General features: G+C 61.3%; 51 protein-coding genes and 1 pseudogene (2 of these 52 running past the window's edge). 26 read left to right on the top strand and 26 right to left on the bottom strand.

All coding sequences use genetic code 11. The annotated features are described in order from the left end of the window. The 3 genes from FN060_RS02135 to htpX form a co-directional block, all read right to left on the bottom strand. Positions 1–1,594, bottom strand: partial view of a heparinase II/III family protein gene (locus tag FN060_RS02135; RefSeq protein WP_142586763.1) — the 5' portion only. The gene continues 89 nt to the left of window position 1, outside the view; 1,594 of the gene's 1,683 nt are visible here — the first part of the coding sequence; its start codon is at positions 1,592–1,594; its stop codon lies off the left edge, out of view. Positions 1,595–1,694: 100 nt separating this feature from the next. Next, the gene (locus FN060_RS02140; RefSeq protein WP_142586673.1) at positions 1,695–3,083 is read right to left on the bottom strand and encodes an RsmB/NOP family class I SAM-dependent RNA methyltransferase; all 1,389 of its coding nucleotides are present in this window, start codon (positions 3,081–3,083) and stop codon (positions 1,695–1,697) included. After that, a complete protein-coding gene (gene htpX, locus FN060_RS02145; RefSeq protein WP_142586674.1) occupies positions 3,080–4,039 on the bottom strand; it encodes a zinc metalloprotease HtpX in 960 nt (319 codons plus the stop codon). Before htpX ends, FN060_RS02140 begins: the two co-directional genes overlap by 4 nt. Before the next feature lie 97 nt (positions 4,040–4,136). Between htpX and FN060_RS02150 the strand changes: the two genes are divergently transcribed. From FN060_RS02150 to FN060_RS02160, 3 genes are read left to right on the top strand one after another with little or no spacing between them, the layout of a single operon-like run. Next, positions 4,137–4,355: a DUF1674 domain-containing protein gene (locus tag FN060_RS02150; RefSeq protein WP_077548780.1), complete on the top strand. Its 219-nt coding sequence runs from the start codon at positions 4,137–4,139 to the stop codon at positions 4,353–4,355. A gap of 50 nt (positions 4,356–4,405) precedes the next feature. Continuing rightward, a complete protein-coding gene (locus tag FN060_RS02155; RefSeq protein WP_142586675.1) occupies positions 4,406–4,849 on the top strand; it encodes a thermonuclease family protein in 444 nt (147 codons plus the stop codon). Between the two features lie 40 nt (positions 4,850–4,889). Beyond that, entirely contained in the window at positions 4,890–5,231 is a 342-nt protein-coding gene (locus tag FN060_RS02160) for a nuclear transport factor 2 family protein (RefSeq protein ID WP_183949707.1), read from the top strand. Positions 5,232–5,276: 45 nt separating this feature from the next. On the opposite strand, the gene acs is transcribed toward FN060_RS02160, so the two are convergent. Further along, a complete protein-coding gene (acs, locus tag FN060_RS02165) occupies positions 5,277–7,229 on the bottom strand; it encodes an acetate--CoA ligase (protein ID WP_142586677.1) in 1,953 nt (650 codons plus the stop codon). A 219-nt stretch (positions 7,230–7,448) separates the two neighbouring features. On the opposite strand from acs, the gene FN060_RS02170 reads away from it, so the two are divergent. Then, positions 7,449–8,156 carry a DUF1013 domain-containing protein gene (locus FN060_RS02170; protein ID WP_142586678.1) on the top strand — a complete coding sequence of 236 codons (708 nt, stop codon included), beginning with the start codon at positions 7,449–7,451 and terminating at the stop codon, positions 8,154–8,156. A 77-nt stretch (positions 8,157–8,233) separates the two neighbouring features. Here the strand turns inward: FN060_RS02170 and minE are convergent, their stop codons facing one another. The 5 genes from minE to FN060_RS02195 all read right to left on the bottom strand — a co-directional run bounded on the left by minE (position 8,234) and on the right by FN060_RS02195 (position 12,897). Further along, complete coding sequence (gene minE, locus FN060_RS02175; RefSeq protein WP_142586679.1) at positions 8,234–8,494, bottom strand: cell division topological specificity factor MinE; 261 nt, start codon at positions 8,492–8,494, stop codon at positions 8,234–8,236. Continuing rightward, positions 8,491–9,306, bottom strand: coding sequence for a septum site-determining protein MinD (gene minD / locus FN060_RS02180; protein ID WP_077548775.1), 816 nt, complete (start codon positions 9,304–9,306; stop codon positions 8,491–8,493). The genes minE and minD overlap by 4 nt, the downstream gene beginning before the upstream one ends. Before the next feature lie 29 nt (positions 9,307–9,335). Then, positions 9,336–10,067: a septum site-determining protein MinC gene (gene minC / locus FN060_RS02185; protein WP_142586680.1), complete on the bottom strand. Its 732-nt coding sequence runs from the start codon at positions 10,065–10,067 to the stop codon at positions 9,336–9,338. 146 nt (positions 10,068–10,213) lie between these two features. Then, positions 10,214–12,145, bottom strand: a complete 1,932-nt coding sequence (locus FN060_RS02190) for a propionyl-CoA synthetase (protein WP_142586681.1) — start codon at positions 12,143–12,145, stop codon at positions 10,214–10,216. A 92-nt stretch (positions 12,146–12,237) separates the two neighbouring features. Beyond that, the gene (locus FN060_RS02195; protein WP_142586682.1) at positions 12,238–12,897 is read right to left on the bottom strand and encodes a YggS family pyridoxal phosphate-dependent enzyme; all 660 of its coding nucleotides are present in this window, start codon (positions 12,895–12,897) and stop codon (positions 12,238–12,240) included. Positions 12,898–13,086: 189 nt separating this feature from the next. On the opposite strand from FN060_RS02195, the gene leuS reads away from it, so the two are divergent. From leuS to holA, 3 genes are read left to right on the top strand one after another with little or no spacing between them, the layout of a single operon-like run. Next, positions 13,087–15,717 carry a leucine--tRNA ligase gene (gene leuS, locus FN060_RS02200; RefSeq protein WP_142586683.1) on the top strand — a complete coding sequence of 877 codons (2,631 nt, stop codon included), beginning with the start codon at positions 13,087–13,089 and terminating at the stop codon, positions 15,715–15,717. Next, complete coding sequence (locus FN060_RS02205) at positions 15,707–16,258, top strand: hypothetical protein (RefSeq protein ID WP_244665665.1); 552 nt, start codon at positions 15,707–15,709, stop codon at positions 16,256–16,258. Before leuS ends, FN060_RS02205 begins: the two co-directional genes overlap by 11 nt. Next, positions 16,246–17,286, top strand: coding sequence for a DNA polymerase III subunit delta (gene holA / locus FN060_RS02210; protein ID WP_142586684.1), 1,041 nt, complete (start codon positions 16,246–16,248; stop codon positions 17,284–17,286). The genes FN060_RS02205 and holA overlap by 13 nt, the downstream gene beginning before the upstream one ends. Here holA and FN060_RS02215 read toward each other — a convergent pair whose 3' ends face one another. From FN060_RS02215 to hemE, 8 genes are all read right to left on the bottom strand, one after another. Continuing rightward, positions 17,287–18,162, bottom strand: coding sequence for a ParB/RepB/Spo0J family partition protein (locus tag FN060_RS02215; RefSeq protein WP_142586685.1), 876 nt, complete (start codon positions 18,160–18,162; stop codon positions 17,287–17,289). It lies immediately after the preceding gene. A gap of 14 nt (positions 18,163–18,176) precedes the next feature. Next, entirely contained in the window at positions 18,177–18,962 is a 786-nt protein-coding gene (locus tag FN060_RS02220; RefSeq protein WP_142586686.1) for a ParA family protein, read from the bottom strand. Positions 18,963–18,983: 21 nt separating this feature from the next. Beyond that, on the bottom strand, positions 18,984–19,598 hold the full coding sequence (gene rsmG, locus FN060_RS02225) for a 16S rRNA (guanine(527)-N(7))-methyltransferase RsmG (protein ID WP_142586687.1): 615 nt from the start codon (positions 19,596–19,598) through the stop codon (positions 18,984–18,986). Then, positions 19,598–21,466, bottom strand: a complete 1,869-nt coding sequence (gene mnmG / locus FN060_RS02230; protein WP_142586688.1) for a tRNA uridine-5-carboxymethylaminomethyl(34) synthesis enzyme MnmG — start codon at positions 21,464–21,466, stop codon at positions 19,598–19,600. Before mnmG ends, rsmG begins: the two co-directional genes overlap by 1 nt. Before the next feature lie 35 nt (positions 21,467–21,501). Continuing rightward, complete coding sequence (mnmE, locus tag FN060_RS02235) at positions 21,502–22,803, bottom strand: tRNA uridine-5-carboxymethylaminomethyl(34) synthesis GTPase MnmE (protein WP_142586689.1); 1,302 nt, start codon at positions 22,801–22,803, stop codon at positions 21,502–21,504. A gap of 75 nt (positions 22,804–22,878) precedes the next feature. Next, positions 22,879–24,144 carry a transcription termination factor Rho gene (gene rho / locus FN060_RS02240; protein WP_139346276.1) on the bottom strand — a complete coding sequence of 422 codons (1,266 nt, stop codon included), beginning with the start codon at positions 24,142–24,144 and terminating at the stop codon, positions 22,879–22,881. 177 nt (positions 24,145–24,321) lie between these two features. After that, positions 24,322–24,864 carry a protoporphyrinogen oxidase HemJ gene (gene hemJ / locus FN060_RS02245; RefSeq protein WP_142586765.1) on the bottom strand — a complete coding sequence of 181 codons (543 nt, stop codon included), beginning with the start codon at positions 24,862–24,864 and terminating at the stop codon, positions 24,322–24,324. Next, complete coding sequence (gene hemE / locus FN060_RS02250; RefSeq protein ID WP_142586690.1) at positions 24,864–25,898, bottom strand: uroporphyrinogen decarboxylase; 1,035 nt, start codon at positions 25,896–25,898, stop codon at positions 24,864–24,866. Before hemE ends, hemJ begins: the two co-directional genes overlap by 1 nt. 399 nt (positions 25,899–26,297) lie before the next feature. Between hemE and FN060_RS02255 the strand changes: the two genes are divergently transcribed. From FN060_RS02255 to dnaQ, 5 genes are read left to right on the top strand one after another with little or no spacing between them, the layout of a single operon-like run. Then, positions 26,298–27,119 (top strand): pyruvate, water dikinase regulatory protein, encoded by an 822-nt coding sequence (locus FN060_RS02255; RefSeq protein ID WP_142586691.1) that lies wholly within the window; start codon positions 26,298–26,300, stop codon positions 27,117–27,119. Between the two features lie 31 nt (positions 27,120–27,150). Beyond that, entirely contained in the window at positions 27,151–27,747 is a 597-nt protein-coding gene (locus tag FN060_RS02260) for a Maf-like protein (RefSeq protein WP_142586692.1), read from the top strand. Then, positions 27,740–28,597: a shikimate dehydrogenase gene (locus FN060_RS02265; protein WP_142586693.1), complete on the top strand. Its 858-nt coding sequence runs from the start codon at positions 27,740–27,742 to the stop codon at positions 28,595–28,597. The genes FN060_RS02260 and FN060_RS02265 overlap by 8 nt, the downstream gene beginning before the upstream one ends. Further along, entirely contained in the window at positions 28,594–29,202 is a 609-nt protein-coding gene (gene coaE, locus FN060_RS02270) for a dephospho-CoA kinase (RefSeq protein ID WP_142586694.1), read from the top strand. Before FN060_RS02265 ends, coaE begins: the two co-directional genes overlap by 4 nt. Next, positions 29,195–29,923, top strand: coding sequence for a DNA polymerase III subunit epsilon (gene dnaQ, locus FN060_RS02275; protein ID WP_142586695.1), 729 nt, complete (start codon positions 29,195–29,197; stop codon positions 29,921–29,923). The genes coaE and dnaQ overlap by 8 nt, the downstream gene beginning before the upstream one ends. A 19-nt stretch (positions 29,924–29,942) precedes the next feature. Here the strand turns inward: dnaQ and secB are convergent, their stop codons facing one another. Further along, entirely contained in the window at positions 29,943–30,422 is a 480-nt protein-coding gene (gene secB, locus FN060_RS02280; protein WP_142586696.1) for a protein-export chaperone SecB, read from the bottom strand. Positions 30,423–30,510: 88 nt separating this feature from the next. Then, on the bottom strand, positions 30,511–31,020 hold the full coding sequence (locus FN060_RS02285; RefSeq protein WP_142586697.1) for an FxsA family protein: 510 nt from the start codon (positions 31,018–31,020) through the stop codon (positions 30,511–30,513). A 110-nt stretch (positions 31,021–31,130) separates the two neighbouring features. Here FN060_RS02285 and FN060_RS02290 point away from each other — a divergent pair, with 110 nt between their 5' ends. The 5 genes and pseudogenes from FN060_RS02290 (at position 31,131) to gyrB (ending at position 36,451) form a co-directional block, all read left to right on the top strand. Further along, on the top strand, positions 31,131–31,826 hold the full coding sequence (locus tag FN060_RS02290) for a Tim44/TimA family putative adaptor protein (protein WP_142586766.1): 696 nt from the start codon (positions 31,131–31,133) through the stop codon (positions 31,824–31,826). Continuing rightward, complete coding sequence (mltA, locus tag FN060_RS02295; protein WP_142586698.1) at positions 31,823–32,944, top strand: murein transglycosylase A; 1,122 nt, start codon at positions 31,823–31,825, stop codon at positions 32,942–32,944. The genes FN060_RS02290 and mltA overlap by 4 nt, the downstream gene beginning before the upstream one ends. Then, positions 32,941–33,513 carry a Smr/MutS family protein gene (locus FN060_RS02300; RefSeq protein WP_142586699.1) on the top strand — a complete coding sequence of 191 codons (573 nt, stop codon included), beginning with the start codon at positions 32,941–32,943 and terminating at the stop codon, positions 33,511–33,513. The genes mltA and FN060_RS02300 overlap by 4 nt, the downstream gene beginning before the upstream one ends. Continuing rightward, entirely contained in the window at positions 33,510–33,875 is a 366-nt protein-coding gene (locus FN060_RS02305; protein WP_142586700.1) for a helix-turn-helix domain-containing protein, read from the top strand. Before FN060_RS02300 ends, FN060_RS02305 begins: the two co-directional genes overlap by 4 nt. 141 nt (positions 33,876–34,016) lie before the next feature. Beyond that, positions 34,017–36,451, top strand: a pseudogene (gene gyrB / locus FN060_RS02310) (DNA topoisomerase (ATP-hydrolyzing) subunit B). Between the two features lie 48 nt (positions 36,452–36,499). On the opposite strand, the gene FN060_RS02315 reads toward gyrB, so the two are convergent. Then, positions 36,500–37,099: a nitroreductase family protein gene (locus FN060_RS02315; RefSeq protein ID WP_142586701.1), complete on the bottom strand. Its 600-nt coding sequence runs from the start codon at positions 37,097–37,099 to the stop codon at positions 36,500–36,502. A 141-nt stretch (positions 37,100–37,240) separates the two neighbouring features. Between FN060_RS02315 and FN060_RS02320 the strand changes: the two genes are divergently transcribed. The 9 genes from FN060_RS02320 to FN060_RS02360 all read left to right on the top strand — a co-directional run bounded on the left by FN060_RS02320 (position 37,241) and on the right by FN060_RS02360 (position 46,106). Continuing rightward, entirely contained in the window at positions 37,241–38,083 is an 843-nt protein-coding gene (locus FN060_RS02320) for a fumarylacetoacetate hydrolase family protein (RefSeq protein ID WP_142586702.1), read from the top strand. Between the two features lie 199 nt (positions 38,084–38,282). Beyond that, the gene (locus tag FN060_RS02325; RefSeq protein ID WP_077548751.1) at positions 38,283–39,566 is read left to right on the top strand and encodes a polyhydroxyalkanoate depolymerase; all 1,284 of its coding nucleotides are present in this window, start codon (positions 38,283–38,285) and stop codon (positions 39,564–39,566) included. Positions 39,567–39,696: 130 nt separating this feature from the next. After that, positions 39,697–40,119 (top strand): DUF2852 domain-containing protein, encoded by a 423-nt coding sequence (locus tag FN060_RS02330; RefSeq protein ID WP_077548997.1) that lies wholly within the window; start codon positions 39,697–39,699, stop codon positions 40,117–40,119. Between the two features lie 84 nt (positions 40,120–40,203). Next, a complete protein-coding gene (locus FN060_RS02335; protein ID WP_077548750.1) occupies positions 40,204–40,968 on the top strand; it encodes a M48 family metallopeptidase in 765 nt (254 codons plus the stop codon). A gap of 82 nt (positions 40,969–41,050) precedes the next feature. Further along, a complete protein-coding gene (locus FN060_RS02340) occupies positions 41,051–41,707 on the top strand; it encodes a phosphoribosylanthranilate isomerase (protein WP_142586703.1) in 657 nt (218 codons plus the stop codon). 11 nt (positions 41,708–41,718) lie between these two features. Further along, positions 41,719–42,939 (top strand): tryptophan synthase subunit beta, encoded by a 1,221-nt coding sequence (gene trpB, locus FN060_RS02345; protein ID WP_052640847.1) that lies wholly within the window; start codon positions 41,719–41,721, stop codon positions 42,937–42,939. Position 42,940: 1 nt separating this feature from the next. Continuing rightward, on the top strand, positions 42,941–43,780 hold the full coding sequence (trpA, locus tag FN060_RS02350; RefSeq protein WP_142586704.1) for a tryptophan synthase subunit alpha: 840 nt from the start codon (positions 42,941–42,943) through the stop codon (positions 43,778–43,780). A 38-nt stretch (positions 43,781–43,818) separates the two neighbouring features. After that, positions 43,819–44,727, top strand: a complete 909-nt coding sequence (gene accD, locus FN060_RS02355) for an acetyl-CoA carboxylase, carboxyltransferase subunit beta (RefSeq protein WP_142586705.1) — start codon at positions 43,819–43,821, stop codon at positions 44,725–44,727. Positions 44,728–44,753: 26 nt separating this feature from the next. Beyond that, positions 44,754–46,106, top strand: coding sequence for a bifunctional folylpolyglutamate synthase/dihydrofolate synthase (locus FN060_RS02360; RefSeq protein ID WP_244665666.1), 1,353 nt, complete (start codon positions 44,754–44,756; stop codon positions 46,104–46,106). 54 nt (positions 46,107–46,160) lie between these two features. Here FN060_RS02360 and trxA read toward each other — a convergent pair whose 3' ends face one another. From trxA to FN060_RS02390, 6 genes are all read right to left on the bottom strand, one after another. Next, positions 46,161–46,481 (bottom strand): thioredoxin, encoded by a 321-nt coding sequence (trxA, locus tag FN060_RS02365; RefSeq protein WP_052640853.1) that lies wholly within the window; start codon positions 46,479–46,481, stop codon positions 46,161–46,163. A 71-nt stretch (positions 46,482–46,552) separates the two neighbouring features. After that, positions 46,553–50,095, bottom strand: coding sequence for a double-strand break repair helicase AddA (addA, locus tag FN060_RS02370; RefSeq protein ID WP_142586706.1), 3,543 nt, complete (start codon positions 50,093–50,095; stop codon positions 46,553–46,555). After that, a complete protein-coding gene (gene addB / locus FN060_RS02375; RefSeq protein ID WP_142586707.1) occupies positions 50,088–53,273 on the bottom strand; it encodes a double-strand break repair protein AddB in 3,186 nt (1,061 codons plus the stop codon). Before addB ends, addA begins: the two co-directional genes overlap by 8 nt. A gap of 2 nt (positions 53,274–53,275) precedes the next feature. Further along, positions 53,276–54,004, bottom strand: coding sequence for a nucleotidyltransferase family protein (locus FN060_RS02380; protein WP_142586708.1), 729 nt, complete (start codon positions 54,002–54,004; stop codon positions 53,276–53,278). Between the two features lie 22 nt (positions 54,005–54,026). Beyond that, on the bottom strand, positions 54,027–55,535 hold the full coding sequence (tsaE, locus tag FN060_RS02385; protein WP_142586709.1) for a tRNA (adenosine(37)-N6)-threonylcarbamoyltransferase complex ATPase subunit type 1 TsaE: 1,509 nt from the start codon (positions 55,533–55,535) through the stop codon (positions 54,027–54,029). Further along, positions 55,532–57,671: the 3' portion of a PAS domain-containing sensor histidine kinase gene (locus tag FN060_RS02390; RefSeq protein ID WP_142586710.1), read on the bottom strand. 446 nt of this gene lie beyond the right edge of the window; 2,140 of the gene's 2,586 nt are visible here — the last part of the coding sequence; its start codon lies off the right edge, out of view; it ends in the stop codon at positions 55,532–55,534. Before FN060_RS02390 ends, tsaE begins: the two co-directional genes overlap by 4 nt.

Consider the following 57,671-nt stretch of genomic DNA (forward strand, 5'->3'; position numbering starts at 1 on the left):
AGACATCGGCGAAGAAGATGTCGTCCTCGATCTCCACCGCATGACCCGGCGCGTTGAACTCCCAGGCCTCGCCATCCGGCGCTACGAGCAGCACCCTTTCTCGGTCTTCCCTGGACATAGTGATGGCCGGATGAATGTGGAACCGGGCGGCGGCCGATACGGGTGCACGAGGCGGCTTTACCTCTTCCGGCACAAGCAATCTTTCATGGCCCTTGATCTTGTTGCCCTTGCCGCTCAATCCGATCGATCGTTCGTGGCAGTAGCCGAACGGCTTCAGATATCCGTCATGGACGGCACGGACCCAATCGCCGCCGTGCTGGTCATCCCACCGTTCGACATCCACCTCGTTCACCCCCGCGAGAATCGACGAACGGCAGAGGGGTGACCGCAGAAGGCGGCTCGAGGAGGTCTCGTTGATCGTGATCGTCGAGTGGGCCGCCGTCGAACGGGCGAGCCCTCGGAAATTCCCGGAGGCAAATTTGGGTGCGCCGCAGTTGACGATGAAGCGATGGCGCCCGGACGACATCTCGAATGCCAGGCATCCAGCGTGGCTTCGCCGCGAAAGCTCGGCCGAACGTGGCTTGCCGGTATCGACAATGACCGTAGCCCCCTCGGCCGATAGCCGGTGGTATTGCATGTGAGGGAGCGACTTGAACGGCTGGCCGGCTGTTTCGTCGTAACGCAGGACGGACATCAACTCGCTTGCCGGGGTGGAGGTAGCACCGTTGAAGAGCGCCAGGTCTCCGTCCTGGTGGCGGAAGAATCGCAGCGCCGGGTACATGCGGTCGATGGTCGGGATCAGCTTGGCCGGCACGTCGTGCCCAAGATTGATATAGGTCTGGCGTAGCGGCAGAAGGTCAAGCAGCAGGTCGAGCAGGATGCGCGGATTGCGAGAGACATGCCCTCCGTCCGGCAGGATCTGACGCTCGAGTTCACGGTCAAGACGGCTGCCTTCGCGACGAATGAACGCGTTGCGGGTCGGCATCGCGACGGAGGCCATGGCAAGGGCGATCCGGATGCGGAGACGCGTTTCGTCCATCGGCAGGCCGCGAACGATCCGGCGCAGGTATCGCACCTGGTAGGTGAGGCCTCTCATGAACCGGCGGTAGAAGCCGGCCTCGGCGCCCTGCAGGACGATGGTGGAGTGTGAGAGCCAAGCGATCACCCGCTCCGCTGCGACATGCGGTCGCCAAGCCAGGCCTCGCGCCCTGCGCCCGTGATTGTTCATCCAGCTTGAGGTGATCGCCCGGGCGCGGGCACAGGCCTCTGCGCTACGGTCCGCCCGGATGTGACGGAGCCAGGCAAAGGAGTGCAGCCGTTCGGCTAGCGCCTCCGTCGGCGCTTCCACCTCAAACGGCGAGTAGCCTTCGGTATCGAAGGACGTACCGGCAAGGGGGAAGCGGCCCTGTGCGATCTCCTCTGCCACGAAGGGGTCGATGGCACGAAGATCGGTCGGTGCAACGATCAGCCGGTCGGGCACGCCGGACGCGGACGAGGTCAATGCAAGCCGCAAACCGGCTGTGCGCCGGTAGAACCGGCGGCCGATTTCCCGCAAGCCGAAGGCCACAAGCCGTCGACGATCCGCGAGTTGCATGATCAATCTGGAACACTCCGCAGGAGCAATCGGCCGCCAGTGCAGACGGATTGCCCTTTAGTCAATTCGAATACAATCTGCTGGGACGGTAAAGAAAATCTTACCGGCGGCGCAGCACGCTCGCGAAGAAGCCATCGAGCCCGCCCGTCATGCCGTCGCTCGCGGGCAGCATGGCAGGCGTTGTCCGGAATTCACCCAGTGGAGAAATGGCATCTTCCAGCCCCGGCCAATCGGACGGCGAGACTGGAACCCGCTCCAGTCCGGGATCCTGCGAAAGAAGCTCGGCGACGACCTGCTCTCCCTCGAGCGGATCGAGCGAGCAGTTTGAGAACACAATCAGGCCGCGGGGCTTCACCAGCGAGACGGCATGGCGCAGCATCTTCGCCTGGAGTGCTGCGAGCTTGGCGATATCGGCCGGTCCCTTGGTCCACAACACATCGGGGTGGCGTCGTGTCGTTCCAGTCGAGGAGCAGGGTGCGTCGAGGAGAACACCGTCAAGCGGCTCCGCCGGCTTGAACGCAAACAAGTCCTCTTGTACCAGATCCGCCTGCAGTTTCAGCCTGGCCAGGTTCTCCTTCAGGCGCGCAATGCGGTTGGAGGACTGCTCGACCGCCACCACGTGTGCGCCGGCCGCCACAAGTTGCGCGGTCTTGCCTCCGGGCGCGGCGCAGAGATCGGCGATATGCCGGCCCCTGACGTCGCCGAACAGACGCGCCGGAATGCTGGCGGCTGCGTCCTGCACCCACCATTCGCCCTCCTCGTATCCCGCGAGGGAGGAGACTGCACCCTCGAAGGAAGGAAGACGAACACTGCCGGTCGGGAGCAGTCTGCCGTTCAGCCGTTCAGCCCAATTAGCCGCCCCGGATTTGACGGTCAGGTCGATCGCAGGTGGCGTGAGCTGAGCCTCCGAAATGGAGCGTGCCGCATCAGCGCCGTAGGTCGCGGTCAACCGTTCCAGAAACCAGCCAGGAACTGGCGAAACGGAGCGGGTGGCATCGAGAACCTCCTGCTTTTCGCGCACCAGCCGCCGGAGGACGGCGTTGACCAGTTTTGCGAAGCGGCGATTGCGGGGGTCACGATTGGCCTGCTCGACGGCAACATCCACCGCCGCATGTTCGGGCACATCGAGGTGCAGGATCTGTGCGGCAGCGACGATCAGAACATGATGGAGGGCACGCGCCCCTTCCGGCAACGGAGTATCCAGCATGGCAGCCAGTGCCGCCTCGAGGCGGGGCAGGTGGCGGAGAGCGGTCACGAGAATGGCCCGGACAAGCGCCCGGTCGGGCTCGCTCAGCTGCTTGTAGGCCGGGTTTCCGTGAGCAGGGTCGAGGATGCCGTCCAGGGAGATCTTTCTGTCGATCACCGCCGCAAGCAGCTTGGCTGCCGTCGTGCGCGCCTCAAGGCCTGCCTTGGGTGCGCCTCCCGGATGTTTCGTTTTGTCGGTCGCGGATTGCTGCGGCCGCTTGCCGTTCTTTCTTCCTTGGCTCAACTCCAGGGCCCCTTGCGCGGTTCGGATGAACCGCGACCCCACCCGGTTTCGGGGACGGAGCGCGCGGTGCGCGTCGGTCTAGCAGCACCGGGCACGGTCGTCGACCCGCTACCGAACTCGCCAGCCATCTGCTGAAGCGCCGAAATACGGTTTGCTGTATTGGGGTGGGTGGAGAATAGATTATCCATCCGCTCGCCCGACAGCGGATTGATGATGAACATATGCGCGGTGGCAGGGTTGCGCTCGGCGTCATCATTGTGAACCACCTGCGCTGCGCCGGCGATCTTGCCAAGCGCCGAGGCGAGCCACAGCGGATTGCCGCAGATTTCCGCGCCGCGTCGGTCGGCGGAATATTCCCGTGTCCGGCTGATCGCCATCTGCACGAGCATCGCCGCAAGGGGCGCAACGATCATGGCAACCAGCACGCCGATGAATCCCAGCGGGTTGTTGTTGTCGCGATTGCCGCCGAAGAAGAACGCGAAGTTACCCAGCATGGAGATAGCGCCGGCAAGCGTCGCGGTGATCGTCATCGTGAGCGTGTCGCGATTCTGGATATGGGCGAGCTCATGCGCCATCACTCCCGCCACTTCCTCCGGCGTCAGGCGTTGCAGCAGACCCGTGGAAGCGGCAACCGCTGCATTCTGCGGATTGCGGCCCGTGGCGAAGGCATTCGGCTGCGGACTATCGTAGACATAGACCTTGGGCATGGGCAGCCCGGCATTGGCGGAAAGCTGCCGGATCATCTGGAAGAGCTCCGGAGCGTTACGTTCGTCTACCGGCTGGGCCCGATAGGCCGAGAGCACCATCTTGTCCGAATTCCAGTAGGAGAACAGGTTCATGCCCGCTGCGAGCAGAAAGGCTATCATCATCCCGCCTCGGCCTCCGATCAGAAATCCGACCCCCATGAACAGGGCCGTCATGAAGGCAAGAAGCATGGCGGTGCGAATCATGTTCATGGTCGGTCTCCAAACGGCTTTATTGCCGGGGTTGAACGCCCTATGATGTGGTCTATCACCCTTTTCTTTTCAATATTCCGCACAGGCGGAGCGAATGATGCAGCACTCGGATAACGACAACAGCAACACAACGCCGGAAGATATGGCAGCCAGGAAACCGCTTTCCCCGGCCGCGAAGCGCGCGCTGGAGGAGGCTGAGCAACGCCGGCAGGGCGCAAAGGAGAAGGATATGCCCACCGAGATCGGCGGCCGTGGCGGCGCCGATCCCGCCCGGTTCGGTGACTGGGAGATCAACGGCCGCGCAATCGACTTCTAGAGGCAGATAATCCTATTGACTACAGCATCGAGAAGGAATTTATTCCTTTTATGCGCTACCTGCTTCTCTTCATCGTCCTGATCTTGTTCCCGTCGTCTGCTAATTCGGCCGGTAGCGAGATAGCAGGTCCTGTGGAGGCTGAGGTTCTCCGCGTCATTGACGGGGATACGCTGCTTGTCGAGGCAAGGCCTTGGCCGCAGCAGAAGGTTGAGGTCTATGTCCGCATCCGCGGCATCGATACGCCGGAGCTTCGTTCCTCCTGCCCGAGCGAACGACAAGCGGGAGAGGCGGCCAGACGGGCTCTGGAGTCGTTGACGGAGCATGCAGCCTTGCTTCAGCTGAGCCGGATCTCCGGTGACAAGTACTTCGGTCGTGTCGTGGCTGATGTGACAGTGCCCGGAGGAGGCAACGTAGCGGATCACCTTCTCCTCGCGGGACTCGCCGACGGCTACGATGGCGCCAGGAAAGCGGTCAGACCCTGCGCAGTGCCGTAGCACCTGCCAGGCCTTGGAAGGCAGAAGCGGAGAAGAGCGAATGATCGACGATCTTTGGACGACCGAAGAGAGCCTGTGGCTGGACGGCCTCGAAACCTACCGGCAACGGCTTCATCCCGACTGCGTCATGGTGTTTCCATCGCCGACCGGCATTCTTTCCGCCGAGCGGGTACTTGCAAGCCTGGATGGCGTACCGCGCTGGAAGAGCGTGGAGATGAAGCAGCGGACAGCTAAGCAAATGCGGCCTGGGATGGCGCTTCTGACCTATGAGGCCCGTGGAGAACGTGAGCAAGGCCCGCCCTACCACGCATATTGTAGCTCGGTGTATTGTCTTGAAGACGATAGCTGGCGCATCGTATTTCACCAGCAGACACCGGTTTAGGAGAAAGGCCCGCCACCGCTTATGCAGCGGGCCTCCCTTATGGCTTCAGGGCGCCTTGTTCTGGCGGTTCTCGATCAGGTCGTCGACCACGCCCGGATCGGCCAGCGTCGAGATATCGCCAAGCGCACCGAAATCGTCTTCGGCGATCTTGCGCAGGATGCGGCGCATGATCTTGCCCGAGCGCGTTTTCGGCAAGCCCGGCGCGAACTGGATCTTGTCCGGCGTGGCGATAGGGCCGATTTCGCTTCGGACATGCTTGATGAGTTCCTGGCGGAGCGCATCGTCCCCCTCATGGCCCGACATCAGCGTCACGTAGCAGTAGATGCCCTGGCCCTTGACGTTGTGGGGGTATCCGACGACCGCCGCCTCCGACACATAGTCATGCGAGACAAGTGCGGACTCGACTTCCGCCGTACCCAGCCGGTGGCCCGACACGTTGAGCACGTCGTCGACGCGGCCCGTGATCCAGTAGTAGCCATCCTCGTCGCGACGGCAGCCGTCACCGGTGAAGTACTTGCCCTTGTAGGTCGAGAAATAGGTCTGGATGAAGCGCTCGTGGTCGCCATAGACCGTCCGCATCTGGCCCGGCCAGGAGTCGGCGATGCAGAGATTGCCATCCGCCGGTCCCTCAAGGACGTTTCCTTCATTGTCGACGAGTTGGGGCTTGATCCCGAAGAAGGGCACCGTGGCGGAACCCGGCTTCAGCGCCGTGGCGCCAGGCAGAGGGGTGATCATGTGGCCACCGGTTTCGGTCTGCCACCATGTATCGATCACCGGGCATCGGCTATCGCCAACCACGCGGTAGTACCACTCCCAGGCTTCCGGGTTGATCGGCTCGCCCACCGTTCCGAGCAACCGGAGGCTCGAACGGGAGGAACGCTTCACATATTCGTCGCCGGCGCCCATCAGCGAGCGGATCGCCGTCGGAGCCGTATAAAAGATGTTCACGTTGTGCTTGTCGATCACTTCCCAGAAGCGTCCCTGGTCGGGGAAGTTGGGCACACCCTCGAACATCAGCGAGGTCGCGCAGTTCGCCAATGGACCGTAGACGATGTAGGAGTGGCCGGTGACCCACCCGACATCGGCCGTGCACCAGTAGACGTCGCCGTCGTGGTAGTCGAAGACATATTCATGCGTCATTGCCGCATAGACGAGGTAGCCGCCTGTCGTATGCAGAACGCCCTTCGGCTTGCCCGTCGAGCCGGAGGTGTAGAGGATGAAGAGCGGATCCTCCGCCTTCATCTTTACGGGTTCGCAATGGCCCTTCACGCTGGCGATTTCCTGATGGTACCAGAGATCGCGGCCAGGTGCCCATTCGATCTTGCCGCCGGTGCGGCGCACGACCAGGACATTCTTCACGGTCGCATACTGGCGCGCGGCGATGTGGATGGCCTTGTCGGTATTTTCCTTCAGCGGCACCGGCTTTCCGCCGCGCACGCCCTCGTCACAGGTGATCACGAAGCAGGACTGACAGTCGACGATACGGCCCGCCAGGGCCTCCGGCGAGAAGCCGCCGAACACGACGGAATGGACGGCACCGATACGAGCGCAGGCCAGCATGGCATAGGCCGCTTCCGGGATCATCGGCATGTAGATCGTGACGCGATCGCCCTTCTTGACGCCGTGCTTCTTCAGGACATTCGCCAACCGGCAGACCTGGTCGTAGAGCTGGTTGTAGGTGATCTTCTTGTCGATATAGGGGTTGTCGCCTTCCCAGATCAGCGCCGTACGTTCGCCATGGGTCTTCAGGTGGCGATCGATGCAGTTGTAGGAGACGTTCGTCAGCCCGTCCTCGAACCACTTGATCGAAACCCTGCCCTTGAAGGAGGTATTCTTGACCTTCGTGTAGGGCTTGAACCAGTCGATGCGCTTACCGTGCTTGCCCCAGAACTTGTCTGGATCCTCGACGCTCTCCTCGTACCACTTCTCGTATTTGTCCTTGTCGATCAGCGCCATGCTCTTGGTTGCGCGTGACACAGGATATACCTTCTCGGACATGGTCTCCTCCCCATTACGTCGCGAAAGCCGGATCAGCTAATCCGGATCATGTTCCCTTCATACCAGTTGAAACAGGCCCATCAATTAGACAAACGGTTCATGCTGCGCGATATTTGCAATTTGACCGCTTTCCGGTTATAGACGCATCGAATTTCCGGAAATTGTGGTTGATACCCACGGCCCGCGACCCCGGCGCGGACGGACAGAGGAACTATATCCATGGCTCAACAATTGCTCATGCCGAAGGCGACGGCTGTCTGGCTGGTCGACAATACGGCGCTTTCCTTCGACCAGATCGCGCAGTTCTGCAAACTGCACCCGCTCGAGGTCAAGGCTATCGCCGACGGCGAGGCGGCACAGGGCATCAAGGGTCTTGACCCGATCGCGACCGGGCAGCTCTCGCGCGATGAGATCAAGCGCGGCGAAGGCGACGTGAATTACAAGCTGAAGCTGCAGGAGCCGAAGGTCCGGGTTCCCGAATCGAAACGCCGCGGCCCACGCTATACGCCGGTTTCGAAGCGCCAGGATCGTCCGAACGCCATCCTCTGGCTCGTGCGCAACCACCCGGAACTGAAGGACGCACAGATCTCGCGTCTCGTCGGCACGACGAAGTCGACGATTGAGCAGATCCGGGACCGCACCCATTGGAACTCGGCCAACCTGACCCCGATGGATCCGGTTACTCTCGGTCTCTGCAGCCAGATCGACCTGGACCTCGAAGTCGAGAGGGCCTCGAAGGGTCGCCCGCTTCCGACCGCCGAGGAACTGGGAGCAACCCTCCAGTCGGCGACCGAGACCGAGAACCTCGGCTTCGACTATCGCGAGGAGCGCGAGGAGGAAAAGGAGATCGACGCCGACGCCGTCTTCGCCAAGCTGAGCTCGCTCAAGTCCGCGCCGCGCGACGAAGAGGAAGACGATCAGTACTGATCCTTCGGCAATTCAAAGTTCAGATGATGCTAAAAGCCCGCCGGATCAGCGGGCTTTTTCTTTGCATCGTCGATAGATCAGGCCGCCTTCAACGAAGCATCCAGAGGAATTTCGACATCGATCTCGAGCATCGAGAATGTCTCCTCCCGGTCAACCTTGATCTTCACCCGGTCGGAGTCGAGATCGACGTGCTTGGCAATCACTGCAAGTATCTCCTCGCGGAGCACGGCTACAAGGTCGGAACTCGTGGACGCACGCTCATGGGCGAGAAGTACCTGCAACCTCTCCCGCGCCGTCGGCGCAGAACGCTGCTTGCGGAACAGATCGAAGATGCTCATGCCGCCTTCCTTCCAAAGATCTTGCCGAAGAGGCCACGCTTCTCACCCGGAACGGTGATTGGAAGCGCCTCCCCGCAAAGCCGACGGGCGGCATCGAAATAGGCCTGAGCCGGGGCGCTTCGAGCGTCGGCCAGGGTCACCGGGGCCCCGATATTCGAGGCGCGAAGGACGTCCATGCTCTCCGGAATGATGCCGATCAGCGGAATAGAAAGAATTTCCAGGACATCATCAACCTTGAGCATGTCGCCGCGCTCGGCGCGGAGAGGATCATAGCGAGTCAGGAGAAGGTGTTTCTCCATCCGCTCTCCCCGCTCGGCCTTCAACGTCTTGGCGTCCAGAAGCCCTATGATGCGGTCGGAATCGCGAACAGACGAGACTTCCGGATTGGTAACCACCACGGCTATGTCGGCATGGCGCATGGCAAGGGTCGCACCGCGCTCGATGCCAGCAGGGCTGTCGCAGATCACCCAGTCGAAGACGCGCTTCAGTTCGGTGATGACAGTTTCGACACCCTCCGGCGTTAATGCGTCCTTGTCGCGAGTCTGCGATGCAGGCAGCAGGAACAAGGTCTCCAGCCGCTTGTCGCGGATGAGTGCCTGCGGAAGCTTGGCATCACCCTGTATCACGTTGACGATATCGTAGACGACGCGACGTTCCGCACCCATCACCAGGTCGAGATTGCGAAGTCCGACGTCGAAATCGACGACGACCACTTTCTCGCCCTTCTGGGCCAAGGCTGCGCCGAGCGCCGCGGACGATGTCGTCTTGCCGACCCCGCCCTTGCCTGATGTCACTACAATGACTTTCCCCATGGTCTTCTCCTGTGTTCCGGCCTTTCGGCTCAGGCAAGTTTCTCTGCCATTATTGTATCGTTTTCGAGCCAGAGCTGGACGGGCTGGCCCTTCAGGCTGGCTGCCATGTTCTCGGCAACCTGGTAGATGCCGTCGATCGCGAGCAGTTCTGCGTCGAGCTTGCGGCAGAAGATGCGCGCCGAGGAATTGCCGACCGATCCCGCCATGACCCGGCCGCGAAGGGTGCCGTAGATGTGCACGGAACCGCCCGCGATCACTTCCGCGCCCGAGGCGACGGATCCGATCACCGTGACATCACCTTCCGGGAAGATGACGGACTGTCCGGACCGGATCGGCTCGCGGACGATGATCGACTGCAGCGGCGGCCGGACCTCTCGAATGACCTCGGGGGATAGCTTTCCCGCCGGCACTTCGACCGCGGGCTCCTTCGCCATGCTGTCCTTAGAGACGGGGCGGCCACCCTTGAGGGCAGGCGGCATGCCGGGGCCGAGCAGAGAGGGACGTGCGCCCTCGATCCCCATGATGCTGACATTGCGGTCGGCGAAGGCCGTAAGCAGTTCCTTCAGCTGCCCGCGATCAATGTCGAGATCCGTGACGTCCAGGACCACCGGACGCCCGAGGAAAAACCCGGCGGAACGCGAGGCGAGGTCGTCGAGCCTCGTCAGCCACTCGTCGAGGGGCAGGTCAGGCGACAGGACGACCGCAAGAAAGGAGCGGCCCTTGATTCGGATCGAGCGAGCGTCTGTTAGCACTTTGGTCATCTACGTAAAGAAATGGTTAGATCGGTGTAGCGTCGGCATGGTTAACAATACGTTAACTGGCTGGTGCGGAGCTTAAGATGCGCACATGCTGAAATGCGAAAGGCCCCGCGTTCGCAGGGGCCTTTCTGAAAATGGCTAGATTGCGGTCAGGCTGCCGTCTCGGCAGCGCCCTTGGCATATCCCTTGGACTTGAGGATCTCGATGATCTCATCGAGGATCACCGGGTCATCGATGGTGGCAGGCATCTTCCACGGCATCCCATCGGCGATCTTCTGCATCGTTCCACGCAGGATCTTGCCCGACCGCGTCTTTGGCAGTCGTTTCACGACCATCACGGTACGGAAAGCGGCGACGGGCCCGATCTCGTTACGGACGAGGTCGATAACTTCCTTCTCGATCAGCTTCTCGTCGCGGGTGACGTTGTTCTTGAGGACGAGGAAGCCGCAGGGGATCTGCCCCTTGAGGGAATCCGCGACGCCGACCACGGCACACTCCGCGACATCCGGATGCATGGCGCAGACCTCCTCCATCGCACCCGTGGAAAGCCGATGGCCGGCGCAGTTGATGATGTCGTCCGTCCTCGCCATCACGAAGAGGTAGCCATCGTCATCGAGCATGCCGGCATCCGCCGTCTTGTAGTAGCCCGGGAATTCCTCAAGGCACCCTTGACGGAAGCGCTCGTCCGCATTCCAGAAGCTGACGAGGCAACCGGGCGGCAAGGGCAGCTTCACGACGATATTGCCGAGCGTGTTTGCCGGAACCGGATGACCCGCATCATCCAGCACTTCGATCAGATATCCTGGCATGGGCTGCGTCGGCGAACCTGGCTTGAACGGCAACAGCCCCAGGCCCACCGGGTTGCCAACCATGGGCCATCCCGTTTCTGTCTGCCACCAGTGGTCGATCACGGGAACCTTCAGCACCTGCTCGGCCCATTTCAGCGTCTCCGGATCGGCGCGCTCGCCTGCGAGGAAGAGGGCACGCAAGCCGGATAGGTCGTATGTTTCGACAAGCTTTCCCTCCGGATCGTCCCGGCGGATGGCCCGGAACGCCGTGGGGGCCGTGAAAAGGACCTTCACGTCATATTCGGACACGATCCGCCAATAGGTTCCGGCATCGGGAGTTCCGACCGGCTTGCCTTCGAATAGGACGGTTGTGTTTCCGGCAAGAAGCGGGCCATAGACGATGTAGGAGTGCCCGACGACCCAGCCGATGTCGGAGGCGGCCCAGAACACTTCGCCCGGCTCCACCCCGTAGAGATTCTTCATCGTCCAGTTGAGCGCCACCATGTGCCCGCCATTGTCACGGATCACTCCCTTGGGCTGACCCGTGGTTCCAGACGTGTAGAGCACATACAGGGGATCGGTGGCCGTTACCGGCTCGCAATCGACCACCGTGCCGTTGACCTTCTCGATCTCGACCGCCTGGCGGAAATCGACGTCTCCATGCTCATAGCGTAGCGCCGCATGCAGTTCGTCCCGCTGCAAGATGAGGCAGAAATCCGGCTTGACCTTCGCGATGTCGAGCGCGTGGTCGAGCAGGGGTTTGTATGCAACCACCCGGCCAGGCTCCAGTCCGCAACTGGCGCTGATCACGACCTTGGCACCGCAGTCGTCGATCCTGGCGGCAAGCTCATGCGCGGCAAATCCTCCGAATACCACGGAATGGACCGCCCCGAGCCGCGCGCAGGCAAGCATCGAGAAAACAGCTTCGGGGACCATGGGCATGTAGATGACGACGCGGTCGCCTTTGCCCACGCCGTGATTGCGCAACACGGCGGCGATTGCCTGCACCTCGACGAGCATCTCGTCGAAGCTGTACTTCCTCTTGTCGCCGTTCATCGCGCTGTCGTAGATCAGCGCCGTCTGGTCGCCGCATCCCTCGCTCACGTGCCGATCTATGCAGTTGTAGCAAGTGTTCGTCTCACCGCCGACGAACCAGCGTCCATAAACGCCCTGGGCATTGTCGAAGACCTTTTCAATTGGCTTGAACCAGTGAAGCGTCTCCGCCTGACGGCGCCAGAACTCCTCCGGAGCCGCCTGCCATTCCCGATAGATGTCGAAGTATGTGCTCTGCATCTGCTCCTCCCGTGGTCCCAGCGCAGCATTTGGAACCAGTTTAGGATGATGCAGACGGCCACGGAAAGCCAGACTAAAGCTCTAAGGGGGGCTTAACGATTGCCAAAAATGGCCGAGCCCACCCGAACGCTGCTAGCACCGAACTCGATCGCCGTTTCGAAGTCTCCCGACATTCCCATCGAAAGCTTCTGCAAGCCGCACTGATCGGCAAGCTTGGCCAGAAGTGCAAAGTGCGGCCCGGGGTTTTCGTCCGCGGGAGGTATGCACATCAGACCTTCGATCGAAAGCTTAAGCTCGCCCCGGCAGAAGTGAACGAATGCCAGAGTCTCCCTTGGCGCGAGACCAGCCTTCTGCGGCTCCAGCCCGGTATTGACCTGCAAATAGAGACGGGGTTGGCGGTCCTGCCTCTGCATTTCATCGGCAAGCACCCGCGCGATCTTTTCTCGGTCGACGGACTCGATCACATCGAAGAGTGCCACGGCATCGGCGGCCTTGTTGGATTGCAGTGGACCGATCAGGTGGAGTTCAATGTCCTTGAACTCCTCCTTCAGTGCCGGCCATTTCCCTTGGGCTTCCTGAACGCGATTCTCCCCGAACACCCGCTGACCGGCCGCGATGACTGGACGGATCGCCTCCGCATCGAAGGTTTTCGACACGGCCACCAGCGTCACAGACTGCGGCTGCCGTTTTGCCCTTCGCTCTGCGTCCGCGATCCGTGTCAGCACATCCTGCAGCCGTTCCTCTGACGTCATCTCGTTTCCCTCGCGCTCGCTATCAAAGGTCGCACACCGCTTAGCTGGCTCCTATCCGCCTGCCAAGCCGCGCTTGTGCTCGGCGCCAAACTTTACCCGGCGAGATGCCCGGAAAACTTGACGCTTGCAGGGTTTCATGATGAAGGTCTGACCAATCCCAGTCTGCATTTACCCCGGAATATCATAGAAATGGCGAGTGAACGTTACAATCCGCGCGACGCCGAGCCGCGCTGGCAGAAGATCTGGAGCGAAGCCAAGGTCTTCGAGACCGACAACGCTGACCCGCGCGAGAAATATTACGTCCTCGAGATGTTCCCCTATCCCTCCGGCCGCATTCACATGGGCCACGTCCGCAACTATGCCATGGGCGATGTTGTGGCGCGCTACAAGCGGGCGAGGGGCTATAACGTCCTCCACCCGATGGGCTGGGATGCCTTCGGCATGCCGGCCGAGAACGCCGCGCGCGACAACAAGGTACACCCCAAGGAGTGGACCTATCAGAACATCGCATCAATGAAGGCCCAGCTGAAGGCAATGGGCCTCTCGCTCGACTGGTCGCGGGAATTCGCCACGTGCGACGTCGACTACTACCACCGGCAGCAGCATCTTTTCCTCGACATGATGGAAAAGGGGCTCGTCTACCGTAAGCTCTCCAAGGTCAACTGGGACCCCGTCGACCACACCGTGCTTGCCAACGAACAGGTTATAGACGGACGCGGCTGGCGATCCGGCGCTCTGGTGGAGCAGCGTGAGCTGGTGCAGTGGTTCTTCAAGATCACCGACTTCAGCCAGGATCTGCTGGACGCCCTCGATACGCTCGATCAGTGGCCCGAAAAGGTCCGTCTGATGCAAAAGAACTGGATCGGCCGGTCGGAGGGGATGACGATCCGTTGGGAGCTTGTGGCCGAAACCGTACCGGCAGGCCAGTCTGAGGTGACGGTTTATACGACCCGTCCCGATACCCTCTTCGGCGCCTCCTTCCTGGCGATCGCGGCAGATCATCCGCTGGCAAGGGAAGCAGCAGCCGCGAATCCGGCTATCGAAGCCTTTGCCGACGAGTGCCGCAGGCACGGTACTTCGCTGGCAGCGCTTGAAACCGCCGAAAAGAAGGGTATGGACACTGGTATCCGGGTCAGGCATCCGCTCGATCCAAGCTGGGAGCTACCGGTCTACATCGCCAACTTCGTATTGATGGACTATGGTACCGGCGCGATCTTCGGCTGCCCATCGGGCGACCAGCGCGACCTGGATTTTGCGCGCAAGTACGATCTCCCCGTAGTGCCGGTCGTTATGCCGGCAGGCGACGACGCAGGGAATTTCACGATCGGTGACACTGCCTACGATGGCGATGGCGTGATGATCAACTCGCGCTTCCTCGACGGCCTCTCAACCGAAGAAGCGTTCGAGACGGTCGCCAGACGGTTGTCGGAGACGATGCTTGGCAACAAGCCCCAAGGCGAGCGCAAGGTGAACTTCCGCCTGCGGGACTGGGGCATCTCGCGCCAGCGTTACTGGGGCTGCCCGATCCCCGTGATCCATTGCGAGGTATGTGGTGTCGTCCCGGTCCCAAAGAAGGACCTGCCGGTCCGGCTTCCCGACGACGTGACCTTCGACCAACCCGGCAATCCGCTGGACCGACATGCGACATGGCGTCACGTCGCCTGCCCGCAATGTGGCGGTGACGCCCGTCGTGAGACCGACACGATGGACACCTTCGTCGATTCCAGCTGGTACTTCACCCGCTTCACGGCACCTTGGCAGGATGAGCCGACGGATCCGAAGGCGGCTAACCATTGGCTGCCGGTGGACCAGTATATCGGTGGCATCGAGCACGCCATCCTCCATCTTCTCTACTCGCGGTTCTTTACCCGCGCGATGAAGGAAACAGGCCATGTCGAAGTGAAGGAGCCATTCAAGGGTCTCTTCACTCAGGGCATGGTCGTCCATGAGACTTACCGCCGCGGCAGCGGGCCATCGGGGGAATGGGTTGCGCCCGCCGATATCCGTATCGAGGAAACTGACGGGAGGCGCCGTGCAACATTGCTCGCAACCGGCGAGGAAATCGCGATTGGCTCGATCGAGAAGATGTCGAAGTCGAAGAAGAACGTGGTCGATCCGGACGACATCATCGCGTCCTACGGAGCCGACACCGCCCGCTTTTTCGTACTCTCCGATTCACCGCCGGACCGCGACGTCATCTGGTCGGAAGCCGGCGTGGAGGGCGCACACCGCTTTACTCAGCGTCTTTGGCGTCTGATCTCGGAAGCGGCCGACAATCTCAAAGGAGTGGCGCCGGCACCGGCACGCGAAGGCGAGGCACTGGCCGTTTCCCAAATTGCCCACAGGACGCTGAAGGCGGTCCAGGATGATTATGACAAGCTCTCCTTCAACAAGGCCGTCGCGCGTATCTACGAACTAGTGAACGCGCTCGCAGCACCCCTGGCGCGGGTCGCTGCTGGCGAAGGCGATGCCGTGTTCCGTGGCGCCGTTCGGGAGGCCGCAGAAATTCTCGTTCAGATCGTCGCGCCAATGACCCCACACTTGGCCGAGGAGTGCTGGGCAGCGCTCGGCAACGGCCGAATGTTGGCGCAGGCCGCATGGCCACGCTATGATGATGCACTGGTGGTCGAGAACGAGATCATGCTTCCGGTGCAAATCAACGGCAAGAAGCGGGCAGAATTGACAATCGCTCGTGACGCAGAACAAGATGCCGTCCAGGCAGCGGTTCTGCAGCTGGATGCGGTGCGCTCCGCCCTGGATGGCCGGCAGCCGAAGAAGATCATCCTCGTTCCACAAAGGATCGTGAACATTGTCGTCTGACACCCTCCGCACCCTTCGCCTGATCGGCGCCGTCGTTTCGGGCATCATCTTTGTGGCCGGGTTGGCGGCGTGTCAGGTGCGTCCGCTCTATGGTGAAGCGTCCGGCAGCGGCGCCGCGCTTGCAGGTGTCGGCTTCTCCGATGCTGGAACGCGGGTAGGGCAGGTTGTTCGAAACCATCTCGTCTTCCTCACATCTGGAGGCAGTGGGGAAGCAGCGAACCCCTCGTATCAGGTAGAGCTGAGTGTTTCGTCGAGCTACAGTGATATCCTTGACGATGAAGACGCGGGTCAGCTTCAGCCAGGGCGTGTCATCGTGGTAGGATCGTACACCTTGTCCCGCGTTTCTGATGGAGAGATCCTCAAGAGAGGCAGCAGGACGGCCACTGCGCTGCTGGATGTCTCGCGCCAGGAGTTTGCGGAGCTCCGCTCAGTTCGGGATGCGGAAAACCGGGCAGCACGAGAGGTGGCCGAGTTCATCCGCGCCGATCTCGCCATTGCCTTGGCAAACCAGCCGCCACCGCAGGTGACATGGCAGAAATAAAGTCACATGAATTCGATCGTTTCGCCGAAAAGGCACATGAACTCTATCGCGTGTTCGTCATTTACGGCCCCGATCGCGGCCTTGTATCCGAACGTGCTGCGCTGCTTGCACGCAAGACTGGCATTGCTCAGGAGGATCCCTTTGCGACGCTAAAGCTTGACGTTTCGGACCTGCAAAGCGATCCGGGCCGCCTGCTTGACGAAGTGAACTCCCTTGGTCTCTTCGGCGACAAAAAGCTCGTCTGGCTTCGAAATGCCGCCAACGAGAAGGCGGTGGTCGATGCTCTCGCTGTCCTTGCCGAGGGGAGTCCCCCCGCCAATACCCTGATTATCGAGGCGGGCGACCTCAAGAAGGGCAGCGGCTTGCGGAAGATTGCAGAGCCTGCAAAGACGATCGCGATAACCCCCTGCTACCCCGACGACATCAAGGCGCTGAACGCTCTCATCGATACTTTGCTCGCGGAGGATGGCCTGTCGATCTCGCCTGCAGCACGGCATCAGCTGCTCGATTTGCTGGGCGGCGACCGCGTAGCGTCGCGCAACGAGGTCCGGAAACTTGCGCTCTACTGCCGGGGAAGGGGCATGGTCGAGGAGGAAGACGTGACCGCGATTATCGGTGACGCGAGTAGCGTATCACCGGATGAGGCGGTCGACGCGGTCCTTACAGGTGATCTAGCGGCGCTCCGCCATGCGCTGCAGAAGATCGAAACCTCGCGGACACCGGTATTTCTCGTCCTTCAATCCTGTCTGAAGCAGTTCCAGATGATGGAACTCATGCGAACTGAAATGGACGACAAGAAAGTCCAGGCATCTCAGGTCATGATGACGCTCGGGCGGCACATTCACTTCAAGCGCAAGCCGCTGATCGAAAGGGCTCTCGAACGCTGGCGCACGGAAGCGCTGTCTCGAGAGGGACATCGCCTCCAGTCTGCGATCCTGCAATCTCGCCAAAGGCAAAGCTTGGAGCAGAGCATCGCGTTTCAAACGCTGATGGCGATTGCGCTGCAATCTGCTCGTCAGCAGAGATAATCAGCGCCGCTCCAGGAGTCGGCAGATCTCTTCCAGTTGATCGAGCGTCCGGTAATTGATGCGGATCTGGCCAGGGCCGCCCTTGTGGTTGATCCTGACCTCCAGACCAAGCGAGTCCGACAACGTCCGCTCCAGTGCGAGTGTATCGGAATCCTTTTTCTCTACCTTGGATTGATTATGCTCAGACTGTGCCTTGATGTCGTTCTGGGCCAGCCGCTCCGCATCCCGAACCGACATTCCCTTGGCGACGATCGTACGAGCTAGGGAAAGCGGATTGGATGTCGTGATAAGCGCCCTGGCATGGCCAGCAGACAATTCGCCGGAGGCAAGCATGTCACGGACAGGCTCCGGGAGCTTCAGGAGCCTGAGGCTGTTGGCCACATGGCTGCGACTTTTGCCGATGATCCCGCCGAGGTCATTCTGGGTATAGCCGTATTCTGCGATGAGTTGATCGTAACCCAACGCCTCTTCCAGAGGATTGAGGTCGGCACGCTGTACGTTCTCGACGATCGCGATCTCTAAAGCCGTCCGGTCATCGACGTCCCTAACAATGACGGGAATCTCGTGAAGCCCGGCGAGCTGTGCAGCGCGCCAACGCCGCTCTCCAGCGATGATCTCGCACCGGTCGCCGACCGGCCGGACGACCACGGGCTGAACGATTCCATGCTGGCTGATCGAACTGGCGAGATCCTGGAGCTCCGCCTCATCGAACTGCCGCCGCGGATTTCGCGGATTTCGGCTGACATACTCTATCGGGACCATCCGGTCGGGACTGATCTCCTTTGGTGCGGCGTCAACGGGCAGGGGCTGATCCATCTGCCCGATCAATGCGGCAAGTCCCCGACCAAGGCGGCGCTTCGAAAGATCATCACTCATACTTCGTCCTTCCGTTAGGCCGCTTTTCGCCGACGTTCACGCTGGATCACTTCCGACGCCAGCTGCAGATAGGCCTGGCTGCCGGCGCATTTCAGATCATAAAGGATCGCAGGTTTTCCGTAGCTGGGAGCTTCGGAAACACGGACATTGCGCGGGATCAGCGTATGGTAGACCTTGTCCCCGAGATAGGTGCGGACATCGTTCACCACCTGCTGCGCCAGATTGTTCCGTGAGTCGAACATGGTGAGCACGATACCCTGGATGTCGAGGGTGGGATTAACCGTTTGGCGAACCTGATTCACCGTCTCGAGTAGCTGGCTCAAACCCTCCAGTGCAAAGAACTCGCACTGCAGCGGAACGAGAACGGATTGCGCTGCGGCCATGGCATTCATAGTCAGCAGGTTGAACGACGGCGGGCAATCGACGATGATATATGTATAAGGCATCGCGGCCGAGAGCGATCGCTTGAGCCTGAACACCCGATCAGCTTCTTGCGATATCTCCATCTCAAGCCCGAGGAGATCCATGGTCGAGGGGACGATAGAAAGGTTGGGCACAGCCGTCGGCAGGACCGTCTGTTCGACGGAATGAGTACCCATCAGAACGTCGTAGGATGACAATTCCCGATCTCTTCGATCGATTCCAAGGCCGGTACTGGCATTTCCCTGTGGGTCCAGGTCGATGATCAGCACGGTTTCGCCAATGGCTGCAAGCGCCGTGGCGAGATTGATGGCAGTCGTGGTCTTGCCCACCCCACCCTTTTGGTTGGCTATTGTGATGATACGATTGCCGTTAGTCATGCCGCACCTGACGAGGCTAGATCAAACCTTTGGCCGGAGTCCGCTGATCTCGAGGATCACCGAGTCGTTCTCGACGGCACTGGGATGTATTATCAGATCAAAGTCCCAGTCGCTACGCGCTTTCTCTACCTCGCGCTGGTAATCCCGGCCTTTATGGAAAAGGGCACGGCAAGATTTGTCGATCATCCAGGAGGAGGAGTATCGAAGCAGCAGGTTGAGCTCCGCCAGTGCGCGGGCGGATATCATGTCGCAGTGGAGAATCTCTTTCTGAGCCTCTTCGATGCGGACAGGATGCACAGAGCCCCGTGCCGCGCACTCCATGAGCGCCACCCGTAGGAACGCGGCCTTCTTCTGATTGCTTTCGACGAGATGCACGAAGCCCTCATTTCGCTCAGCAAGCATAATGGCCGTCACGATGCCAGGGAATCCACCGCCCGAGCCGAGATCAATCCATACGGCTGGCTGCGGATTGATCTGAAATATCTGGGCACTGTCCGCGATGTGACGGCTCCAGAGCTCTTCCAGGGTCGATGGTGCAACGAGATTGATGCGCCTCGCCCACTTTTGGAAAAGCTCCGCGAAATGCTCTAGCCGCTGATGCGTTTCACGTGAAACAGGCTTGCCGTTCAGCAACATTATGATACGCGGCCCTCTTTCCCCTGCCTACGAAGATTGGCAAGCAGAAGGGCGGACGCGGCTGGAGTCATACCTTCAATTCGGGAAGCTTGCGCCAGATTGGCTGGTCTCTTGCTGGATAACTTCGTCTTCAACTCATTCGAGAGACCAGAAAGTACGTGGTAGTCAAAGTCTGGTGGTATGGACACCCCCTCATCACGCCGGAGAGCCAGGATATCGCTCTCCTGCCGCTCCAGATAGACCGCATAACCGGCTTCAATCTTGAGAGCAGCCGCGATGCGTTCCGACATCGCGTGCAGTTCCGGCCAGATCGCGCGGATCTTGCCTGGATCGATATCAGGATAGGCAAGAAGGTCCATGGCCGTGCGGCGTTGTCCATCCCGGTTAAGGCTTATACCGAATCGTTCCGCTTCGTTTGGAGTCAGCGAAACACCTCTCAGCTGACTCCGCCAATCCGCAAGGTCGTTCTGGTACCTCTCAAATCGTTCCTTTCGTACCGTCGAAACCAGGCCTAGCGCAATACCCAGCGGTGTAAGCCGCTCATCAGCATTATCGGCTCGGAGCGAAAGCCGGTATTCGGCGCGCGAGGTGAACATCCGATAGGGTTCAGTGACTCCTCGGCTGGTCAGATCGTCGATCATAACGCCAATATAGGAGCTGGACCGACTGAAGGTATGCGTATCGTGGCCACCCGCAAGACGAGCGGCATTGAGCCCCGCCACAAGCCCCTGCGCCGCAGCTTCCTCATATCCTGTGGTTCCATTGATCTGCCCGGCAAGGAAAAGCCCGGGCATCTTCCGGAGTTGCAGAGATGGAGAGAGCTCTCGAGGATCGACGTGGTCGTACTCGATGGCGTAGCCGGGCTGCAGGATCCGAGTGTGTTCGAGTCCCGGTATGCTATGGATAAAAGCTTCCTGTACATCGGCGGGCAGGGAGGTGGAAACGCCGTTGGGATAGACCGTATTATCGTCAAGGCCCTCTGGCTCCAGGAAGATCTGATGACCGTCCCGTTCGCCGAAGCGGACGATCTTGTCTTCAATTGAGGGGCAGTAACGCGGGCCAACGCCTTCGATCTGGCCGGAATACATAGCTGATCGGTGAATGTTCTCTTCAATGATCCGATGAGTGACGCTGGTCGTTCGGGTGATACCGCAGGCAATTTGCGGCGTCGTTATGGCCTCCGTGAGGAAAGAGAACGGCACCGGATCTTCATCTGCCTCCTGGCGCCCGATACCGTCCCAGTCGATTGTGGTTCCATCAAGCCGGGCGGGCGTGCCGGTCTTAAGCCGGCCAAGGCGTAAACCGAGTCGTTCAAGGGTTGCCGATAGGCCGACTGACGGTCCTTCGCCCATTCGCCCCGCCGGAAAGCGTTCAGATCCGATATGAATGAGGCCGCGCAGGAAGGTGCCGGTCGTCAGAACGGCCGCCGCGCATGCGTACCGTTGACCATCCGAGAGGATAATGCCTGCAACTTTCCCTTCCGTGACGTCCAAGTCAAAAACATCGCCCTCGACCACATCAAGATTGACATGGTTGAAAATCTCGCGCTTCATTCCTTCACGATATAGCTTCCGATCAGCCTGCGTACGCGGCCCACGAACAGCCGGGCCCTTGCGCCGATTCAGCATGCGAAACTGGATACCGGCTGTGTCCGCGACGCGGCCCATTAGGCCATCCAGCGCATCCACTTCCCGAACCAGATGGCCTTTGCCGAGGCCGCCAATCGCAGGATTGCAGGACATCACGCCGATCGTGTCTCGGCGATGTGTCACAAGCGCCGTCCGCGCTCCCGTCCGTGCTGCGGCGCTGGCCGCCTCACACCCCGCGTGGCCTCCGCCGATTACGATTACGTCATAGCGCTTGTTCATGGTCCACCTGCGGTGAGTGTTTCACGTGAATCACGTCACTTGCCGATACAAAACTGTGAAAATATGACATCGAGCAGCTGCTCAACGTCCACCTGGCCCGTAATTCGACCCAAGGCGGTCCTTGCTCGTCGCAGATGCTCTGCGCGCAGCTCCAACTCAGTTTCCTCTAGCGCTGATCGGAGATGAAGGGAAGTATCTTGCAGCAACGCCACTTGTCGACCACGCATCGGCGCAGCTGAGCCGTCCCAAGCCGATTGAATCCGGCTAACGATCGACTTGCGAAGTGAGCCTACTCCTTCACCCGTTACGGTCGACAGGCATATATCATAAATAGGTGCCCGCGGGTGAATGTCGAGCTTTGTCCCGACACGGAGCGCATTCGGCGCCAGAGGAGCCTGCGAAGGTTCCCAACCGATTTCCTCCAGGTACAGAACTAGATCTGCCGTGTTAATCAACTGCCGCGCTCGGCGGACGCCCTCTTGCTCGATTACGTCCGAAGATTCGCGGATACCCGCCGTATCAAAAACGCGCACCAGATATCCATCGAGATCAAGATCAACGTGCAGCACATCGCGGGTGGTTCCCGCCAAATCGGTGACGATCGCCACGTCTCGCTGCGCCAGGTAGTTCAGCAGGCTCGATTTTCCAGAATTCGGCGGCCCGACGATCGCGATTTTGAAACCATCGCGAATGATCTCCCCCCCTTTTGCCGCTTCCAGATGCTTCTCCAATTCGGTGCGAACAGCGGCGATATCCGCCGTGACGCGTTCCCCTACGGACCCGGGTACGTCGTCTTCGTCGGCGAAATCGAGTTCAGCTTCAATCATGGCTCGGGCATGGGTGAGCCTGCGGGCCCAGTCATCATACAGATGAGACTGCCGACCGAAGCTCTGTTCCACTGCGAGACGACGTTGCATCTCGGTCTCTGCCACGATCAGCTCCGCCAGACCTTCCGCCTCCACCAAGTCCAGACGGCCGTTCTCGAAGGCCCTGCGCGAAAACTCACCTGCTTCCGCCAACCTCAAGCCGGGTAACGCCGCAAGTTGCGAATAGACGGCGTTCACCACCGCACGGCTTCCATGCAGTTGGAGTTCGACAACATCTTCCCCTGTGAAGGAATGCGGTGCTGGAAAGGTCAAGACGAGGGCTTCGTCAATCAGTTGCTCTTCCCGATCCAGTATCCTCCGGAGTGCCGCCTCGCGTGGGGGAGGTTGCCTGCCTCCTATCAGTCGCATCAGTGCAGGGAATGCCGCCGGGCCACTAATACGCAGGACAGCGACACCCGCCGGCAAGCTACCGCTGGAAAGCGCGAAGATCGTATCTGTCGTGACACTCATCCTGGCTGCCTCGACCGGAAAGCCAAAAGCGCCCGGCCGGGCCGAGCGCTTTTTTCGCGTGAATCCGGCTAATGATTAGGTGTTCATCGAGTCGAAGAAATCGCCGTTGTTCTTCGTCTGCTTCAACTTGTCGATAAGGAACTCGATCGCATCGGTCGTGCCCATAGGCGCAAGGATACGGCGAAGCACGAAGATCTTCTGCAGGTCCTGGCGCGGCACGAGGAGATCCTCCTTGCGTGTACCGGACTTGAGAATGTCCATGGCAGGGAAGATGCGCTTGTCGGCAACCTTGCGGTCCAGGACGATTTCGGAGTTGCCGGTTCCCTTGAACTCTTCGAAGATGACTTCGTCCATGCGGCTGCCGGTGTCGATCAGCGCCGTCGCAATGATCGTCAGTGAACCGCCTTCCTCGATGTTGCGGGCGGCACCGAAGAAACGCTTCGGGCGCTGCAGCGCGTTGGCATCGACACCACCGGTCAACACCTTGCCGGATGATGGTACCACGGTGTTGTAGGCGCGGCCGAGACGAGTGATTGAATCCAGCAGGATGACGACGTCGCGTCCATGTTCCACAAGGCGCTTTGCCTTCTCGATTACCATTTCGGCAACCTGAACGTGGCGCACAGCCGGCTCATCGAAGGTGGAGGAGACAACCTCGCCCCGGACCGATCTCTGCATGTCCGTCACTTCTTCCGGACGCTCGTCAATGAGGAGGACGATCAGATAGCATTCCGGATGGTTGGCGGTGATGGAATGCGCGATGTTCTGCAACAGCACCGTCTTGCCTGTTCGCGGCGGGGCAACGATCAGGCCGCGCTGACCCTTGCCGAGCGGTGCCACGAGATCGATCACACGCGCCGACAGATCCTTGGATGTCGGGACATCGAGTTCCATCTTGAACCGCTCATTGGGATAGAGCGGCGTCAGGTTGTCGAAGTGGACCTTGTGACGGATCTTCTCCGGATCGTCGAAATTGATCGTGTTGACCTTCAGAAGCGCGAAATATCGCTCGCCCTCCTTCGGACCGCGGATAGGCCCTTCGACAGTATCGCCCGTCTTCAGCGAAAACCGGCGGATCTGGGAGGGTGAAATGTAGATGTCATCCGGGCCAGGAAGGTAGTTGGCGTTCGCGGAGCGAAGGAAGCCAAAGCCATCCTGCAGGACTTCCACCACGCCTTCGCCGATGATTTCCACATCCTGGCTGGCCAGAACCTTCAGGATCGCAAACATAAGCTCCTGCTTGCGCATCGTGCTGGCGTTCTCGACCTCGAGCGATTCGGCAAAGGTCAGCAGGTCGGTCGGCGACTTGCTCTTGAGTTCTTGAAGCTTCATTTCAGCCATGAAGGGACCACGTTGGAGGCGATGAGGGAAAAGGGCGTGCCGGTGAAAATCTCGCCGCGGAGATTTCCGGGGAGGAGTGGGATTACAAGCATGCCACGAGATGAGATGGCAGGAAAATAGCGAGTCATGCCGGTCCTCGCAAGGGGGAAACGTGCAGGTGCCGGCAGAAACCCGCAATCAGAAGGGCTTCACGACGACCAGTATGACGATCGCGATCATCAGCAGGGTGGGCGCCTCGTTCATCATTCGCCAGTAACGAGCCGTTCGACGCGGCCCATCGGCGGCGAAAGCCCGCACCGCCCGGCTTAACATGACATGCACCACCGTCAGGAGAACCACGAGCGCGATCTTGGCGTGCAGCCAACCTCCCTGGAAGGCAAAGCTCTCCCAGGCGAGGTAGAGGCCCAGCAGCCAGGTGATCATCATCGCCGGGTTCATGATCACCTTCAGCAGGCGACGCTCCATCACTTTGAAGGTCTCCGACTGGACGGAACCCACTTCGGCGTCCGTATGGTAGATGAACAGCCGCGGAAGGTAGAACAGACCTGCCATCCACGAGATCACCGCAATGATGTGCAGGGCCTTCATCCAAAGCCCGAAACTGTCCGGCTGAAGAACATAAAGGACGGCGATCAGCGCCACGAAGACGCCGATCGCGACAAAGGCTTTCCGTGACGCGCTCCGTCCGACAGCTTCACTCGTTTGCCGATCCACATCCATCATGGCTTGTGTCCCCGGACCCGATGGACCAGATCGCTCACATGCGCGGGATCCGCCTCCGGCGTAATGCCGTGGCCGAGATTGAAAATCAGCGGTCCATTTCCGAGTGCCTGCAGGATCGCATCTATACCCTCCTCAAGGGGCTGCCCCCCCGCGACAACCCGCATCGGATCTAGATTTCCCTGTATTGGACCATCCTTCTGCAACTCCGCGGCAAAGGAGAGGGGAACGCTCCAATCAAGACCAATGGCATTCGCATCGGTATCCTGGCGATAAGACCTCAAGTTCATGCCCGCGCCTTTGGCGAAGGCAATGATCTTCGCACCAGGACGCGCTGCTCGCACCGTCCGGATCATGCGCGCCACCGGCCGAACTGCATAGGCCTTAAACTCACGCTCACCGAGAACTCCCGCCCACGAGTCGAAGATCTGCACCGCATCCGCACCGGCATCGATCTGCGCGATCAGGTACTCCGCCGAAACATCGGCAAGAAAATCGAGAAGCCGCAGAAACAGGTCCGGATTGCGGTAGGCGAATAGCCGCGCCGGTGCCTGGTCCGGCGTCCCATGACCCGCGATCATGTAGGTCGCCACCGTCCATGGCGCACCACAAAAACCGAGAAGCGTCGTCTCCTCCGGAAGCTCGCGGCGAAGGCGGCGGACGGTTTCAAGCACAGGGGCAAGATGCGAGAGCACACCCTCCGCATTCAGCTTCTCGATGCCTGCAACATCGATTGGGTCCATTTGCGGCCCCTCACCCTGCACGAAGCGGACATTGCGTTTCAAGGCATCCGGAATGACGAGGATATCGGAAAACAGGATTGCTGCGTCAAAACCGTATCTGCGGATCGGCTGCAGGGTTACCTCGACCGCATAGTCCGGAGAATAACAGAGATCCAGAAAGCTTCCGGCCTTCGCTCTCGTTTCCCGATATTCGGGGAGGTAACGGCCTGCCTGCCTCATAAGCCAGATGGGAGGAGGCGTGACCGTTTTGCCTTCCAGCACGTCGACAATCTTCCGGGATGGGCCGGGCACATGTTTCTCCTAAAATAGATAAAGATCTTTATAGGGTTTCTATTTCTTAGAGTCGGTGGGTATCAAGGATTAAACGTCATCCCCCATTGCCGCGACGATCCGCCGCCCACCTACGATCGCGTGAAGAGACTTATCCACGTTAGACACCCAGAGCGTGGATAAACGGATTCGTGATATGAAATCAGGATGATGCCGATCTCACAGAATGTCATCACCTGTGGAAAATCTGTTGACTTTCATCATCGAACCAAGGCTTGTCCACATTGTAAACAGACAGCCCCTGACGTTCTTCGTACGCCATCGAGGTGTGGATAAAACGGAGGTTATCCCGCGCCTCGAGCTCCGCATGGCTAAACCCCACCCGCTCTCCCGGTTTATCAACAGAGGGACTAGAACAGCGTGGAGAACCGCAAAAACTACTTTCATCTGCACCTGATTTCTGACTCGACGGGGGAGACTCTGATCTCGGCGGGCAGGGCGGTCTCGGCGCAATTTCAGGCCTATGCGGCCATCGAGCACATCTACCCGCTGGTCAGAAGCCGCCGCCAGCTCGCATCCGTATTGGAATCGATCGACCGCGAACCCGGCATCGTTCTCTATACGATCGTGGACGAGGAACTCGCCCGCCTGCTCGACCTCCGCTGCCGCGATCTCGGCACCCCGTGTGTCAATCTGCTCGAACCGGTAATGACGACCTTCCAGACCTATCTCGGCTCCCCCTCCCGTCGGCGGGTCGGTGCTCAACATGCACTCGACGCCGATTATTTCGCCCGGATGGAAGCGTTGAACTTCACCATGGATCACGATGATGGCCAGTTGCCAGAGGATTATGATCAGGCAGACGTGGTGCTGATCGGCATAAGCCGGACGTCGAAGACGCCGACAAGTATCTATCTCGCCAATCGCGGCATCAAGACTGCCAACCTGCCTGCTGTGCTCGACATGGAGCTTCCGGATAGTCTGCTGAGGGCGACGCGACCGCTGATCGTCGGCCTCATCGCGACCTCCGATCGCATTGCCCAGGTGCGTGAAAACCGCGAGCTCGGTGTGACCCAGGGCTTCGATCGTCGGGACTATACCGATCGGGCAAATATCCAGGAGGAGCTGAAATATGCCCGCAGCCTTTGCGCCCGCCACGGATGGCCGTTGATCGACGTCACCCGGCGATCGATAGAAGAGACAGCGGCGGCTATCGTTGCGTTGCGGCCCCGCCTCAGGTAAGCGAAACGAACGATACCCGGACCCCTCTTCCATGACGTCTCTCATTCTCGCCTCGGCCAGCCCCTTTCGGCGCATGCTGCTGCAAAATGCCGGGCTTGCATTCGATGCTCACGCGGCAGCCATTGATGAGCGGGCCATTGAAGAGCGTCTGCAGGAGATACACGCCAGCCCGGAACATGTCGCTGTGGAGCTTGCAAAGGCAAAGGCGCTCGATGTCAGCCGCCAGTTCCCGGGAATGCTGGTCCTGGGTAGCGACCAGACGATGTCGCTCGGAGAGCGCGTTTTCCATAAACCCGCCGACCTTGACGAAGCCCGCAGCCACATCGCCACCCTTGCGGGAAAGACCCATAGGCTCAACAGCGGTATTGCGCTGGTTCAGGACGGAGTGGTTCTCTGGGAGCACGTCTCGAGCGCAGACATGACGGTTCGCCGCCTGAGCGAAGCGTTCATCGAACGTTACGTCGACCGATGCGGCGAGAAGCTCCTGTCGAGTGTCGGGGCATACCAACTCGAGGGGGAGGGTATTCATCTCTTTTCAGCAATCGACGGCGACTACTTCACAATCCTGGGGCTTCCCATGTTGCCACTCCTCGCAAAGCTGCGGAAACTTGGAGCCATCGATGGCTGATTCACGTGAAACGGGGATCACGGCCTTCGTCGCCGGCTGGCCCGTGAAGCATTCACGCTCGCCGCTTATCCATCGGCACTGGCTGAAGACCTTCGGCATTGACGGCGACTACCGGGTCGAGCCCGTAAAACCAGAAGACTTTCCGGCTTTCGTTGCAGAATTGAAATCCGGCGGTTCGATCTATGCAGGCGGAAACGTCACGATCCCCCACAAGGAGGCAGCCAGCGCGCTGGCGGACCACTGCGATACCGTCGCCGAGGAACTGGGAGCCGCCAATACGCTCTGGATGAAGGACGGACACCTCTGGGCAACCAATACCGATGTCCACGGCTTCGCTGCGAACCTAGATGAGCGCCATCCCGGATGGGACCGGGTCTCCAGGGCGGTCGTTCTCGGTGCAGGCGGCGCCAGCCGAGCTGTCATTCGAGCACTTCGCGATCGCGGTATCTCCGAAATCAACGTCGTCAACCGCACGCTCTCGCGGGCTGTCGAACTCGCAGATCGGTTTGGACCGACCATCCATGCCCATTCTATGGCGGCGCTATCGGAAGTTATTCAAGGCGCTGGTCTCTTTATCAACACGACGTCCCTCGGCATGGACGGACATGATGTTCCCCCGATCGACTTTTCAGCCATGTCGACTGGAGCACTTGTCACCGACATCGTCTACGTTCCGCTACAGACACCGATCCTGAAGCAGGCCGAAGCCCAGGGCCGGGCAACGGTAGACGGACTGGGAATGCTGCTTCATCAGGCTGTGCCTGGCTTTGAACGGTGGTTTGGGATCAGGCCTCAGGTCGACGAGACCTTGCGTTCACTGGTTATCGCCGACATGGAAAGGCAGCCATGATCGTCGTCGGCTTGACGGGCTCCATCGGAATGGGAAAGTCGACCACGGCGAGGATGTTTGCGGAAGCGGGAATCCCGGTCAACGACGCCGACGCTGTAGTTCATGATCTCTACCGGTCCGAGGCCGTCGCGCCGATCGGCGACGCCTTTCCGGGGAGTATCAGAAACGGTATGGTCGACAGGCAGGAGCTTGCTCGGCAACTCGCGGAGAATCCGGCTAAGTTCCGTAGTCTGGAGGCGATCGTCCATCCTCTTGTTCGCAGGCGGGAAGGCGAATTCGTGGAGGCCAATCGAGTAGCGGGCACCGAGATGGTCGTTCTCGACATCCCCTTGCTCTTCGAGGTCGGGGGTGAGGATCGAGTGGATGTCATCGTGGTCGTGACCTGTGATCCACAGATACAAAGGGCACGGGTTCTTGCGCGACCCGGCATGACCGAGGAAAAATTGAACATGATTCTGTCCCGGCAGATCCCGGATCAGGAAAAGCGCCGTCGAGCAGATTTCCTTATTGATACCGGAAGGGGATTGGAAGCAGCCCGGCAGCGCGTCGACGAAGTCATCGCAGCCCTGCAATCCGGAAAGAGAAGCGAGACAGCCAGTGCGTGAAATCATCTTCGATACGGAAACGACCGGTCTGGAAACCAAGTTCGACCGTATCATCGAGATCGGCGGGATCGAACTCATCAACAATTTCCCGACCGGAAGGTCGCTGCATCTCTACATCAACCCCGGTGATCGCAAGGTTCACCCGGACGCGCTGGCCGTCCATGGGATCACCGATGAATTCCTGAAGGACAAGCCGAGTTTCGCCGAGGTGGCAGAACAGATCCTCGAATTCTTCGAAGGCGCGAAGTGGATCGCCCACAACGCGAACTTCGACATGGGCTTCATCAACGCCGAGTTTGAACGCTTGAAGCTTCCGCCGGTGTCCATGGAGCATGTTGTCGATACGCTTGCACTCGCACGCCGCAAGCATCCGATGGGCCCCAACTCGCTGGATGCGCTCTGCCGTCGATACGGAATCGACAACGCGCACCGCACCAAGCACGGCGCACTGCTCGACTCAGAACTGCTTGCGGAAGTCTATATCGAGATGACCGGGGGCCGGCAGGCGGCGCTCGGCCTCGTCGGCATCGAAACCTCGGCGACGATCATTGAGATCGAGGAGCATGTGGTCGGGATCTCTGGTCGTCCCCGGCCGCTGCCGTCGCGCGTGAGTGCGGTCGAACTTGCGGCGCACCGTGCCCTCGTCGGTTCGCTCGGCGCAAAGGCAGTCTGGGCACGCTATGAATCAGAAAGCCCGGACATGGCAATCCGGGCTTCATGAATTAAGAACTTCAGCGCGATTAGCTATTGAGCGGCTGGACCTGCGACTTCGCGCGTTCGGCGGCCATGCGCTGGGCGAACATCTGGGCGAAATCGATGGGATCGATCATCAGCGGCGGGAAACCGCCATTGCGGGTCACGTCGGCGACAATCTGGCGAGCGAACGGGAAAAGCAGGCGCGGGCACTCGATGAAGAGAACCGGCAGCATGTGTTCCTGCGGGAAGCCGGCAACGCGGAAGACACCACCATAGACCAGTTCGGCCGCGAACACCACCTTGTCCCCGTCCTTGGCTTCCACGTTCAGTGACAGCACCACGTCGAAATCCGTCTCCGACAGCGGATTGGCGTTGACGTTGACATTGATGTTGATGGCGGGAGCCTTGTCGCGCGACTGAAGCGAGCGCGGTGCACCGGGGTTTTCGAAGGAAAGGTCTTTGGTGTACTGGGCCAGAATGTTGAGCGACGGGCTCTGAGTACCCTGTTCGTTTTCGGTTGCCATGGGTTTCCCTCGGATATTTGAACGGTTGCTGGCGTCTAGCACTTAGACCGGAGCCTTACAACCCTGGCCCCGGGAGCCATGCCAGAGGCTAATCCTCGCCCAGACGACGGTCAGACCAAGGCGACCCTGGCTTCGGCTCGCGGTGGAAATCCTCTTCGTCGAGGTCGACCACTCGTTCATCCCGCGCGGGATCCCTTCGACGGGTATAGGTACGCCGCTCGGTGTAGGATGCAGAGTCGACTACCACGAAACGACGACCGATGAATGACCAGAGCAAGCGACGGACCGCCGGGATGAAGAGGGCGATCCCGATGATGTCCGTTATGAATCCGGGGATGAGCAGCAGCACCGCAGCAACAACGATCATCGCGCCTTGCACGATCGCATCCCCGGGAACCCGCCCGCCGCGGCCTTCTTCCGTAAGCCTCCGGAGCATCTGCAGACCCTGAAGACGCAGGAGAATAAGCCCCACGAGGCCGGATAGCAGGACGAGGCCGAGCGTGCCCCAGACACCGACCATCTGGCCTACGACGACGAAGCCCGCAATTTCCGCGAGCGGCAACAGGAGGATGAGAATGCTGATGAAGGGTGTTCGCATCTACTCTCGATCTGCGCGGCGTCCGCTCGCGCCTTCGCTATTTGAATGATCCGGCCTTGCGGACTATATGAGAACTTGCAACAAGAATTTAAACGGCATTGCGGGACAAGATGGGCTCCAACGACTTCATAACCCTGTTTTTCCTCGTCGCTGCAGTCCTCATATTTCTGCAATTGCGGAGTGTGTTGGGCCGGCGGACGGGTAACGAGAAGCCGCCCTTTGATCCTTTCAGTGCGCGTGAGGCCGGCAAGGCACCGGCGAGCGATGACGGGAAGGTCGTGACACTGCCGCGCCGGGAGGTCTCCGACGAGGACCGTTTCGCAGAGATCGACGCGGTCGCCAAACCCGGTACCTCGGCCAATGACGGTCTGCGTCAACTGTTGGAAGCTGACCCATCCTTCCAGCCACGCGAGTTTCTCAACGGCGCACGTATGGCCTACGAAATGATCGTCATGGCCTTCGCTGACGGGGACCGGAAGAGCCTCAAGAACCTCCTCTCCAAGGAGGTTTACGAAGGCTTCGACGCCGCCATCTCCGACCGTGAGTCGCGCGGGGAAGTGGTCAAGTCGACCTTTGTCGGGATCGACAAGGCCGATATCACCCAAGCGAGCGTGCGGGGGAATGAGGAGCAGGTGACGGTTCGCATCGTCAGCCAGTTGATCTCCGCAACCTATGACAAGAGCGGTGCAGTCATTGATGGTGACCAGGAAGCTGTCGCGGAAGTCATAGACATCTGGACCTTTGCTCGCGACGTCCGCTCCCGGGATCCGAACTGGAAGCTTGTCGCGACCGAATCCGAGCAATGAACGAGGGCTCGTCGGGTTTTTCGCTTCGGCGGGTTGCCTTCTCTGATCTACCCCGGTGGAGCGAGGATCATCCCGGCCTGCTGCTGGAGGGTATCCGCCACTGCCTGATCCACATCCGCTCGGGCAAGTCCTACCGAACAGGAGACCTGGGGCTGTCATGCGACGACATCCTGCCTGTCTATGAAGCGGCTCTCCGTGCCGATCTTCTTGACGCCGGGTCTGCTCGGCAATTCTTCGAGCAGCATTTCGAACCGTTCAGGATCTGCCGCGACGACGGCTCGAAGGGTTTTGTCACCGCCTTCTACGAGCCTGAGGTTGAGGTTTCTGACACCCCGTCAAGCGAGTGGGCGTTTCCGTTTTACCGTCGCCCAATGGACTTGATCGATCTCGATGCCGCCAACCGGCCGGCGGGCATGGACGTTTCCTACCGGTTCGGCCGGTCCGCTTCCACAGGCATTGAGGAGTATGCCGACAGGCGTGCAATCGACCAAGGCTGCCTGAGCGGACAGGGATTGGAAATCGCGTGGGCGCGCTCCAAGGTCGATGTCTTCTTCGCCCATGTTCAGGGTGCTGCACGCTTGAAGTTCCGGGATGGCAGCATCAAGCGGATAACCTATGCGGCGAAGGCAGGCCATCCCTTCAGTGCCATCGGCAAGCTGCTGATCGAGCGTGGTGAAATCGATGCGGCAACGGTCTCCATGCAGACAATCCGCGCGTGGCTGGAAGCAAATCCGGATCGGGCGGACGAGGTGCTGTGGCACAATCGCTCCTACATTTTCTTCAGGGAAGCGGATGTTTCGGATGACCGGCTCGGTCCGATCGCAGCTGCGAAGGTGCCCCTCCTTCCAGGTCGCTCGCTTGCCGTCGACCGGCTCATTCACACTTTCGGATACCCATTCTTCATCCACGCGCCGTCACTGACCCATCTCGACGGTGGCCAGGCCTTCGCCCGGACCATGCTGGCGCTCGATACCGGCAGCGCTATTGTCGGACCGGCGCGAGGTGACATCTTCACAGGTTCCGGTGCCGTTGCAGGAGAACTGGCTGGAACCGTGCGAAACGAGGCGGACTTCTATATTCTCGTCCCCCGCTCCGCATCGGCGAGGATGGCTGGATGAGTAGCGGTCGAAGGCTCAGTCCGGAAGAGCGGATACTTTGGGGGAAGGTGGCAAAGTCGACGCGCGCCTTGCCCGGTCGACAGGCGGATGCTCGGGAATTCGCGGAGGAAATTGCTGCCATGCTGGCGGCGGAGGAGGCAGCGCTGGCGCAGCCGCTACCGGCGAAATCCCCGTCGGATGCCCGGGCAACCGACCATCGGGCGGCGGACGCTCCACGGCCGCCGCCGAGCCATCAACCACTGGAAAAGCCTGTCCATCGGAAGCTGGCGAAAGGGCGGTTGCCTATCGAAGCCCGGATCGATCTCCATGGGCTGTTTCAGGACGAGGCGCATGATCTCCTCCTCGATTTCCTCTATGGCGCCCATGATCGCGGCATGCGTCATGTGCTGGTGATCACCGGCAAGGGCAGTTCCCTCGGTAGCGAAGGGGCGCTGCGACGTGCGGTGCCCCTCTGGTTCTCCAAGCCGGAGTTTCGCTTCCTTATCTCCTCCTACGAGTGGGCGGCCCGTCACCATGGTGGCGAGGGGGCCCTCTACGTCCGGCTCAGCCGCCCGAGACGCCATCCATGACACCCTTCGCACAGGCCCTTCGCGAACTGCGCCGGCGCAGGGGCGTGACCCAGAGGGACCTTGCCGCTGCGATCGGGGTCTCGCCTGCCTATCTCTCGGCGCTGGAGCATGGCCGGAAGGGCAAGCCTAGTTTCGATCTTCTGCAGCGGATTGCCGGCTACTTCAACATCATCTGGGACGAAGCCGACGAACTCTTCATGACGGCAGAAGCCTCGCATCCGAGGGCTGTGCTGGATACCGCAGGTCTCCCGCCGCGCTACACCGCTTTTGCCAACCGTCTGGCGCGCGAGATTCGCGCACTGCCGTCGGATGTGATAGAGGCCATGGACAAACTGCTGGACCAGTCTCCGCCCAAGGGTTGATTGTTGCGGAATCCCCTGATTTCAGGCTTTTCCGGCATGGCATGAGCTTTAGAATCCGTCCCAAACTTCCTATATCTGGGGGTGGAAGCGCGGGTGATTCGCAGTGTCCTGCCCGCTGACGGACAATTGGAAAGATCTTTGATGACCGACACACCCGTGAACGAAACCGGCGCGAGTGCAGAATATGGCGCAGACTCCATCAAGGTCCTGAAGGGGCTGGATGCAGTTCGCAAGCGGCCTGGCATGTATATCGGCGACACGGACGACGGTTCCGGGCTCCATCACATGGTCTATGAGGTAGTGGACAATGCGATCGACGAGGCACTGGCGGGGCACGCCGATCTGGTAACGGTCACGCTCAATGCCGACGGTTCCGTTACGGTCACCGACAATGGTCGCGGCATTCCAACCGACATCCATACGGGTGAGGGGGTCTCCGCCGCTGAAGTCATCATGACGCAGTTGCATGCCGGGGGAAAGTTCGACCAGAACTCCTACAAGGTCTCCGGCGGTCTCCACGGCGTCGGCGTCTCGGTGGTGAACGCGCTGTCCGTCTGGCTCAAGCTTCGCATTCGCCGGAGCGGCAAGGTGCACGAATCTCCTTCACACATGGCGTGGCGGACGCGCCGCTGAAGGTCGTGGGAGACTATGAGGGTCGGTCCGGCACGGAGGTGACCTTCCTCGCCAGCCCCGAAACCTTCACGATGACCGAGTACGACTACAACACACTCGAACATCGTCTTAGGGAGCTTGCCTTCCTGAACTCCGGCGTCAGAATCCGGCTAACGGATCGGCGGAAGCCCGATGTTCGCGAAGAGGAGCTTGTCTATGACGGTGGCCTCGAAGCCTTCGTTCGCTATCTCGACCGCTCGAAGAAGCCACTCGTCGACAAGCCGGTGGCCATCCGCGGCGAGAAGGACGGTATCAGCGTGGAGGTGGCTCTCTGGTGGAACGACAGCTACCACGAGAATGTCCTCTGCTTCACCAACAACATTCCCCAGCGCGACGGCGGCACGCACATGGCCGGGTTCCGCGGTGCCCTGACGAGGCAGGTCACCTCCTATGCCGACACATCCGGCATCACCAAGAAGGAAAAGGTCTCGCTCACCGGCGAAGATTGCCGCGAGGGCCTGACTGCGGTCGTTTCCGTTAAGGTTCCCGATCCCAAGTTCTCGTCCCAGACCAAGGACAAGCTAGTCTCGTCCGAAGTCCGGCCGGTGGTTGAGAGCCTCGTCAATGAAGCACTCGGCACCTGGTTCGAGGAGCATCCGACAGAAGCCAAGGTACTTGTGGGCAAGGTAGTGGAGGCGGCCGTCGCCCGTGAGGCTGCGCGCAAGGCTCGCGAACTGACGCGTCGCAAGGGCGCGCTCGACATCGCCTCGCTTCCCGGCAAGCTTGCCGACTGCTCGGAAAAGGATCCTGCCAAATCTGAACTTTTTCTCGTCGAGGGCGACTCCGCCGGTGGCTCCGCCAAACAGGGCCGCTCGCGCGAAACCCAGGCGATCCTCCCGCTGCGCGGCAAGATCCTCAATGTCGAGCGCGCTCGCTTCGACAAGATGCTCTCCAGCCAGGAGATCGGCACGCTGATCACCGCGCTGGGTACCTCGATCGGCAAGGACGAGTTCAATGCCGAGAAGCTGCGCTACCACAAGATCATCATCATGACCGACGCCGACGTAGACGGCGCCCATATCCGTACGCTGCTACTCACCTTCTTCTTCCGTCAGATGCCGGACCTGATCGAGCGTGGCCACGTCTATATTGCCCAGCCGCCGCTCTACAAAGTGACCCGCGGCAAATCGGTACAATATCTCAAGGACCAGAAGGCGTTCGAGGAATACCTGATCAGCAGCGGCCTTGAGGATACGAGCCTGAGGCTCGCGTCCGGTGAGGTCCGCACGGGCCAAGACCTGCGCGAAGTGATCCATGACGCCATGCGACTGCGCAACCTCCTCGACGGGTTGCATTCGCGCTACAGTCGCGCCGTGGTCGAGCAGGCCGCCATCGCCGGCGCGCTGAACCCCGATCTGACAGACAATCCTGAACGCGCACAACAAACCGCGGATGAGGTTGCACGTCGCCTGGATGTCATCGCCGACGAGACCGAGCGTGGCTGGAGCGGCCATGTAACAGATGAGGGTGGCCTTCGTTTCGAGCGCATGGTGCGTGGCGTCAAGGAAGTTGCGGTGCTGGATGTGGCGCTGATCGGCTCGGCGGACGCCCGTCACATCGACCAGATGACGCCGCGCCTCAACGAGATCTATGCAACGCCCCCGATCCTCCGTCGCAAGGAGGAAGAGACCGAGATGTCGGGCGCGCTGGCGCTGCTCGAAGCGATCTTCGCCGCCGGTCGCAAGGGCATCTCGATGCAACGCTACAAGGGGCTGGGCGAAATGAACGCCGAGCAGCTCTGGGAAACCACGCTGGACCCGAATGTCCGCTCCCTGCTGCAGGTCAAAGTCAACGACGCAACCGATGCCGACGGGCTCTTCTCCCGCTTGATGGGCGATGAGGTGGAGCCACGCCGCGAGTTCATTCAGGACAACGCGCTGAGCGTTGCGAACCTCGATATCTGAGAAGATGCTGTTTCACGTGAATCGCCGCTTGCGCTGATTCACGTGAAACTATTCTTGCCCGACGAAGCGTCCTTCGAACGCCACTTCCGAGAGCGGCTTGCGCTGGCTCTGGACCTCCCGCTCACGCAGGTCGTCTGGAAGCGTCTCCTTCGCAGCGAGCCGCCCGATCGCGCAGGCAGCCTCCACCCGATAGCCATCGGGTATGCTGAGAACCCGCACTGCCTTCTCGCGGTCCATGCCTTCCATCCCATGGGCGTGGTAGCCGAGCTTCATTGACTGGCACGCGATTGAGAACCACGCCGAACCGGTATCGAACGAATGGGTGTATGCCAGCTTTCGCTCGCCATCCTTGGAAATCCGGTAGGTGCGTGAGACAAAGATGATCAATGCCGATGCGTTCTGCGCCCAGCGCTGGTTTCCCGGTGACAGGATATCCAGGAGCACAGGCCAGCTGGCTGTCTCCCGCAAGGCATAGATGAAGCGCCAGGGTTGATTGTTGCCGGAAGAGGGCGCCCAGTGACCTGCATCCAGAATGGTCAGCAAGCCATCCCGGCTCATCGCTTCGCCGGTGAAGGCGCGTGGTGACCAGCGGTCGAGAAAGAAGGCATCCACCGGGTGTTCGGACTGACGGTTGTTGCTTTGGGTCATGGGCGCCGGCTCCGCTGCAAATGACGATCTTAGAAACATAGGGTGAGCGGCGGGCAACACAACGCAGACTGTGGGCAAGGGGGATGACAATGAGCCTGCCATCCTCCATAAGGCAGTTGTCAGACAAGTGGAGGCATATCCGTGAAACTCATGCGTGTTGGTCAGCCGGGCCAGGAAAAGCCGGCAATCCTCGATGCGACCGGCAAGGTCAGGGACCTGTCGCAGCATGTCGCCGACATCAGTGGTGCGGCCATCTCGCCGGAGGGTCTTGCCAGGATCGCAGCTCTCGACCTGCAGAACCTGCCCGAGTTGCAGGTTGACCGTATCGGCGCGTGCGTTGCCGGCACCGGCAAGTTCATCTGCATCGGCCTGAATTTCTCCGACCACGCTGCCGAGACAGGCGCCGCCGTGCCGCCGGAGCCCGTCATCTTCATGAAGGCCACCTCCGCCATCTGCGGCCCCAATGATGATGTCATCATCCCCCGCGGCTCGGAGAAGACCGATTGGGAAGTGGAGCTCGGCGTCGTCATCGGCAAGACCGCCAAATATGTCAGCGAAGCCGAGGCCATGGAGTATGTGGCCGGCTACTGCGTCTCGCACGATGTATCGGAGCGCGGCTTCCAGACGGAGCGCGCTGGTCAGTGGACCAAGGGCAAGTCCTGCGACACCTTTGGTCCGATCGGCCCGTGGCTGGTCACGAGGGACGAGATCGCTGACCCGCAGAACCTCGGCATGTGGCTGAAGGTCAACGGCGAGACCATGCAGAACGGCTCGTCGAAGACCATGGTCTATGGCGTGGCATTTGTCGTCTCCTATCTCAGCCAGTTCATGTCACTGCAGCCCGGTGATGTCATCTCCACCGGCACGCCGCCGGGCGTGGGCATGGGCATGAAGCCGCCGCGCTACCTGAAGGCCGGCGACGTCGTCGAACTTGGGATCGAGGGGCTGGGTACGCAGCGCCAGACCTTCGTGGCAGATCGTTAACCAGCCGAACGGACGGAACCTTAAGGCGCTTCATGCCATTCTTGATGCCAGGCCTTCGCGCCTGGCATCTTAATTGGTTAATGAATGGTCCCGCCTGATGTTGCACTGCAATCCAAACATGGTAGCCTCTCCCATTGCTCCCGAAGCAGCCGGTCGGCTCCGACCGCCGGTGCCGGTAGCCACGAAAGGCGGCGCATCGATGATCTACCAGTTTTACGAGATGAACCACGCGGCGGTCGCACCTTTCCGTGCCGCTGCCGACGCCATGAGGCTGTTCCACACCAACCCGCTCAATCCGCTCTCCTATACGGCCATGGGGCGGAGCATGGCGGCTGGCCTCGAGCTTTTCGAGCGGGTGACGCGCCGCTACGGCAAGCCGGAATTTGGTCTGCCGACCACTGTCATTGATGGGACTACTGTCCGCGTCACCGAGGACATTGTCTGGTCTAAGCCGTTCTGCAACCTGATCCATTTCCGCCGGGACCTCCCAGCCGGTCGTGCACCTGACCAGAAGCTCCTTCTCGTGGCCCCGATGTCGGGCCACTACGCGACATTGCTGCGCGGCACGGTTGAGACGCTGCTCCCCAACGCCGAGATCTATATCACGGACTGGATCGATGCGCGTGTGGTGCCGGTGACGGACGGTCGCTTCGACCTTGATGACTACATCGATTACCTGATCGAGATGGTCCATCACATCGGCCCGAATACGCATGTGATCGGCGTTTGTCAGCCATCTGTCCCCGTCCTGGCTGCGGTTGCTCTGATGGAGTCGGCTAAGGATCCGCTGGCGCCAGCCTCCATGATTCTCATGGGCGGACCGATCGACACGCGCAAGAACCCGACGGCGGTGAACCAACTGGCCCAGGAGAAGCCGCTCGAATGGTTCCGCGACAATGTCATCATGAACGTCCCGTGGCCGCATGCGGGGTTCATGCGTCCGGTCTATCCGGGCTTCCTGCAGCTTTCGGGCTTCATGTACATGAACCTCGACCGCCATATTACGGCACACAAGGAATTCTACGAGCATCTGATCAAGAACGATGGTGACTCGGCCGAGAGACACCGCGATTTCTACGACGAGTACCTGGCGGTCATGGACCTCACCGAGGAATTCTATCTGCAGACGGTCGACACGGTCTTCATCAAACACGCCCTGCCTGAAGGCAAGATGATGCATCGCGACCGCCTCGTCGACACGAAGGCGATCCGCAATGTCGCGCTGTTGACGGTGGAAGGGGAAAACGACGATATCTCCGGCCTCGGCCAGACCCAGGCTGCGCATAAGATCTCGCCGAACATCCCCGATCATATGCGGATGCATTACATGCAGCCCGACGTCGGCCACTACGGCGTCTTCAACGGCTCGCGCTTCCGTCGCGAGATTGCCCCGCGGATTCTGGAGTTCACTGCACGCCACGCCCGTGGTGATGAGCGCCCCAACCCGGTGAAGCGCGTCATCAAGGGTGGCAAGGCGGGATGAATTCCCGCCGCTAATTCAGGTGGTTCTTGAAAACCGGATAGGTTCTTCTTGAAGCGGCCCGGCCGACTCCCCAAATCGATTCCGACGGGCTGGCATGTGGCTGCCCGCGGAAACGAAGGGTATGTCATCGATGAACCAGTCAGCATTGATCCGTCCGGATTGGACGCCGGCCACCATCGCATTGATGGTGCTGGGCTTCGTCGTCTTCTGGCCGCTCGGCCTTGCCATGCTCGCCTATATCCTCTTCGGCGAACGGCTCCAGGGCTTCAAGCGCGATGCCAACCGCAAGGCAGATGGCATGTTTGCCGGCTGCCGCCGGGCCAAGTCGCGCTACAACACGCATTTCTCCACGGGAAATGTTGCCTTCGACGATTGGCGCAAGGCCGAACTTGATCGCATCGAGGAAGAGCGCCGCAAGCTCGACGAGATGCGGGAGGAGTTCGACAGCTATATGCGCGAATTGCGCCGTGCCAAGGATCAGGAGGAGTTCGACCGCTTCATGCGCGAGCGCAAGAACCGCTCCACCGGCCAGGGCGACGTTGTAGATCTCTGAGGATTCACGTGAAACATCGGACCGGCGCCGTCAGGCGCCGGTTTTTCTGTCTCTGCGTTTCCGCGAATCGGCTAGATAAATCCTATGTTCGCGCTCCTCAAGAAACCGGTCCGTCCGCGCCGCAAGCCCTTGGCTCCGGAGACGCGAACGCTTGAGGTCGGCAGCCGCGCCATGCCGCTCACAATCCGGGAACATCCGCGCTCGACCCGTATCACCCTTCGGATCGAGCCGGGCGCGCGTGGGCTCAGCCTGACAGTTCCCGTCGGCCTGCGTCGGTCCGAGATCGACGATTTCCTTGATCGCCATCAGGGCTGGCTCCTCACCCGGCTCGCTCGCTTTCCGCAGTCCGAGCCGTATCTTCGTCCGGGCTCCGGCATCATGCTGCGCGGCGTGCGCCACGATATCGAACACACGGGCAGCCTGCGCGGCGTGACGGAGGCTGTCCTTCGTGAGGGGAGGGCGGTTCTGCGTATCAGCGGCATGGAGGAACATACCGGTCGGCGCATCGCAACCTTTCTGAAAAAGGAAGCTCGTCGCGATCTCGAAGCAGCGGTCCGGCTGCATGCGCAGGGCGTGCGGAAGCCGGTCAGGTCGATCGCCATGAAGGACACCCGATCCCGCTGGGGCTCCTGTTCATGGGACGGCAATCTGAGCTTCTCCTGGCGCATCGTCATGGCACCACCTTTTGTCATCGATTACCTCGCTGCCCACGAGGTCGCTCATCTGGACCAGATGAACCATGGGCCGGAGTTCTGGGCGCTTTGCCGTCGTCTCTGCCCGCGCACTGACGAGGCCAAGGCCTGGCTGAAGCGCCACGGCTCGCAACTCCACGCAATCGATTTCGGCTGATCTGCGAGCGTCGAACATCGACGAGCAACGGAGAAGCGCTTTTATCTCGACTCCGCCATGATTTCATGCGAACTCGCAGGGCATGAAGCCGGACATCAAGATTTGCGGGTTGAAGACGTCAGAGGCCGTCGACCGGGCGCTCGCACGCGGTGCGACCCATATCGGTTTTATCTTCTTCCCCAAGAGCCCCCGCCATGTCGATCCCGAGATCGCTGCCGAACTGGCCGAGCCGGTGCGCGGCCGGGTAAAGATCGTCGCGGTTACGGTGGATGCAAGCGACGAGGAGCTGGACGACATCGTCCACCTGCTGAAACCGGACGTCCTCCAAATGCACGGCCATGAGACGCCGGAGCGCATCCTTCAGGTCAAGGCGCTGTACGGGATACCTGTAATGAAGGCCTTCTCTGTTCGCGAAGCCTCCGACCTCGAGCGCATCGACCCCTATGTCGGTGTCGCCGACCGGTTCCTGTTCGATGCAAAGGCCCCCGCCGGGTCAGAACTGCCCGGTGGCAACGGCGTGTCATTCGACTGGAACATCATGGCCTCGCTTGACGCAAGCGTCGATTACATGCTTTCCGGGGGCCTGAACAAAGACAATGTCGGTTTTGCGCTCGCCTCCACCCGGGCCCGCGGAATTGATGTGTCCTCCGGCGTCGAAAGCGCGCCGGGCATCAAGGACATCGTCATGATCGACGCCTTCTTTGACGCTATCGCAGAGGCCCGCTCCGTCGGAGCCTGAGGGAGTAGAGAGTGAATCAGACGCCGAAACCCAATTCCTTCCGCTCCGGGCCCGATGAGGATGGCCGCTTCGGCATCTTTGGCGGCCGGTTCGTCGCCGAGACCCTCATGCCTCTGATCCTCGACCTGCAAGCCGAATGGGAAAAGGCGAAGACCGATCCGGAATTCCAGGCAGAGCTCCAGCATCTCAACACACACTATACGGGTCGTCCGAGCCCGCTCTATTTTGCGGAGCGCCTGACGGCCGAACTCGGCGGCGCCAAGATCTACTTCAAGCGCGACGAATTGAACCACACCGGGTCTCACAAGATCAACAACTGCCTCGGCCAGATCCTGCTCGCGCGCCGCATGGGCAAGACCCGCATCATCGCGGAAACCGGCGCCGGCCAGCACGGGGTCGCCTCGGCCACCGTCGCCGCCAGATTCGGCCTGCCCTGCGTGGTCTACATGGGTGCCACCGACGTCGAGCGTCAGGCACCGAACGTGTTTCGCATGAAGCTTCTGGGCGCCGAAGTCAGGCCGGTTACGGCCGGCCACGGCACGCTGAAGGATGCGATGAACGAGGCCCTGCGCGACTGGGTCACCAATGTCGACGACACCTATTACCTGATCGGCACGGCTGCAGGCCCGCATCCGTATCCGGAACTGGTTCGCGAATTCCAGTCGGTGATCGGCAAGGAAACCCGCGAACAAATGATGGCGGCGGAAGGCCGCCTGCCGGACATGCTGGTGGCGGCCGTTGGTGGTGGCTCCAACGCCATTGGTCTCTTCCATCCGTTTCTCGATGATGAGTCCGTCAAGATCGTCGGTGTCGAAGCAGGCGGCAAGGGTCTGGATGGCGAGGAGCACTGTGCCTCGCTGACAGCCGGCTCGCCGGGCGTCCTGCACGGCAACCGCACCTATCTACTGCAGGACGGTGATGGGCAGATCAAGGAGGGCCACTCCATCTCGGCCGGCCTCGATTATCCGGGCATCGGCCCCGAGCATTCCTGGTTGAAGGATATGGGCCGCGTCGAATACGTCCCGATCATGGATGACGAGGCGCTTGCCGCCTTTCAGATGCTGACCCGCACCGAAGGCATCATCCCGGCACTGGAGCCGAGCCATGCGCTCGCGGAAGTCATCAAGCGCGCGCCGAAGATGGACAAGGACCAGATCATTGTGATGAACCTCTGCGGCCGGGGCGACAAGGACATCTTCACCGTCGGCAAGATTCTCGGAATGGGCCTCTGACATGACCGCACGCATGGACAAGAAATTCGCTGACCTGAAGGCCGAGGGCCGCCCGGCGCTCGTCACCTATTTCATGGGCGGCGATCCGGACTATGATACGTCGCTCGCGATCATGAAGGCGCTGCCGGCGGCCGGCGCCGACGTGATCGAACTCGGCGCGCCATTCTCCGATCCGATGGCCGATGGCCCGGCGATCCAGCTGGCCGGCCAGCGGGCGCTGAAGAATGGCCATTCGCTGAAGAAAACGCTGCAGATGGCCCGCGATTTCCGCAAAGACGACAATACGACGCCGATCGTCATCATGGGCTACTACAATCCCATCTACATCTACGGTGTCGACCGCTTTCTGGAGGACGCGCTGGCGGCGGGTGTTGACGGCTTGATCGTCGTCGACCTGCCGGCCGAGATGGACGACGAGCTCTGCATCCCGGCGCGCAAGAAGGACATCAACTTCATTCGCCTGACGACACCGACCACCGACGACCGGCGCCTTCCCAAGGTGCTGACCAACACCTCCGGCTTCGTCTACTATGTCTCGATGACCGGGATTACCGGCTCTGCCCTGCCTGATCCGTCAAAGATTGCAGGTGCCGTCCAGCGCATCAAGAAGTCGACCGACCTGCCGGTCTGCGTCGGATTCGGCGTAAAGACAGCCGAGCATGCGCGGCTGATCGGTGCCTCGGCGGATGGCGTCGTGGTCGGTACGGCGATCGTCAACCAGGTCGCCACGTCGCTCGACAAGGATGGCCGGGCCAGTGCCGACACGGTGGAATCGGTCACGACTTTCGTTCGAGGCTTGGCAACCGGCGTGCGGTCAGCGCGACTTGTAGCCGCCGAATAGTTTCCCACATAGGGCGCAGTTTATCAGGAGTAACCCACGTGAACTGGATCACCAACTACGTCCGGCCGCGGATCAATTCCATGCTTGGCCGCCGTGAGGTTCCGGACAACCTCTGGATCAAGTGCCCGGAAACGGGTGAGATGGTCTTCCACAAGGACCTGGAAGAGAACAAGTGGGTGATCCCCGCTTCCGGCTATCACATGAAGATGCCGGCCAAGGCGCGCCTGACGGATCTCTTCGATGGCGGCGTCTTCGAATCGCTTCCCCAGCCCAAGGTTGCCCAGGATCCGCTGAAGTTCCGCGACTCAAAGAAGTACATCGACCGTCTGAAGGACAGCCGCCTGAAGACCGAGCAGGAGGACACGATCCTCGCCGGCCTCGGCCAGGTGCGCGGCGTGAAGCTCGTCGCGGTGGTTCACGAGTTCAACTTCATCGGCGGTTCGCTCGGCATGGCAGCGGGCGAGGCGATTGTGAAGGCGTGCGAGCGTGCAGTCGCTGAAAAATGCCCTCTAGTGATCTTCCCGGCCTCCGGCGGCGCCCGCATGCAGGAAGGCATCCTGTCGCTGATGCAGCTGCCGCGGACCACAGTCGCGGTCGACATGCTGAAGGAAGCCGGCCTGCCTTACATAGTCGTGCTGACCAACCCCACCACCGGTGGCGTCACTGCATCCTACGCCATGCTTGGCGACATCCATATTGCCGAGCCGGGTGCCGAAATCGGCTTTGCCGGCAAGCGCGTCATCGAGCAGACGCTCCGCGAAAAGCTGCCGGAGGGCTTCCAGACGGCGGAATACCTGCTGGAGCACGGCATGGTAGACATGGTCGTCAACCGCCATGATCTGCCGGATACGCTTGCCACGCTTCTGAAGATCCTGATGAAGGCGCCCGCAGCCAACGATGATTCGGCTGAAGTCCTGGTGCTTGCCCCCGTGGCAGCGAGCGCCTGAGTCGATAGAGACGCTGGATCGGCGGGATGAGTGCAATGAATATTCCCGCCGTCAGCGCGGCCGAGCAAGAGATCGAGAAGCTGATGACCCTTCACCCGAAGGGTTTCGACCTGTCGCTGGACAGGATCAGGCGGCTTCTGGAGGTGCTGGAAAACCCCCACCGCAAGCTGCCGCCGGTGATCCATATCGCCGGTACGAACGGCAAGGGCTCTGCAACGGCCTTCTGCTCCGCCCTCCTGGAGGCGGCTGGTCTTGCCGTCCATGTCCACACCTCTCCGCACCTCGTCAACTGGCATGAGCGCTATCGAATCGGCGTCAAGGGCGGCCGGTCGCAAATCGTGGAAGACGAGATGTTTGCCGAAGCCCTGCAGCGGGTGGCGGCCGCCAATGCCGGCCAGACCATCACCGTTTTTGAGATTCTGACCGCGGTGACCTTCCTGCTCTTCTCCGAGCAACCGGCCGATGCCGTCATTCTCGAAGTTGGTCTCGGCGGTCGCTTCGACGCCACCAACCTCGTCGAGAGACCGGCGGTTTCGGTGATCATGCCCATCTCTCTCGATCATCAACCCTATCTGGGAGACCGGGTCGAACTCATCGCTGCGGAGAAGGCCGGCATCATGAAGCGCGGCTGTCCGGTCGTGATCGGCAAACAGGAATACAGCCCGGCGCTGGACGTGCTGGTCGAGAGCGCCGAACGGCTTTCCTGTCCCATGGCTGTCTACGGGCAGGACTTCTCAGCCCACGAAGAGTTCGGTCGCCTGATCTACCAGGATGAGTTTGGTCTCGCCGACCTGCCGCTGCCGCGGCTTCCGGGGCGTCATCAGATCGCCAATGCAGCCGCCGCCATTCGCGCGGTGAAGGCAGCGGGTTTTGTACTCACGGATGCGATGATCGAGAAGGCCATGGCAACCGTCGAGTGGCCGGGCCGCCTGCAAAGGCTCACAGAGGGCCGGCTCCTGGAACTGGCGCCGAAGGATGCGGAAATCTGGGTTGATGGTGGCCATAACCCCGGTGCCGGCGAGGTCATCGCCGAGGCGATGGCAGGACTCGAGGAGCGGCGGGCGCGCCCCCTCTATCTCGTCACCGGCATGATCAACACCAAGGATCCCGTCGGCTATTTCCGTGCCTTCGCCGATATTGCCGAGCATGTCTTCACCGTTCCGATCCGTGGCTCCGATGCCGGCCTCGATCCGGTGGCGCTCGCTGAATCTGCCTTTGATGCGGGATTGGTGGCAGAGCCTGCCGGATCGGTAGCAGAGGCATTGGCAGAAATCGTGCGCCGCCAGCTGCCGGAGGCGGTACCGCCACGAATCCTAATCGGTGGCTCGCTCTATCTGGTCGGCAATGTCCTTGCCGACAACGGCACTCCGCCAAAATGAAGAAAGCCCGGCGAGACGGCCGGGCTTTCTTCATTTTGAACCGATTTCCCTGCCTCAAGCGGCGCCGGAGATCCAGGCGGAGAGAGCAGTCTTTGGAGCGGCGCCAACCTTGATGTCAGCCACTTCGCCACCCTTGAACATGGCGAGGGTCGGGATGGAGCGGACGCCGAATTTCGCGGCAAGCTCCGGGTTCTCGTCGATGTTGAGCTTGGCGACTTTCACCTTGCCGGCCATCTCGTTAGAGATTTCCTCAAGGCTCGGACCGATCATCTTGCACGGGCCGCACCACTCTGCCCAAAAGTCCACCACCACGGGTTGGGTCGAGTCCAGAACCTCGGCCTGGAAATTGCTGTTGTCGACTTTCACGGTCGCCATAGGGCTCTCCTTGTGAAGAATGTGTTGCGCACAATGTGAGGCTGCGGCCGCCTCTTTTCAATACTGCTATCTCACTTTGGCCGAAGCTCGGCAAGCGAACGGTCGAGGATCTCCGGCGACAGCGACACCACGCCGCCCGTCTCCGTATAAGCGAGGACACAGCGAAAACGGTGCCTTGGATAGAGCGGCCGCAGGATCTCGCGGTAGAGGGCGAGCTGTGCCCGATGGACGAGGGGCACATCCTCTTCGCGATCCGGCGGCTTCCGGTTCGTCTTGTAGTCGAGGACCGTAACCTCGTCGTCATCAACGGCCATCCGGTCGATGCGGCCCGAGATGGCATAGTCCTGCCCGCCCAGGCGGAGCGTCCCCATGATCGATACCTCCGCCTGGCTGTGGCCCAAAAAGACAGGCTGGAGATCACGATGCTCGATCACCGAAAGCACGCAGTGAACCAAGGTCTCGCGCTCCGCCGACGGCCAGAAACGCGCCGCCCGCTCCGCATAGCGCCTTGCCGCCTCGGCCCGCTCGCCGACCGGAAAATCCGGAAGAACCTGAAGCATGCGGTGTACCAGCCGACCTTTCTGGAGAGACAGGCCATCTGCGGTCCTTTCCCCGAAGAGCGGCGATGCCGTCAGAAGATCGTCTGCCTCGTCTTCGACCATGGTGCCGGCGCCGGACGGGCTGAGTGGGCGTGGAAGCGAGACCTGTGGCGGAAGGGCACGGCCGAGTGCCGCCGGCAGAGGCTGAGCCTGATCCGGGTGTTCCTTCGCATCATCCGCACGCTTGGCGGTATAGACCCCTGCCGGAAGGCGCCAGCGGAAGCCGCCCCATTCCCCCTCCGGGCCGGAAAAGCGAGCGGCGCTGCAATGCTGCGGGTGGCCGCAGAGGGCGTTCGCGATCATGCTGTTCCAGGTGTCGGGATTGGCGTTCTTGCCGCGATAACCGCATACGATCAGCCGGTCTGCAGCTCTCGTCATGCCGACATAGAGTAGCCGCCGATACTCCTCCTCGGTCGCCTGCCTCAGCCGTTCGTCATCGGCACTCGTCAAGGAATTGGCGAGCGTCTTTGTCGGTACCCATGCCGGAACTTCCAGCCCATCCTGCGGCAGAAGGCGCAGTTTCGGCACATGCGAGGAAATGAAGGCCTTTGACCCGCTGTCCACTAGGAAGACGATCGGCGCCTCCAGACCCTTGGAGGCATGCACGGTCATAATCCGTACCTCGTTACGGCCGCTGTCCTGCTCGCGCTTGATCTCCGGTGATTCGATCTCCAGCGTCGAAACGAAGGACTGGAGGCCTGGCAGACCCTTGCCTTCGTGATCGAGGGCGAAAGTCAGGAACTCGTCCAGGATATCGCCCGCTTCTGTGCCCAGTCTCCCCAAGAACTGGCGACGCCCCCCCATTTGCCCGAGAACCCGGGCATAGAGATCGTGGGGGCTCATCTGCCGTGACATCGACAGGAGCTGCTTCAGTTTCTCTTTCACCGTTGCGAACCGCAGCGGCTGCTCGTCTGCAAGTCGGCACAGATGCTGCCAGACGCCGCTTCCCTCCGGCCGCAGTGCTGCCACTTCGAAAAGGTCTTCTTCCGACAGGTTGAACAGCGGGCTCTTGAGGAGGGCTGACAGCGACAGGTCGTCCTGGGGCAGCACCAGGAAACGTCCGAGCGACAGGAGGTCCTGGACCGCAATGTGACTGGTGAGGCGAAGTCGGTCGGCACCGGCGACAGGAATATTCCCGCGCCGCTTGAGGGCCCGGGTAAGGGCGTTCACGAAGGCGTCGCGCTTGCGCACCAGGACGAGCACGTCTCCCGGCTCGATCGGTCGCTCGATGCTCTTCTCGATGATGGTCTCGCGTCCAATCATCTCTCCGATCGAATGGGCGATGCGCGACGCCAGGATCGCCGATGGCGCCTTGTCGGGCGTCGCATCGAATGGTGCCGTCCAGTCCTCGCCGGCATCGGCCACCTCCGGCACCACCACGTCCCACAGGTCGACGGCACCCGGATGCCCAATCCTGTTCGAGCGGTGGACGATAGCCTCATCCTCGAACGTCAGTCCACGTGCGTTCTCGGGCAGCGAGAAGACCTGATCCACCGCCGACAGGACATCGGCGGTGGATCGGAAGGACAGCGGCAGCCGCACCGGATGGAAGAGTTGACCGCTCGCTTCCACATCCTCGCGTGTGCGGGTACGCTCCGCCGCGAAGCGTTCCGGCTTTGCGCCCTGGAAGGAATAGATGGACTGTTTCTCGTCTCCGACGGCAAAGATCGTCCGTCTCGTCGTCCGGGCACTGCTGCCGGAATAGAAATCCTCGGCCAGCGACTTGATGACCTCCCATTGTACGGGACTGGTGTCCTGTGCCTCATCCACGAGGATGTGGTCGATCCCCTGGTCGAGCTTGTAGTGCACCCAGGCCCCGACGCCGTCCCGGGTCAGAAGATCTGCTGTTCGCGCTATGAGGTCTTCGAAGTCGAGCAGGCTGCGCTGCTTCTTCAGATCCTCGTAGTCGTCGTTCAGCCGTTCGGCAAGCACGAGCGCGGCAGCCGTTGCCCTTGCCATGCGCATGACGCGTAGCCGATCGCGGCAGGTGAGAACGTGGTTGCGGGCGAGATCGACGGCGCTGGCGAGCGCGGGCGCTGCGTCGAGCATCTTCTTCGCCAACAGCGAACTGTCTGCCTTCGGCTTGCCGACGCTGGTTAGAAACAGACCCTCAAGAATCTGGACGCGCCGATGCGCATCGCTCTCCGTTTGGCAGAGGCGCAGGCCGTAGGCGACCTCCTGCACCTTTGAGCCGCCCTTCTCGTCCGCAAGCTGCAAATATGTGGCCAATGTCCCTCCCGAAAGGCCGGGAAGCGGCCAATAGCTTTCGGCGACGGAGGCTTCCGTTGCGGCTTCTGGCAGGCCGAAGGCCTGCCGCAGGAGGAGATCGACGCCTCCTTGCCGGGCTGAATGGGCGAGAAACTGCCGGATCGCCGTGCGGCGTGCGACAATTTCGCCGAGCAGATTCTCCAGCCCGAACTCATCGCCGAGATCCAGCACATGAGCAAAGGCTTCGGCCAGCACCGGATCATCTTCCGCCGATGTTGCGGTCAGCAGTGAACGACGCGCCTCGGCAAGGAGGGCCGATGCAGCACGATCATCCAAGACGGAGAAATGCCCTGCCACATTCGCCTCCAGCGGAAACTGGTGGAGGAGCGCCTCGCAGAATGCATGGATCGTCTGGATCTTCAAGCCGCCCGGTGTCTCAAGCGCCCTAGCAAACAGACGCCGGGCCTCCGCAAACTTCAGCGCATCCGGCTCGGCACCCTCGATCGAGGCGATCCGCTGCTTCAGGTCGCCGTCATCGAGGACGGCCCATTCGGCCAGCCGCTGGAAGACGCGGTTCGACATCTCCGAGGCGGCCGCCTTGGTATATGTGAGGCAGAGGATGGAGGACGGGCGGCATCCCGAAAGCAGCAGCCGGATCACCCGCTGCGTCAGCACATGCGTTTTTCCGGATCCGGCATTCGCCGAGACCCAGGCGGAACTCGCAGGATCGGAGGCGAGCGACTGTCGTGTCGCCGTCCAGTCCAGCCAGTCGCGCGGATCGTCCCCCCGGGGCAGGGCGTCATTCATCGGCCTCGACCTCCTCGGCATCGGCGGTCGACCATTCGGCGACACGGGCGAGATGGTCGTAATCGCCGCCAAAGTCGCTCTGCATGAAGGGTACGAGCCGTGACGCAAAGCCCGTCCTGCCGCTCCGCAGATGCGTCACGAACTTCGTCAACTGCTCGATCGACTCTTCGGCAAGGTCCATGGCCGACTTGCCGTCCTTCTTGGCTTCGTTGTTGACGCATTCCGGCTTGAAACGGTCGCCCGGCTTCAGTCGGACGTAAAGAAGCTCGTCGACGTCAACCGATCCGACGGATTTGAAGGCACCGGCGCGTAGCGCGGCCGCCTCCAGCGCCAGTTGCGGGTCGAGAAGCGAACGCGCCTGCGAGCAGGTTGGGCTCGATCCGGTCTTGTAGTCGATAATGGTGGCAAGGTTCGAGCCTTTGATATCGATCCGGTCGGCGATACCCGTTAGCCGGACGTCCAGGCCAGGAATGTCCCAGCCGGCGCCGCATTCGGTGGCGGTCGTCCGGATGTCGGGCGCGCGGCGTGCCTCCCATTCCAGGAAGGCACGGCCGACCTCCCCGAAACGAGGCCGCCAGACCCGGTCGATATGCGGCGGCAGGCGTTCGGCGTCGAAGAGTTCATCAGTGATCCGGCGCATTGCCTCCAGAGATGCTGGTGTGCCGGCGACGTGCTTTTCCCTTGTATAGCGGTCGATGATGGCGTGATAGAGCGTGCCGCGGTCGGCTGCGCCGGGATCGGCGTTGAACGGCGCGACCGGATCAAGCCTCAGGATTCGGCGGGCATAGATCGCATAAGGGTCTCGTCGCAACCGACCGACTTCGCTGAAGGAGTAGCGCATTGGCTGCAGGTCTGCCGGCGGTTTCGGCGCAGGGCGTTTTGCCGGCGCCTGGTTCTCGCCGGCATCAATCTCACTCGCCCAACGCCGGTACTGATCGCCACGCGTTCGGAGCTGCCGCGCGAGGTCCTCCCCTCCGAGCGCCAGCAGTCGCTGCAGCCACCGCGAGGCAACGGTTGGCGTGGAACCCCGTCGAAGCGAGCGCGAGTAGATCAACTGCCGCGTTCCGCTGGCCATGACGAAGTCATGCGCCAGTTGCCCGATCCGCCGCTCCGGCGGCTCCAATCCCATTTGCGTTTTCATTGTCCGCGAGAGGAAGGGGTTGTTGACGGTCTGCCCCGGCCACGAGCCTTCGTTCATTCCCCCGAGGATCATCGTGTCCACGCTCTGCAGCCGGGCTTCCAGAGTGCCGAAGATGAACACCCGCGGATGGCTCAGCGAACGCGGCTTGACGGCCTCGCCCGTCGTCAGCGCCTGCATGATGTCGATCCATTGCGGCCCATCCGCCTCCATTTGCCCGTCGGTATCGATCACCTCGCCGAGAAGGGAGGTGAGCCGCTCTCCCGCTTCCCCCGACCAGAGGGAGGAGAGGTCCCCTCCTTCATCGGCGCAGATGGCTTCCAGCGCCCGTCCGGTGCGGGTTGCCCAATCGGAAAGGGTCAGTTTGGAGGTTAACCCGCGCCCATCAGCCCGACGTGCGAACAGCGCGCCAGCAAGCGGTTCAACGGCTTTACCCAGTCGCTGTGCCAGGTCGAGGGCTGCGGCGAAGGCCATGTCGGGGAGGGTGGAACGCCATGCCGGCGGATGGCGATCCTCGCGCTGTGCCTCCCGCTGCTCCTCGAGCAAGGGTGCAAGCGCCGAGATGTCCAAGTCCCCCCGACCACCCCTCAAGGCGATGAGCTCAAGCGCTTCCGCCGCCTCACGAAGCGTTTCCCTCTCCATCCCGAGGCGCATTAGCGGATGCTTCAGGAGCGAGGTTATCGCCACTGGATCGCCGGGCCGCAGCGTTGCCTCCAGGAGAAGCTGGAGCAAGGTGCCCTGCGGCGTGGCGGAAAGGGGTGTGCCTGCCGTGTCGTCGGCCGTGATCCCGAAGCGCGCAAGCTCCGCCGTCACCCGCCGCGCAAGTGCGCGGTCGGGCGTGATCAGCGCCGCTTGTGACTCACGCCCCCCTTGTCCCGGCTGTTCAAGTGCGAGACGGAGTGCAATGGCGATCGCGACCGCCTCTTCCCGCTCGTTCCCCGCCTCGATGAGGGCGACATCCCTGAAGGCATCCTCAAGATGGTGGGGGCTCGTCTCGGTGCGCCAGATGCTCCATTCGTCCGTTGCAGCCGACGGAGCAAGTGCTTGCGAAAGGGCTTGGTTGCGAAAATCGAGATCGGCCGATGGTGGCTCAAGCACGGTCACCTCGTCACGATCGACGCCGAGCTTGAGGAGCAGGCGGGATAGTGCGAACTGCGGATGACTGCGGCTTGCGGGCTCTATCCGTCCCGACGGGGCTTCGCTGCTGATCGCCTGCCAATGGTCGGAGGGCATGGCGCAATCCAGGCCGGGCAGGACGACCACCCCTTCCGGGAGGCCTGCGATTGCGGCAATGAGATCCGCGGCGGCCGGGATGGAGCCAGTCGATCCCGCGACGATAACCGGCCCCTTGTGCTGGCGCTCGCCAATCCGTCGTGCTTCGCCGCGCAGGAGGGCCGCTTGGTGGCGGGCGGGTGAGGAGCGGCGCAGCTCCTGAAGCCGCCCGGGCCAGAACTCGCTGGCGATGCGAAGAAACTCGGCGGTAAGCTGCCACCAGATTGCAAGGTCGTCCGTCCGGAGATTATCCAGCTCCGCCCAATTCCGTTCCTCAGTCTCGACGGAATCGATCAGTTCGGCCAGCGATCGCGCAAGCCAGATGGCATCCGCCGGACTAGCCGGCGCAATCAGCGGCGAATCGGAATGGATGTCGATGACCACCTGCGGCAGCCTGTTGCGCCAGGCGAGGATCAACCGGCCGAGTTCCAGAAGCCGTGCCACCCCGCCGATCGGCGTCGCGAGGTCCATCTCTTCAGGTGCAGCGAGATCGAAATAGCCGCTGTCGTCCTCGGTCTCGCCAAGCGGACGGATCACGGGAAGAATGGCGGAACCTCCACCCAGAAGGTCCACGAATTCCGAGCGTAGAACGCGTGCCGCGCGTCGCGTCGGGACGAAAATGGTGACATTGGAGAGCGACAACGGGTCCCGTGGGTCGTGACAGAAGCCCCCATGCAATCTACCGTCACAAAGTGCTGCGGCGACTGTCCTCAGGAACGGCGTGCCCGAGGGGATGGTGAATACCCGCTTGTGACGGCGGCCCTCCATGGTCACGCCTCGGCGTGGAGACGGGAGAGAGCCTCTTCCGCCTCGACGAGCGCGTCGGGTGTTCCGACCGTCAGCCAGTGACCCTCGAGCACAAGGCCGTAGAGCCGGCCTGCGGCAATGGCCTTGTCGAAATAGAGATTGAGGTTGAACGCGTCGTCGGGCGCATCGTCCAGAAGGGAAGGGTGCATCGCCATGGCTCCAGCGTAGACGAGCGGCTGGGCTCCGTCGCGATAGCGTGTCAGGCGGCCGCCATCATCGAGCTGAAAATCCTTCTTGCCATTATGGCCCGTGGTCCGCTCCAGAGGTACGCAAAGGAGCGCCATATCCATCACGGTCGGGTCGAAGAAGGTGGCAAGACGCTCCAGGTTCGTGGGCTGACCCGATTTTTCCCCTACCCAGAACAGGTCCGCATTCATCACGAAGAGCGGGGCACGATACAATAGTCGGACGCCCTTGGCGAGCCCGCCCCCCGAGTTCATCAACCCATCGCGTTCATCGGAAATCGCCACCTCCAGCCGCCGATAGGCCTTCAGATGCGCCTCCATCTGGTCGGCGAAGTGATGGACGTTGACGACCGCCCGATGGACGCCTGCATCGGCGAGCGCATCCAGCGCGTAGTCGATCATCGCCTTGCCGGCGACCGGCACCAGCGGTTTCGGCATGGTATCGGTGATTGGGCGGAGGCGGGTTCCAAGACCCGCTGCGAGCACCATGGCCTGGGCGATCTTCATGTCCTGCTTTCTAAAGCAGGGCTCATGATTCGGGTAGCTCTATTCCGGTCTCCAGGCACCAGTGGCGAAGCGGAGCGAGAGCTTCGTGCTTTAGAGCTTGCGCGAGGTGCGCGAGGGTGCGGGGCATGTGCTTCATGTAGCCCGGCTTGCCGTCGCGCTTCATCAGTCGCACCCAGAGCCCGGCAAGCTTGCAATTGCGCTGCGCCGACATGATCGCGAATGCCTTGAGGAAGACAGCTTCATTGAACGACCCGAGTGACCGGCGCAGGGCGACGTAGTCACGCATCATCTGTTCTGCCAGTGCAGGCGAAACATCGACCCGCGCATCCTGAACGATGGAGGCGAGATCATAGGCGGTCGGGCCGATCATGGCATCCTGGAAATCGATGATCCCCACCCGGCGGACGTCGGACTCATGGGCGCGCCAGATGATGTTTGGGGAGTGGAAGTCGCGCAGCAGCAGGTTTCTCTCGGCGGGCGCGAGTTCGGCAATCAGATCGTCCCAGACGGCCAGATAGGCCTGCCTTTCCTCCTCGGTGGGGTCGGTGCCGCGCTTCCAGGGAAGGTGCCAGTCGAGCAGGAGGCGGGCCTCGATCTTCATCGCCGTAGGGTCGAAGTCGGGGATATGGTGGACGCGGCCATCCACGGGAAGATCCTGGCGCGGCGGGTGGCCGTGCAGATAGGCGAGGCAGACGACGCTTTCCCGGTAGCGATCTGGGATCGGCCGGCCCTTTTCGTCAAGGACGCCTTCCTGCCCGAGGTCCTCGAGGAGGAGGATCCCCTGGTCGTAGTCGACCCGCAGGACCTCCGGCGCAGCGAGGCTGAGCTCCCGGAGGTACCGGGAAACGGCGACGAACGGGTACGCGTCTTCGGCAAGGTGGACAACTTTCGGATAGGGCTTCCCGTCGTGCACCGGCGGCCCGTCGGGCTGGCGAGGCCAGTTCATCAGGATGAGCGAGCCGCCCTCATTTGGAGCAATAGTTTCGTAGGCACGCACCGAGGCATCGCCGGTCAGGTACCGCCGCCTCGCGTCTAGGTATCCCCACTGGATCAGCGTTGTGCGAATGGTGAGGGATCGCCGGATCCGCTCCAGCGCCGGCGCTGGCCCCGAAATTCTTGCGGTTCGGCCGGCACTATCGTGCTCCAGCCGCATCGTCAGCCGAGCCGGAGGGAGAAGATCCCAAGCCATCTCCGGCCATTCGACCAAAGCTATGCCCGTGGCGAGGGTTTCGTCCAGGCCGAGTTCATCCAGCTCGGAGGGGTCTCCAAGCCGATAGAGGTCGAGATGGGCAACGGGAATGCGCAGTTCGTAGTTCTGCACCAATGTAAAGGTAGGCGAGGGAACCTCGAGGGCGTCCTCATCCGCCATGGCACGCAACAGGGCGCGTGCGAATGTCGACTTACCGGCTCCGAGATCCCCCGATAGCGCCAGGCAGTCCCCTTGCCGCAGCGCAAGCGCGAGGTCTTCGCCGAGCTGGGTTGTCGCCGCTTCGTCCGCAAGGGTGACGACGATCGCCGGGTTGCCACTCATTCTGCGGCGGCGATGGTACGCATGGCCGATCCGGTCGGGATGCGGCAGGTAACGGTTGTTCCGCCACCGGGGCGGCTGTCGATACGCACGTCGCCGTGATGGAGGGTGACGAAGCTCTCGACGATGGAGAGGCCGAGGCCCGCGCCGCTGCGCTTGCCGCCTTGCGGGCTGGAGGAGAAGCGGTTGAAGACGCTGCTCAACATTTCCGTCGGGATACCGGGACCATCATCCGAGACGGAGAAGTAGACGTCCTGGTCGTCCCGCCGGCAGGTCAGGGTGACGGTACTGCCCTCGGGCGCAAAATTTGTGGCATTTGTGAGCAGCTTCAGAAGGATCTGCTTCAGCCGCTGCTGGTCCGCAATGATGCTTCCCAAGCCTCTTGGAGCTGTAATCTCCAGCGTCACGGCATTTTCGTGCAGACGGTCGGCGATCTGCATCGCCACGTCGTCCAAGAGGTCGTCAAGACCAACCTCCGTGTAGTTGAGCTCCATGATGCCGGCGTCGACCGTGGCGAGGTCGAGGATGTCGTTGACGATGGTGAGCAGCAGCGAGGAAGACGTCGAGATGTGCTCGACATACTCCGCCTGGCGTTCGTTGAGGGCCCCGACGCCGGGGGTCTTCAGCAGATCAGTGAAGCCGATGATGTTGGTGAGTGGCGAGCGAAGCTCGTAGGATACGTGCTGGACAAAATCGTTCTTGATCTCGTCCGCCTTCCGCAGCGCCTCGTTCTTCTCCATCAGCGCACGCTCGGCGCGGGCGCTGGCGGTCATGTCGACGAAGGTGAACATCGTCTGGGCATTGGGTAGCGGCGTGACAGCGTAGTCGAGGATTAGGCCGGAATAGAGCTCGAACGTCCCCTGCAGGGAGGGGCGCGCATCGTCACCGCTGGTCAGCATCTGGCCAAAACGGCGCCAGCCGTCGGGCTTGTCGTAGGAGGGGCTGCAGGCTTCCTCGATGGCCCTGATATGCGTGCCCGGCTTTGCCTGCTCTGCCGTGATTCCCCAGAGCGCGCGGAAGGCCGGGTTGGAAAGCTGGATGCTGCCGTCGGGGCCGAACACCGCCACACCTTCCGAAAGGTGATCGATCGTCTCCCCCTGGACCTGCAGAAGCGTGTTGTAGCGCGTTTCCAGGTTGACCTGCTCGGTCAGGTTCTCGAACACCCAGGTGGCGCCACCCTGCGGATGAGCGGTGGCGACCACGCGCAATGTCTCTCCGTTCGGCAGGTGCCAGAGCTCATCCTTGGCATCGAGCGCCTGGTAGATGGAAAGCGCAGACTCCTTCCAGCTTCGCCAGTTGAGCGGTTCCGGAAGCTTGTTGCTGCTGCGCAGGCGGTCGAGGAGCTCGCTGTTGTCCGGGCGAGAATCAAGGAAGCCGAGATCGAGGCCCCAGAGCGTCATGAAGGCCTGGTTGTAAAATTGCAGGCGGCGATCGCGATCGAAGATCGCCACGGGCGTCCCGAGATTGTCCAGCGTTTCGGCATGGGCGCGAAGCGTCCTCTTCAGCTCCTCCCGGACCGATTCGGCCTCGGAGACGTCGAGTGCCATGCCCGCTGACCCGCCGGCGGCGACGACGTCGACGATCTCGTAGATCGTCCTGTTGCCGTGAACGACGGTGGAAACGCGATCGTGGAAGGGCGAGGCCGGTGTGGCGTTCGCACGGATGCTCTCGCGGGTGATGGTCCCCAGAAACTCCCGAGCCTCGCCGACCGCTTGATCCGGGCTCGCCGCTTCGACGGCTTCGCTATAGGCGTGGTTGACCCAGGCGAGCTTGCCGTCGCTGTCGCGGCGCCACACCGGCTGTTCCAAGGCGTCGAGTAGGGACTGGAACAGGGTGATGGAGCCCCGAAGCCGCTCCCGCTCTATCTTCAGTTCGGCAAGTTCGGCGCGCAGGTTGTTGAGCGCGATGAAGCGCACGAAGGCCTTGCCGCCGGAGACCCGACCCTGAACCTCGAGGATTTCGTCCCGGACGGTTTCCGCCACCATGTCGAAGGTGCAGGCGTCGCCCCGAAGTGATTCGACAGCTCGTTCCAGGTCCGCCGCTGATTTGGGGCGCAGCCAGCGCCCGAACGCGAGAAACTCGCGGTCGTTTTGCGGTGCGCCAGTATCGGCCGGCAGTTGTCCAAGGACCTCGGGACGC

This window comes from Pseudorhizobium halotolerans (genome assembly GCF_902153235.2).
Classification (GTDB): Bacteria; Pseudomonadota; Alphaproteobacteria; order Rhizobiales; family Rhizobiaceae; genus Neorhizobium; species Neorhizobium flavum.

What these genes read in the sequence shown, in the direction of transcription:
- htpX (WP_142586674.1), bottom strand. Translation starts at nt 4,039, where the DNA reads ATGAACATGATTCGCACCGCCATGCTTCTTGCCTTCATGACGGCCCTG.
- FN060_RS02150 (WP_077548780.1), top strand. Translation starts at nt 4,137, where the DNA reads ATGCAGCACTCGGATAACGACAACAGCAACACAACGCCGGAAGATATG.
- FN060_RS02155 (WP_142586675.1), top strand. Translation starts at nt 4,406, where the DNA reads ATGCGCTACCTGCTTCTCTTCATCGTCCTGATCTTGTTCCCGTCGTCT.
- FN060_RS02160 (WP_183949707.1), top strand. Translation starts at nt 4,890, where the DNA reads ATGATCGACGATCTTTGGACGACCGAAGAGAGCCTGTGGCTGGACGGC.
- acs (WP_142586677.1), bottom strand. Translation starts at nt 7,229, where the DNA reads ATGTCCGAGAAGGTATATCCTGTGTCACGCGCAACCAAGAGCATGGCG.
- FN060_RS02170 (WP_142586678.1), top strand. Translation starts at nt 7,449, where the DNA reads ATGGCTCAACAATTGCTCATGCCGAAGGCGACGGCTGTCTGGCTGGTC.
- minE (WP_142586679.1), bottom strand. Translation starts at nt 8,494, where the DNA reads ATGAGCATCTTCGATCTGTTCCGCAAGCAGCGTTCTGCGCCGACGGCG.
- minD (WP_077548775.1), bottom strand. Translation starts at nt 9,306, where the DNA reads ATGGGGAAAGTCATTGTAGTGACATCAGGCAAGGGCGGGGTCGGCAAG.
- minC (WP_142586680.1), bottom strand. Translation starts at nt 10,067, where the DNA reads ATGACCAAAGTGCTAACAGACGCTCGCTCGATCCGAATCAAGGGCCGC.
- FN060_RS02190 (WP_142586681.1), bottom strand. Translation starts at nt 12,145, where the DNA reads ATGCAGAGCACATACTTCGACATCTATCGGGAATGGCAGGCGGCTCCG.
- FN060_RS02195 (WP_142586682.1), bottom strand. Translation starts at nt 12,897, where the DNA reads ATGACGTCAGAGGAACGGCTGCAGGATGTGCTGACACGGATCGCGGAC.
- leuS (WP_142586683.1), top strand. Translation starts at nt 13,087, where the DNA reads ATGGCGAGTGAACGTTACAATCCGCGCGACGCCGAGCCGCGCTGGCAG.
- holA (WP_142586684.1), top strand. Translation starts at nt 16,246, where the DNA reads ATGGCAGAAATAAAGTCACATGAATTCGATCGTTTCGCCGAAAAGGCA.
- FN060_RS02215 (WP_142586685.1), bottom strand. Translation starts at nt 18,162, where the DNA reads ATGAGTGATGATCTTTCGAAGCGCCGCCTTGGTCGGGGACTTGCCGCA.
- FN060_RS02220 (WP_142586686.1), bottom strand. Translation starts at nt 18,962, where the DNA reads ATGACTAACGGCAATCGTATCATCACAATAGCCAACCAAAAGGGTGGG.
- rsmG (WP_142586687.1), bottom strand. Translation starts at nt 19,598, where the DNA reads ATGTTGCTGAACGGCAAGCCTGTTTCACGTGAAACGCATCAGCGGCTA.
- mnmG (WP_142586688.1), bottom strand. Translation starts at nt 21,466, where the DNA reads ATGAACAAGCGCTATGACGTAATCGTAATCGGCGGAGGCCACGCGGGG.
- mnmE (WP_142586689.1), bottom strand. Translation starts at nt 22,803, where the DNA reads ATGAGTGTCACGACAGATACGATCTTCGCGCTTTCCAGCGGTAGCTTG.
- rho (WP_139346276.1), bottom strand. Translation starts at nt 24,144, where the DNA reads ATGGCTGAAATGAAGCTTCAAGAACTCAAGAGCAAGTCGCCGACCGAC.
- hemJ (WP_142586765.1), bottom strand. Translation starts at nt 24,864, where the DNA reads ATGGATGTGGATCGGCAAACGAGTGAAGCTGTCGGACGGAGCGCGTCA.
- FN060_RS02260 (WP_142586692.1), top strand. Translation starts at nt 27,151, where the DNA reads ATGACGTCTCTCATTCTCGCCTCGGCCAGCCCCTTTCGGCGCATGCTG.
- FN060_RS02265 (WP_142586693.1), top strand. Translation starts at nt 27,740, where the DNA reads ATGGCTGATTCACGTGAAACGGGGATCACGGCCTTCGTCGCCGGCTGG.
- coaE (WP_142586694.1), top strand. Translation starts at nt 28,594, where the DNA reads ATGATCGTCGTCGGCTTGACGGGCTCCATCGGAATGGGAAAGTCGACC.
- secB (WP_142586696.1), bottom strand. Translation starts at nt 30,422, where the DNA reads ATGGCAACCGAAAACGAACAGGGTACTCAGAGCCCGTCGCTCAACATT.
- FN060_RS02285 (WP_142586697.1), bottom strand. Translation starts at nt 31,020, where the DNA reads ATGCGAACACCCTTCATCAGCATTCTCATCCTCCTGTTGCCGCTCGCG.
- FN060_RS02290 (WP_142586766.1), top strand. Translation starts at nt 31,131, where the DNA reads ATGGGCTCCAACGACTTCATAACCCTGTTTTTCCTCGTCGCTGCAGTC.
- mltA (WP_142586698.1), top strand. Translation starts at nt 31,823, where the DNA reads ATGAACGAGGGCTCGTCGGGTTTTTCGCTTCGGCGGGTTGCCTTCTCT.
- FN060_RS02300 (WP_142586699.1), top strand. Translation starts at nt 32,941, where the DNA reads ATGAGTAGCGGTCGAAGGCTCAGTCCGGAAGAGCGGATACTTTGGGGG.
- FN060_RS02305 (WP_142586700.1), top strand. Translation starts at nt 33,510, where the DNA reads ATGACACCCTTCGCACAGGCCCTTCGCGAACTGCGCCGGCGCAGGGGC.
- FN060_RS02315 (WP_142586701.1), bottom strand. Translation starts at nt 37,099, where the DNA reads ATGACCCAAAGCAACAACCGTCAGTCCGAACACCCGGTGGATGCCTTC.
- FN060_RS02325 (WP_077548751.1), top strand. Translation starts at nt 38,283, where the DNA reads ATGATCTACCAGTTTTACGAGATGAACCACGCGGCGGTCGCACCTTTC.
- FN060_RS02330 (WP_077548997.1), top strand. Translation starts at nt 39,697, where the DNA reads ATGAACCAGTCAGCATTGATCCGTCCGGATTGGACGCCGGCCACCATC.
- FN060_RS02335 (WP_077548750.1), top strand. Translation starts at nt 40,204, where the DNA reads ATGTTCGCGCTCCTCAAGAAACCGGTCCGTCCGCGCCGCAAGCCCTTG.
- FN060_RS02340 (WP_142586703.1), top strand. Translation starts at nt 41,051, where the DNA reads ATGAAGCCGGACATCAAGATTTGCGGGTTGAAGACGTCAGAGGCCGTC.
- trpA (WP_142586704.1), top strand. Translation starts at nt 42,941, where the DNA reads ATGACCGCACGCATGGACAAGAAATTCGCTGACCTGAAGGCCGAGGGC.
- FN060_RS02360 (WP_244665666.1), top strand. Translation starts at nt 44,754, where the DNA reads ATGAGTGCAATGAATATTCCCGCCGTCAGCGCGGCCGAGCAAGAGATC.
- trxA (WP_052640853.1), bottom strand. Translation starts at nt 46,481, where the DNA reads ATGGCGACCGTGAAAGTCGACAACAGCAATTTCCAGGCCGAGGTTCTG.
- addA (WP_142586706.1), bottom strand. Translation starts at nt 50,095, where the DNA reads ATGAATGACGCCCTGCCCCGGGGGGACGATCCGCGCGACTGGCTGGAC.
- addB (WP_142586707.1), bottom strand. Translation starts at nt 53,273, where the DNA reads ATGGAGGGCCGCCGTCACAAGCGGGTATTCACCATCCCCTCGGGCACG.
- FN060_RS02380 (WP_142586708.1), bottom strand. Translation starts at nt 54,004, where the DNA reads ATGAAGATCGCCCAGGCCATGGTGCTCGCAGCGGGTCTTGGAACCCGC.
- tsaE (WP_142586709.1), bottom strand. Translation starts at nt 55,535, where the DNA reads ATGAGTGGCAACCCGGCGATCGTCGTCACCCTTGCGGACGAAGCGGCG.